The organism is Pseudoalteromonas sp. 2CM41L (assembly GCF_023161905.1).
Taxonomy (GTDB): Bacteria; Pseudomonadota; Gammaproteobacteria; order Enterobacterales; family Alteromonadaceae; genus Pseudoalteromonas; species Pseudoalteromonas atlantica.
Map to the genome: position 1 here is coordinate 1 of NZ_JALNTN010000023.1, position 57,671 is coordinate 57,671.

Consider the following 57,671-nt stretch of genomic DNA (forward strand, 5'->3'; position numbering starts at 1 on the left):
AAAGTGGGCGCATAGCTCAGCTGGATAGAGTACCTGGCTACGAACCAGGCGGTCGGAGGTTCGAATCCTCCTGCGCCCACCACTTTCATACATAAGCCGACATTAAGTCGGTTTTTTTGTATCTGAATTTTGAGAAAGCTTTCAGCTATCAGCTATCAGCTATCAGTTAAGTCAAACAAACACCCCAGCTAAAAATTTCAGCGTAGACGTAGAGCTTGCTCACGTTAGAAGCGCAGCTTCTAGTTACTTATGTACAGCTCAAAACCATTCACTGCTCTTTAACTTAAGCTGTGGTATTTTAAACACCTTGTTTAAAAGGAGCTTGCTGTATGTTTAAAGCTGTATTCATCACCTTTGTTTTACTATTTATCACTATTTTTAATGTGGGCGCGCACGCTCACACAGCTCAAACAACGCCAATTGTTGGCGCTGCTAAATACAAACATTATTTGCCACAGCTACAAAATAAACGTGTTGGCCTTGTGGTAAATCAAACATCGCTTGTTGAAAATACTCATTTAGTTGATGCTTTACTCACTAAAAATATAACCATAACCAAAATTTTTGCACCTGAGCATGGTTTTAGAGGCGATCACGACGCAGGAGCTCATGTTAAAAATGCGGTTGATAGTAAAACCGGTATCCCGCTTATTTCTATTTATGGCAAAAACAAAAAACCAAGCGCTGAGGCTTTGAGCGAAGTAGATGTTATTATTTTTGATATTCAAGATGTGGGCGTGCGCTTTTATACCTACATAAGCTCTATGCATTACATGATGGAAGCCGCAGCCGAGCAAGGTATTGAGTTTATTGTGCTTGATAGGCCAAACCCCAATATTACCTTCGTTGATGGGCCAATACTTGAGCGCCAATTTAAATCGTTTGTAGGTATGCACCCAATACCCGTGCTGCACGGCATGACGGTAGGCGAGCTTGCAAAAATGATCAAAGGCGAAAGCTGGATCAATAAAGCGGCTGATTTAAAGCTTACTGTGATCCCAGTTGATCATTACACGCGCTCAACATCCTACAGTTTACCTGTAAAACCCAGCCCTAATTTACCTAACGATCAATCAATTGCGCTGTATCCGTCGCTGTGCTTTTTTGAAGCAACCCCTGTAAGTATTGGCAGAGGCACCGACTTTGCGTTTCAAGTAATTGGCTACTCGCCCGTTGCGCTTGGGGATTTTAGTTTTACACCGCGCTCTATTAAAGGGGCGGCAGCAAACCCTAAATTTAAAAATACCCCTGTAAAAGGGCTCGATTTACGCACAGCAAACACGCGCGGGCTTGATTTAAGTTATTTAATTACGGCTTATAATAAATTATCTAAAAACAATATTACCTTTTTTGAACGCGCTGATTTTATGGATAAATTGGCTGGTACCAACAAACTACGGTTAGCTATTGAAGCAGGGCAATCAGAGCGGCAAATAAAACAAAGTTGGCAGCAAGGGCTTGCAGCATTTAAAAAGCAACGAGCGCCGTATTTGCTGTACAAGTAAGGGGTGCAAATGGCTTTAGTAATAAACAAAAAATTAAGCATCTGTTTTAAAACGGCTTTACTGGCGCTTGTTAGTGTTACTCTTGTAGCGTGCAGTACGGCAAATAAGCCAAATGAGTTTACAGCAAGTGAACTTAAGCAAAGCAAATTAGTAACGCTTCCAAACGCCCAAGTTATTGTTACTTTTCCTGAGGCTAACCCAAGCAGCCGTGAGTACGTAAATAACCGTGGCACATTTAAAGCGTATAAAGGGCGAGGGCAGTTATTAATTCAAAATAATAACGCTATTAGCGCCGATATTTTTATAAATAACCAAAAGCTTAATATTACCAACCAATTAGCCGCCAATACTTTATATGAGTATTCGCTAGCAAGGCGCACCCACAACGGGGTAAATACGTTTAAGGTTGAAAATATTAAACCTAAAGGCGCAAGCCTTACCTTGCGCTTTGAGTTTCCAACCTTAAATACCGCTGCGCAAAGTAATATAGACTTTAGCCAGGTCGATGCCCTTATTGAAAAAGACATACAAGCTGGTTTTCCTGGTGCGGTATTGGCCGTTATTAAAAGTGGCGAACTCATAAAGCTTAGTGCCTATGGCGATGCCAAACAGTACCAGCAAAGTGATTTAATGCTACTACGCCCAGAGCCAATGCAAACACACACTCTGTTTGATTTAGCCTCTAACACCAAAATATTTGCCACTAATTTTGCCCTTATGAAACTTGTAAGTGAAGGGCTTTTAAATATAAACAACTCCGTACAAAGTTACTTACCCGAATACAAAGGTGATGGCCGCGAGCTGCGCACAGTTAAAGATTTACTCACGCATACAGCGGGTTACCCACCTGTGTTTGATTTTCATCGTAAAGGTGCTAAAAATGGCGATGCGTATTTTTCGCAAAATAGCCAAACCACAAAGCAGTTGTTACTTACGCAAGTACCGCTGAGCAATAAATACCCCGCACAAGCCGTTTACTCCGATATTGATTACATGATTTTAGGCGTACTAGTTGAGCGTATAACCGGGCAACCACTTGATGACTACTTAGAGCAACACATTTACGCCCCACTTAAACTGACCAATACGGTATTTAACCCACTTAAAAAGGGCTTTAAACGCGCTGAATTTGCAGCAACCGAGCTTAGCGGCAACACTCGTGATGGCCGTATTACCTTTGAAAATATTCGTACCAATGTTTTGCAAGGCGAAGTGCACGACGAGCGAGCATTTTATTCGTTTAATGGCGTAGCAGGGCATGCCGGTTTATTTAGTAACGCACCCGATTTAGCTGTGCTTTGCCAAGTACTATTAAACCAAGGTGGCTTTGGCAATACCCAATTATTTAGCGCATCAACCTTAACGCAGTTTGTAACGCCACAACTAAACAACGAAACCTATGGCCTAGGCTTTAGGCTTGCAGGTAACAGCCAAGCTAGGCGTTGGCATTTTGGCCCTTATGCAAGTGCACAAGCGTATGGTCACACCGGCTGGACGGGCACAGTAACGGTTATTGATCCAACCTACGACTTAGCCATTATTTTATTGACCAATGCGCGGCACACAAAAATAAAAGGCGGGCAAAAACACTACCAATTTTTGGGCAAGCAATATGAGACCGCGCAATATGGCTCGGTGGTATCGCTTATTTACGAAGCACTACTAAATCAATAAATTATCGTTTAGGCTAAAACGGCCTAAGTGCAGTGCCTTAAGTGATTTATTTGCAGGTGACTTAACTAAGCCAATCCATTAAGCTAAGCGGTTTACAAATTCAGGCCACATTTTTAAAACGGCCTGTAAAATAAGCGTTTCAACGTGAATAAAGCGAACGCACTTCGCTATTAATAAAGGTTAATTTATGTCTTGGTATTCTATATTACCGCCGCTCATTGCTATCGCTATCGTATTTTGGCGAAAAGAAGTAATAATGGCACTTTTGGTGGCCGTGGCTTCATCAGAATTTTTACTCGCTATACAAGGCGAGGGTAATACCTTATTTGCTACATTTTTAAATACCATTGAGCGCATAATATCGGTAGCCAGCTCGCCGGGTAACACTCGCATTTTAATATTTAGTATTATGATTGGTGCCTTGCTTGCCTACATACGCGAATCAGGCGGCGTAGCAGCCACCGTTAATATGCTAATGAATAAAGGCATTGCAAAAAGTAAGCGCCAAGTTGGATTTTTAACCATGTTTACCGGCATCGCGGTATTTATAGAGTCAAACCTCAGCGTATTAACCTCAGGTATTGTATCGCGTGGCTTGTTCGACAAGTTTAAAATGAGCCGAGCCCGTCTTGCTTATATTATTGATAGTACCAGTGCACCGGTGTGTATTTTAATATTACTTAACGGTTGGGGCGCATTTGTACTGGGTTTACTTGGCAATTACGAGCTAAGCGAATCGGCAGTTTCTATTTTATGGGGCAGCGTAGGGTATAACTTTTACGCGATTATCACGCTAGTCATTGTGTTTTACACTATCGCGTTTGATAAAGTACACGGCCCAATGAAAGAAGCCGATCAAAAGCTAGAGCTGCAAAAAACTGACCTAAAAGAAGAAGTAAAAGGCTCTAAAGCGCGTTACATGCTCGTGCCATTACTTACCCTAATTGTGAGCATGGTAGGCTTTATGTTTTACACCGGCAACGGCGTACTTGCAGAAGGCAGCGGCTCTAAATCGGTTTTATACGCAACGGTATTAGCCATTGTGGTTGCATATGTTTTAATGATTAGCTCGCGCCAATTTACTCACCATCAATTAGTCGACACCGGCTTTAAAGGCATGGGCGAGTTATTACCGCTGGTGAGCATTGTATTGCTTTCACTTACACTGGGCGCAAGCTTAAAAGAGCTAGGCACGGGCGTATTTGTCGCATCGCTAGTGGGCGATTACCTACCTATTTACTTAATTGTACCAGTGCTGTTTTTAACCGGCGCGGTTATGTCGTTTACTACGGGTACATCGTGGGGCACATTTGCCATACTTATTCCTATTGGTGTGCCGCTTATTCAAGCGCTCGGTTTGCCACCTTCACTGGTGGTAGGCGCTATTTTAGGCGGCGGTATATTTGGCGATCACTGCTCGCCTATATCCGACACCAGCGCCGTATCGGCACTCGCCTCGGGGTGTGACTTACTCACCCACGTTAAAACGCAGCTACCATATGCGTTATTTGGCGGCGCACTGACGTTTATAGCGTATTTAGTAACAAGCATAATTGTGTTATAAAATTTGCTCGTTTAAATACAAAAAGGCCTGCTTAATCGCAGGCTTTTTTGTTTTAAATATGCAGTTAAGTACCCGTATTTATATTTTTTAGGTTATTGTATGGCATGAGCTTTAAGCTTTTTAATAGCTATAAATTCTTACTTTTTAACTTATACAAGGCTGTAAACCCACACTATGTTTGTAATAGATAATATCATTCTTGTTAGTGCCATTTTAATTTTACTAGGGGTTATCTCGAGTAAGCTATCTGCGCGCGTTGGCTTACCCGTGCTGGTGCTATTTTTACTGGTGGGCATGCTTGCAGGTGAAGACGGTATTGCCGGCATATCATTCGATAACGCAGAGGCTGCGCATGCTCTGGGCACACTAGCACTGGCTATTATTCTATTTGATGGTGGGCTACAAACGCCAACCAGTTCAATTAAACAAGTGTGGAAACCTGCTTCGGCTTTAGCAACGGTCGGGGTGCTTTTAACGGCTGTAATTACCGGCCTTGTCGCCACTTATATTTTAGACTTACCCGTATTACAAGGCGTTTTACTGGGCGCTATTGTGGGCTCTACAGATGCCGCGGCCGTATTTGCACTTTTACGAAGCGCCGGTATTCACCTAAATAAAAAGCTTAAATCAACCCTTGAAATAGAAAGTGCCTCGAACGACCCAATGGCTATTTTTTTAACGGTTGGTTTGCTCGAAATGCTAGTGAACGACATGCCAATAGGGCTGGGTTTACTGCAGTTATTTGCCCAGCAAATGGGCGTAGGCGCCGTTTGTGGGTTTTTAATTGGTAAGGTGTCGGTGTGGTTTATTAATCGAATAAAATTAAATGCATCAGGTTTGTATTTAGTAATGGTAACCGCATTTGGGCTGCTTTCTTTTGGCCTTTCTGCAACGCTTGGCGGCAGTGGCTTTTTAGCTGTATTTATAACCGGCGTTATTTTAGGTAACAGTAAATTTGTATATAAACGCGGCATTTTTCTTTTTCACGATGGTTTAGCGTGGCTTGGGCAAATAACCATGTTTGTTGTGTTAGGGCTTTTAATTAATCCCTCGTCGTTGGTTGATGTATGGCTAGAAGGGTTGTTAATTGCACTGGCACTTATTTTTGTTGCTCGCCCACTAGCGGTAGCGCCAATTTTAAAATTATTTGGCTTTAATAATCGCGAAACATTATTTGTATCTTGGGTGGGGCTAAGAGGCTCAGTGCCGATTATTTTAGCTATATTCCCACTGTTGTTTGGCCTTTCAGGGGCGGAGCTTATTTTTAATGTGGTTTTTTTCGTGGTGTTAATCTCGGCCACGTTGCAAGGCTCAACTATGCCTTGGATGGCTAAAAAGTTAAGTTTAATAGAGCCGCCACCCGATTTAGCAGCTGCAACGCTCGAAATTACCGCCCTAAATGATATTGATATAGAAATTGTAGAGTACACGTTAAGTGAGGTTTCTCGGGTTTCTGGGCGCAGTTTGTCACATGCTGCTCTGCCAGAAAGTGTAGTTGTAGCCATGATCACACGAGGGCCTTCAATCATACCGCCACGCGGCTCAACTAAATTAAAACCAAACGATCATTTATTTGTTGTTTTAAAACCCGCTAACAGACCTTTTGTTGATTTAGTTTTTACAGCAACCGATAAAACAAACCACCAAGACAGCCACTTAGCGCGCAACGAACTTAAAGTGAAAGGGGTTACGTTAGTAGGCGATATATTTTACTCATATCACATGAAAATAGACGCGCCAGAGGGTATAAGTTTGGAAGAGGTGATCAACCAAAAGCTCTCAGCAGAAATCAGTAAAGGCTCAATTGTGGTTATTGGTAATGTTCAACTACGCGTTATAACAATGGTACATACACGTATAGTGACCATCGGCTTAAAGTACTTACACAATCCAGAGCAACGACTTTTAAAGCAGTAACCATTACCGATAATTTACAAGATATTAGCGACGTAGGTTGGGTTGAGTGACACGAAACCCAACGTATCACCAATGTAATGAGCACACCCAAAGCTAATTATATGTAGTGTTTGTTGTAGGCGTACAGCTTGCTGGCGCGTCGGGCGTTAGCTCGGAGAACTCAGCGATAGAGCGTTTTATATTGCACTATGTAAAAAAGACTATTTAAAGGGAATTAAATGAAAGAATTTAATTGGAGTGAAGCAACTAAGCCACCATTAGAGGAATATTTTCCTGCAGATAAATTAGATAGAGCTCGCTACGCCACATTTTTATCAAGATTATTGGCTCAAGAGGGGTTTGACAAGAGTAGGCCTGATGATGAGCAAAAGAAAAACTATGTATTAAATCTCAATGCTGAATGGGGGGCAGGTAAAACCTATTTTCTTAAGCGTTGGTCACGAGAATTAATAGTAGATTTTCCTGTTGTATATATTGATGCATGGCAGCAAGACTATTCAGACGACCCATTTTTAACTGTAATTGCAGGTATCATCAAGCAGCTTCAACGTCAGGCTAAGTTTAATATAACTATTCCTAAGAGTGCAGTTTCTATGTTTAAGGCCGTTGCACCTGCTATTGCACAAGGCCTAACTAAAAAAATATCAGGCATAGATTTAGATGAGTTACACACATTACTATTCTCTGATGAAGAAATTGAAGATGATCAAAAGCAAAATTCTAACAAGTTAACTGGCAGCGACTTTTCGCCTGCTGTAAAGGCGCTTGCGCAAAACTTAATTAAAGATCATGAAGCTAAAAACAAAAGTATTGAAGTAATAAAATCTAAGTTAGATGATTGGGTCTGTAAGTTTGAAAAGCAAAAAGATAAGTCGTTACCTATATTTATTTTTATTGATGAATTAGACCGTTGTCGCCCAAGTTATGCAGTAGAAATGCTAGAGACGATTAAACATATTTTTGATGTGAAAGGTATCGTATTTGTCGTGGCTACGGATACCGATCAGCTTCAACATACAATTAAATCAATTTATGGTGAAGGGTTTGATGCAAAGGTTTATTTAGGCCGTTTTTTTAATAGTCGTTACAGTTTAAAGCGTCCTGTTTTAAAAGACTTTTTATTAGTACACAGCGATACAACTAAATTTGAAACTACGTACTTAAAAAGCAAAAGTATCGAGCTACTCCCCCGCACAGAAAACCCCGAAACTGCTTTAGCTAATATTTCAGTTGTATTAGATGCCTTTGAGGTATCAGCAAGAACAGCTATTCAAATTACTGAGCGTATTACAGCTATTATTGTGAATTTACCAAGTGGTAAAAAAATTGATGTACTTGTGCTCACGGTTTTGTTTTGTATCTATGAAAAAGATTATTCTTTATATGAAGAAATAATAAGTGGAAGGTTTAAGAGAACAAAACTAACTCAGAAAAGCGATACACAAAATATAAAGTTATCTGATTATTTATCAGAAGAAATACTACCCGTAGATTTAGAAAGGGATGTTATATTTTTTATTGATTCAAAATTATATAGTAAGGAGCCGAACTGTATAATTAACCGCTACAAAGATACGAAGAAAGTAATTAAATTAAAGCATTACATAGAGTATTTTTTCTGCCAAATTTTTGTAGTTGAAACATCACTTGTTTTTGCAGGATTTGGAAACACACAGGGGAGGAAGTTAACTGAATTAGAGCAAGCTGAAAAAGAATTACGGGAATGCAATGATTCTACTCAATATGAAGTGGCTAAGTCTTTGATTAGATATATTTATGTAAAAGATGCATATAACAAAATTACTAAAGAGCAATATCGTGATTTTATAGAGCTTTCCTCACCATTAGATTATATGGGCGATAGTTAACTACCTCTGTGCAGCGCGAAGCGCCTCTGTGTTCTCGGTGGTAATAAATATCTAAATTACCACCAACCTTAACTGAGCTAAACCACCTAAGCCCCACACTGCCTAACTCCAGCACCCGCATGTTTAAGCGCTATAATCTGCCCTTTGCCATTATGTGCCATAGCCAACATATCGCCCGTATTTATATTACTTTCAACCGCGTGTTTACCCTTTAAATCACTGAGCAGTGACTGCTTAATTTGCACTAGTACCTCGTCATTACAGCTGGCTATGAACCAGTCGTTATCAACCTTTACGAGCGTGCCGTATTCTATGTGGCGTTGTTGGTGTAAGCGCAAGCTATTAGCGTGCTGAGTATCGAGTGCGTGTTTTTGCTCGGTAATGGCGCTTGTGTAACTGCCCGATGGGTTTATTTCGTGGGTTTTAATAATTGAGTAGTTGTGAATATCGATAGTGTTAAGTACGGTTTTAGGTGCGTGGTTAATGCCCTCGTTACTATCAAACACAATAAAGGCGAATACGCCCAGTGCGCAGGCAAGGCTGGTTAACTGTAGCGTAAAACTAAGCCTTGAGGGCTTTTTATGGCTGGCATTATTAAGTAACGCTTTTTGTTGGGAAGCGCTGAGTGTAGTGCGTGCTTTTCGCTCTTTGTAGTGTTGAGTGAGCTTTTGATCAAACTGCTCATCAGGCTTGTTCATTGTTTGCTCCTAATAAACGTTTAAGGTTTTTCTTGGCATAGCGCAGCCTTGTTTTTACGCTCTCATGGTTGCTTTGCGTTATAAGCGCTATGTCGGCAAGGCTAAAGCCTTCTTGTTGTAAGGTAATGGCTTCGCGTTGAACAAAGCTCAGTTGCTTGAGTGCGCTATCGAACGCTTGGTAATTTATATTGCTAATACTATTGTTATTACCTTGCTCATTTTGCTGCGCGGGTAGGTGGGTGTTTTTGTCAAGCTCTACAAAGCGCTGTTGTTTGCGGTATTCGTCTACTAATGTGTTGCGCGCGAGTTTAAATAACCACGCTTTTGGCGTGGTTTGCGCTTGGTAAAGGTGGCGTTTTTCGATTACTTTTAGCCAGGTTTGTTGGCTTACGTCGTATGCTAAATGCGTATTAGATTGCGTCACTAGGTAGTGATATAAATCGTTACTGTATAAGGCAATAAGCTGTTCTAAGTAGCGGTTGTCGCCACTTTTTGCGTAACTTGCCATGCAATCCTTGCTTGGCGTTTCAAATAACCATGACTTAATACTGAGTAGCATAGGCGTTTAGTCCGTTAAATAGGGTTATCTAATTTAAAATCGAGCTGTACGGTTTGATCTGTTTGTAATTGTGCCACACCTTCTATTACTTTGGGGCGATATTTCCAGCGTTTTATGGCTCTTATTGCTTCGCGGTCAAAGGTGCGTTTGGGCTCGGCGTTTATTACCACTGGGTTTATTACTTCGCCGGTGGGCGAAATACTAAAGCTCAGTTGCACCCAGCCTTCTATGCCATTGCGCGCGGCAGATGTTGGGTATTTTGGATTTATGCGCACTATGGGTGTTGCATCGCCTGTTGGGCGGTTAATAGTGCTATTTATATCATCTCCAAAATCATCAATAGTGATAGGTGTTAATTCGTTAATCGCTATTACAGGGTCGTTTGAGGTATCGACTGGTGGCGCGTTAGGTGGCGTTTTTGGCACAGGCGGTGGTGGCTGTATTTTTTGTATATGCCTAACTTGTGAATCCTCTGGTGCCTGAAAAATCTCTACAATAATATCGTCGCCAAGTTTTATAGGTGCGCGCTGCTTGCCACTAATTAGGTATTGCATAAATGCAAAGGCGGCAAAGGTCATTACTGCGCCGCCAATAACGGCGGTTGATGTTTTAATAAATGCTGAATTATTGGGTACTTCAAGTGTGTGCATAAGCCGCTCCGAGTAAACTTATTGGGTTGTTTAAAAGCTATAACGGGGGGCAAATCAAAAAGGGGTTAAATAATTTTATAAAAATTGCGGGGTTTAGTTACAATAGCGTTCGCTATATTTTTACTTATTAATTTTTTAGGCTGTTATGCAACTCATACAAATAGATAAAGCACGTTACCGCAAACATTTAAATAGGGTAATTGCTGGGTGTGCGGCGGGTTTAGCTGTTGGCAGCTTGGCTATATCGCAAACGTTAATTGCGTTGTTTCCTGATGAAAGCGGGAGCCATTTTCATTGGAATTTAACCGGTGTTGTTATAACAAGTTTGGCCATTGGTTGGCTGTTAAATAAATACCGTACCCATAGTTTTATGACCGAAGTGGTCTATGTGTGGGAGCTTAAACAAGCGCTTAATAAAATAACCCGCAAAATGCCAAAGCTAAAAGCGGCAGGGCGCGAGGGTAATGCCGATGCATTATTAGCGATTCATTATAGTTATGCGGGCTCACGGCTTTTATGGCAGCTTGACGATAACACCATTACTATGGATGAGTTAGCTATAAAACAAACCGAGCTTGATAGTGTGGCGGCCAAGTATAACCTGACTTTAAATGCCGATGACTATAACGAGGCTATATTAAAACAGTTTTAAAGCCTAGGTGGTTAAATTAGCTAAAGGAGCCTTAATGAAAAAAGTACTGATAGTGTGTTTAGGTAATATTTGCCGTTCGCCCACAGCAGAGGCGGTGTTAAAAGCGCGTGCTAAAAAATTAGGCGTTGAGGTAAAAGTAGACTCGGCAGGGACTATTGGCTACCACGAAGGTAAAACGCCAGATAGCCGCTCAATGGCTGCAGGCGAAAAACGCGGTTATAGCTTTAAAGGTATATTTTCGCGCCCAGTGCGCAGCAGCGATTTTACTGAGTTTGATTTAATTTTAGCGGCCGACACACAAAACTTAGCTGACTTAAAAGCGCAATGCCCCACCCACTTACATTACAAGCTGGCATTGTTTTTAGAATACGGCGAGCAAAGCCAAAGCGCCATACCCGACCCATACTACGGCGGCGATGATGGCTTTGAAAATGTGCTCGATTTAATTGAAGCCGCAAGCGATAAAATACTCGCAAAGCTTTGAATAAAGCTACCTGAACAAAAAAGACGCTATAATACCTTGCGTGTTATCTGGCTATTTTAAAGTCGAGCTGTACTTGCGTACTTGCAACAACGGGTTGGCCGTTTTCAAATTTTGGTGCATAACGCCACTTTTTAAGTGCTGTAAGTGCGGACCTTTCAAACTCTTTCCCCCCTTGTGAGCTAACTACCTCTGGGTTTTTAACAAAGCCTGCGGTATCTACGTCAAATTCAACAACGACAATACCATCTCGCATTTGGCGTGCTTTGTTTTGTGGGTACTCAGGGTTTTTGCGGTATATAGGTGTTTGCTCTTGTGTTTTTTTCCACGGCACCATTTTAGCAATTGCTAAACAATGCTTAGTGGCTTGTTCGCTTTGGCCTGTTTTTTCGTAAAGGTTAACAAGCTTTGAGTGCGCAGTAAGCTCAGCGCTGTGATCAAAGCTTAAGTTGTTATCAAATACCGATACAACATGGTTTAGTCGTTCAATGGCTTCATTGTATTTTTTCTTACCTTGAGCAAACGACGCCATTAAAAAGTCGGCTTTAATGCGCTCTACGGTGTTGTCGTCTAAGTTATTACGGTAGTAGTCATCGGCTTGGTTAAGCAGCGTTTTAGCTTTATGGTATTTTTTATGAGCAAATTTTTTGGCAAGCAGCGAGGCTGCTTCAAACTGCATGTCGGCAACGAATTTAGGGTTGTTTTGTGTTTTAGCAATCTCAATTATACGGTCGTAATCGTTATCGGCTTGATAGGCCGAGCTGGTGTTTTCCGCTTTGCCTATTAGGGCATCGATTGTTTCTATTGCATTTTTACCGTGGTTATTTGCCAGTATTGTATAGGCTTGCGAGTAAAGTTCGAAGCGTTGCTCTGATACATTTTTTTTGTCGTTGATAGAGCGCGGCGCTGTAATTGCTTTGGCGTAATTAATAGCAAGGCTTGCGGTGTTATCACTTTTATCACCATAAAGCGCAAGGCCTGTAGTATAGGCATGTTTAGCCGCTTGCTCTATGTTTTCGTCTTTTTTAACAGCCGTTAAATAACTTTGGTATGCATCAGAAAAGGCGGCTTTATCATCGCTTACTTGGCTTGCATTGGCCTGGCTTGCAAAAGGCGAAAAGGTTAATCCGATAACTAAGGCGAGGTGTTGTGCTTTCATAATAATCCCTATTAGTGTTCAATCTAGAAACAAAATACCACAAGTGATAATAGTTTTCATTACTCTTTGTGTGGGCGTTTGCTTATAAAACTAACTAATTACCTAATACCCATGTGCACTAAGCTGTAACTAATTTTCGTTATTAAACTGTGCTAATAGTGCCTACTGAGATAACAAGGTAACACCGTTTTAGCTTTTTATAGGTGCGGTGTATTAACTTAATGTATAAGCAGCGTGGTAAAAGTAATAAAATTAAAATAGCAAATGCGTACAAGTTTGTCATTGTTTTGGGGAAATAGCCTTAGGTAGTGGGAGTTTATTGCATATTAAGATTGAAAATAGGCTGTGTAATCGCCATATATTTGCCATAAACCTAGTGTACTACGATCTAACTTTAAACATTTGTGATATTATCACCTTATGGTGTCGTAGTTATTTAATTATTTGGATTTGTCGTGGCGCAAGTAAGAGCAAGAGCCCAGCTTAATGTTGGCAAAAATAGTGATATTCCCGCAGAAATAGTGTCTTTTAGTGGCTTAAAAGACGGCCAAGAACACGTTGCGTTTGTATTTAACAATGCTGATGTAAATCAAAATGTGCCGCTTATTCGCATGCACTCTGAGTGTTTAACCGGTGATGTGTTTCATTCATCGCGCTGCGATTGTGGCGAGCAGTTAAATGAGTGTATTGAAATGATGCACGAGCAAGGCGGGGTGTTATTGTATTTACGCCAAGAGGGCCGAGGTATTGGTTTATATAATAAAATTGATGCTTACGTGCTGCAATCTCAAGGTATGAACACTTACGAGGCTAATAATCACTTAGGTTTTGCTGACGACTTACGTGATTTTTCGGACGCGGTATTAATGCTCAACGCACTTAATTTAAGCCACGTTAAATTAATGACCAATAACCCTAAAAAGCTTAATGCATTAAAAGATGCCGGCATTGAAGTAGACACCGTTATTGGTACCCATGCGCACATTAAAGCAGGCCTTACAGGTAACAAAGCTTACCTAGAAACCAAAATAAAACACGGCGCACATATGTTAGATATTAAAAAAATTAAAAAACCTTAACTATTTAATCATGTAGTGTCTGTTAATCCCCCCTCACGCCAAGTTATACTTGGCGTGTTTTGTTTAATTTAAGAGCCAGTATGTCTAACGAATTACGAATTTTTAAAGCCGATGCCGGGCTAAAGTGGTTTAAAGCCGGTTGGCATATTTTTAAAACCCAGCCATTTACCTTTGTAGTTATGCACTTATTAATAGGCATAGTGGGCATACTGTCGTTATTTTTACCTTTGCTGCAAGTTGTTGCGGCACTTGCTACGCCTTTTTTAACCGCCGGCTTTTATCAGGCGGTGCTTAGCAAGCAGCAGGGCGGTAAAATTATGCTCGCCGACATACTCAAACCCTTTAGCGCAAAAGGTAACCGTTTAGGACTGCTACGTTTAGCGCTTTACCAAATGGGGGCGGGTATTTTAATGGCCTTATTAGCTAATGGCCTATTTGCCGATGCGGTGGCTATTATGAGCCAAGAGGGGCTTGATCCTAACATTGCGCTTGAGCAAACCTTAAATAGTATTTCGGGCGCCAGTGTGGTGCTATTTTTAGTGGCAATGGCGGTGTATTTAATGGCGTTTGCTTACGCGGTACCGCTTATTTATTTTAGTAAAGAAAAACGCATTTTAACGGCGCTTAAAAATTCGCTATTGGTTTTTTATCATAACCTGTTCGCATTGAGTGTTTTTGGCATTATTTGTGTGTTATTTATGGCGCTTTCTATGTTCTTATCGTTCTTACCGCTGTTGATTTTAATGCCAATTTGCTACATTAGTTTCTTTGTATCTTATCAGGCTATTTTTATGCCAGTTGTACCGCCAAGTGACGATAGCAATGTTAAACCACTTAGCAGTGAACAAAGCGGGCGCTTTGACGCTTAATGGATGATAAGTTAAAACAAAAACTTAAAAACTATGTACTGTGGTTACTTGGGCGCCAAGAGTATTCGCGCCGTGAGTTAACCTTTAAGCTTCAGCAAAAAGAAGCCAGCGACGAGTTTATAGAAACCCTGCTTAATTGGTGCGAAGAGCACAATTTTATTAACGAGCAACGTTATTGCGAAGGGTTTGTCAGAAAACACATTTTTAAAGGCCATGGCTTAAAGCGCATTCAAAGCGAAGCCATAGGCAAAGGGATTGACCGTTCACTACTTGAAAGAGTGGTTGAAGAGCTTGAAATAGACTGGTTTGAGCTTGCGCAGGAAGCGTACAACAAAAAGTATTCAACTACACCGGCCAACCTCGAGTACAAAGATAAAGCTAAGCGCGTGCGCTACTTAATGTACCGAGGATTTAGCTACGAACAAATTGATTTTGCAATGCAAGCACAGTAAATACAGGTGAGATTTTCACATGCAGCACATGACTACGGCACAACTTAGGCAACAGTTTTTAGACTTTTTTGCCAGCAAACAGCACCAAATTGTCCAATCGGCTTCACTTATTCCGGGTAACGATGCCACGTTGTTATTTAACAATGCCGGTATGGTTCCTTTTAAGGATGTGTTTTTAGGCGCCGAAACTCGCCCTTACACGCGTGCTACAAGTGCACAGCGTTGTGTGCGTGCTGGTGGTAAACATAACGATTTAGAAAACGTAGGTTACACAGCGCGTCACCATACATTTTTTGAAATGCTAGGTAACTTTAGTTTTGGCGATTACTTTAAACAAGACGCTATTAAGTTTGCGTGGGAGTTTTTAACTGAGGTTGTTAAATTACCACAAGAAAAACTACTTGTTACTATTTACCACGACGATGAAGATGCATTTGGCTTTTGGCACAATGATATTGGCCTAAGCGAAGATCGTATTATTCGTATTGCTACCTCAGATAACTTTTGGTCAATGGGCGATACTGGCCCGTGTGGCCCGTGTTCTGAAATATTTTACGATCACGGTGAGCACATTTGGGGTGGTCCTCCGGGCTCGCCTGAAGAAGATGGCGACCGCTTTATCGAAATTTGGAACCTTGTATTTATGCAGTACAACCGTCAAAGCGACGGTACTATGGAGCCGCTGCCTAAACAATCTGTTGATACAGGTATGGGCCTTGAGCGTATTGCTGCTATTTTACAAGGCGTGCATTCAAACTACGAAATCGACTTGTTCCAAGGCTTAATTGCAGCTGCGGCAAGTGTAACTAACGCACAAGATTTAAACGATAAGTCGCTACGCGTTGTGGCGGATCATATTCGTTCGTGTGCGTTTTTAATCTCTGATGGTGTTATGCCGTCAAACGAAGGCCGTGGTTATGTATTGCGTCGTATTATTCGTCGTGCAGTGCGCCATGGTAACAAGCTTGGTGCACAAGGTGCGTTTTTCTATAAACTGGTTGCAGCGCTTATTGAACAAATGGGCCAAGCCTACCCAGAGCTTGCAAAGCAGCAAGAAATTATCGAAAAAGTACTGCGCATTGAAGAAGAACAATTTGGTAAAACCCTTGAGCGTGGCTTAGCTATTTTAGAAGAGAGCCTAAGCGAGCTTAAAGGCGATGTTATTCCTGGTGACTTAGTATTCAAATTATACGACACCTATGGTTTCCCCGCTGATTTAACGGCCGATGTAGCCCGTGAACGCCAAATGACAATAGACCATGCAGGCTTTGAAGAGTGCATGGCTGTACAGCGTAAAACAGCGCAGCAAGCGGGTAAATTTGGTGCCGATTACAACGAGCAATTAAAGTCAGAAAAACACACTGAGTTTAAAGGCTACGACAGCACACATCATAGCGCTACAGTAGTAGAAGTGTTTGCAAATGGTGAGTCGGTTTCTATTTTAGAAGACGGCCAACAAGGCATTGTGGTACTTAACCATACGCCATTTTATGCAGAATCTGGTGGCCAAACAGGCGATACCGGTACCATTACTGTTGCAGGTGGCGAGTTTACAGTAACTAACACTACTAAGCTGGGTAATGCGTTTGCGCACCACGGTAGCGTACAAGGGCGCATTGCGGTTAACGATAAAGTAGATGCAACTATTGATGATGCCCGTCGTGAACGTATTAAGAAAAATCACACAGCTACGCATATTTTACACGAAGCACTGCGCCAATTATTAGGTGAACACGTAAGCCAAAAAGGCTCGCTGGTTGAGCCTGAACGTTTACGTTTTGACTTCTCGCACTTTGAAGCGGTTACTAAAGACGAACTACGTGAAATTGAGCGAGTAGTTAACGATGAAATTCGTCGTAACTTTGCCCTAAACACTGAGCTTATGGCGATTGATGACGCTAAAGCAAAAGGGGCAATGGCGCTGTTTGGCGAAAAGTACGACGATGAAGTACGCGTTGTAACCATTGGCGATTACTCAATTGAACTGTGTGGCGGTACGCACGTAGAGCGCGCGGGTGATATTGGCTTATTTAAAATTGTATCTGAAAGCGGTATTGCTGCAGGCGTACGCCGTATTGAAGCTGTAACAGGCGCAGATGCAGTGGCGTATGTAAGCGAGCAAGAAAAACAGCTAAACGATGTAGCGGCGCTGGTAAAAGGTGATAGCGCATCGGTACTTGAAAAAGTAACTGCGCTTCTTGAAAAGTCTAAAGGCCTTGAAAAGCAAATTGCACAGCTTAACGATAAGCTAGCCAGTGCAGCGGGTGCGTCTTTACTTGATTCGATTGTTGAAATTAATGGCGTTAAGCTACTAGTGGCAAACGTTGAAGGAACTGAATCTAAAGCGCTTCGTGGTATGGTTGACGACCTTAAAAACAAGATTGGCTCAGGTGTTATTGCACTGGGTGTTGCCAGCGGCGAAAAAGTAAGCCTAATTGCCGGTGTAACGAAAGATTTAACCGGTAAAGTTAAAGCCGGTGAGCTTGTAAACCACATGGCAGGCCAAGTAGGCGGCAAAGGGGGCGGTCGTCCTGATATGGCACAAGCGGGTGGCTCACAGCCTGAAAACCTAAACGCCGCGCTTGAAAGCGTGGCTGCCTGGGTAAGTGAGAAAGTTTAAGCTTACGTGGCACTTATTGTCCAAAAGTTTGGCGGCACTTCGGTTGGCTCTATTGAGCGAATAGAAGCGGTCGCCGACCTTGTTGTTAAAACTAAGCAGCAAGGTCATCAAGTGGTTGTGGTTCTTTCGGCCATGTCGGGAGAAACCAACCGCTTAATTAACCTCGCCAAGCAAATAGATACTCGCCCGAGTAGCCGAGAATTAGACGTACTTATTAGCACTGGAGAACAGGTTTCTGTTTCGCTCCTTGCTATGGCTATTATAAAACGTGGCCATTCGGCTGTAAGCCTACTAGCCGATCAGGTTAATATTCAAACCGATAACATGTTTGGTAAAGCCCGTATTGAAGAGGTTGCTGCGACGCGTTTAAAGCATGAGCTTGAGCATAATCGGATTGCGATTATTGCCGGTTTTCAGGGGCGCGATGTAGAGGGCAATATTACAACCCTTGGACGTGGCGGCACCGATACCTCTGCGGTAGAGATAGCCGCGGCAATAAAAGCCGATGAATGTCAGATCTATACCGACGTTGATGGCGTATACACTACTGATCCTCGTGTAGAACCAAACGCACAGCGAATGCGCCATGTAACGTTTGCCGAAATGCTAGAGCTGGCAAGCTTAGGCGCAAAAGTATTGCATATTCGTGCTGTTGAGTCGGCTGGTAATCATAAAATGCCGCTAAGGGTACTTTCGAGTTTTGAGCCCGATGAAGGAACGCTAATAAGTTTTGAGGAGAGCGATATGCCAACAAAGGTTGTGTCGGGGATTGCGTTTAATCGTGACGAATGCTTGATAAAGGTACATGGCGTACCATACTGTGTTCATTCTCTTACAAAAATTTTGAAACTTTTTGCAGAAAATGGCATCGAAATAGATATGATTAGTCAAGTTAATCATAACTTTGAAAAAATAGACTATGCTTTTACTGTGCATTCAAATGACTATTTGCAAGCACACGATTTACTAACTCAACAACAGGTAAATCTGCAGGCTGATAGCATTTCTAGTGATACAACAGTTGCAAAAGTGTCGGCTGTTGGCATAGGAATGAAGTCTCACAGTGGTGTAGCGCATCAATTTTTTGATGCATTGGCGCAAGAAGGCATACACATAGTTTTAGTATCGACGTCTGAAATCAAGGTATCGGTTTTAATCGACGAGAAGTATTTAGAACTAGCAGTAAGAGCGTTACACTCAGAATTTTTAACAGAAAATGGATAGTTTGGGAGTTTTTACTTACTTTTCAATCAATTTTTCATTAAAATGGTCAAGCGGAATCTTATAATTTATTGGAACATGGGAGCAAGAGAATGCTAATACTAACTCGTAGAGTAGGTGAAACCCTAATGATTGGTGACGAAGTAACTGTTACTGTATTAGGTGTTAAAGGAAATCAAGTTCGAATTGGTGTTAACGCACCTAAAGACGTTTCAGTGCATCGTGAAGAGATTTACATGCGTATACAAGCTGAAAAGTCTAACCCTAATCCGGGCAATGCTTAATCAACACGTATACTTAGCTGAGTAATGCACTTAGCTATACCAAAAGCCACTCACTGAGTGGCTTTTTTGTTTATAAAATCGCGCATTTCATCGGTTAATACACTGCTAGAAATATATTGCATACCTTTATTATGGTGCACTAAGTAGCCGTGGTTAGTTTTAATAATATGGGTTATTTCTGCCCACTTAAATGTATGGCTTTTATAGTGGTTTTCGGTGCTAATAGCGTCATCGGTAAACGAAAGAGTAACCGTTGAGCCCGAAGCACGACTAAACATTTGGCGCGTAACCCACCAAGGCCTGCGGTAATAAAAGGCAACGCATTCTAATACACCTAGCATTATTAAAAATGTACCTAGGTAATGATCGTCCATAGCGTAAATACTAATTAAACCTAAGCACACCAGTAATGCCAGCAAAAAATACTTTGGCTTGGCTGCTTTACTATAAGAGTGGGACTCGTCAAAGCATTCGTAGTAGTAGGGTTTATCGAGTGTGTATGTGGTGGTCAGTGCCATAATTGCTAATAAGTAATAGTTTTCGCTATTTTAACAAGCTAGCGTAAAAATCACACCCGTTAATGTAGGCTATGCATTATAAGAGTTAGAAGCCGCTTTTTGTTAGCGCACAAAAAAACGGCTTATTAAAAGCCGTTTTTTACGTTACCAAACAGATTAACAGTTAGTTTCTTCTGCGTTAACGCCTTCTTTAACATTTTCACATGCATCTTCAACAGAGTTTTGCACGTCAGTTACTGCTTCATCAATACGCTCACCTGCTTCTTCTGCGTGGTTGTCTTCACAACCCATCATAAAGAAACCTGCAAATACGGCGATTAGTGCTGCTTTTAAAGTTGTTGTGTTCATAATGTAATTCCTTGTATATGTTGATTGTTTAGTGTTTTAAGTATGTTAGTAGCTACCTGGGCGATTTACCGCGCAGCGCACCTGAAACTAAAGAAATCACTAAAAGTACTAAAAAGATAAAGAATATAATTTTTGCTATACCAGCTGCGGCACCTGCGATACCACCAAAACCTAACACTGCAGCGATTAAAGCAATAACTAAAAATGTAATTGTCCAGCGTAACATTGTTTTCTCCTTGGTTATCAAATTCGTTCGAAAGTAATAATGCCAGTTGCGTGCCAGAGTTTAATTTTATTAATTTTCAATATGTTATGGTTTTTTGAGCGAAGGTTGTAAATCTAGGATTGGTAAGTTTTACGTTTAACGATGTAACTTATTCACACTATTGTAAAGAGAGTAAAAAAATAAATATTTTTTGCGCGCTGCTTTACTAGTCTTGGTAAGACCAATTTACATTTTAGCCCAAACTGATTTTTTACCTGCCGTTTAACTTACTATTTTTTATGGTTTTTAAGTTGTTTTGGGTTTAACCATATAACCTTTGCCTATAACGGTTATTTTTATCATCTATATCTAAGCCAATTTAACCCAGTATTAGCTATGTTAACTATTGTGACTGTATGTTAGTTTAATTTTAATTGGTTTTACCAATTGACAGGTGGTGGACAAAGTTAAAAGTTTTGTTATCATTCGGTGAATAATTATTTAAATAAAGCGGTTTTTTATATCGCTATATAGTGCAGGGGGAGAAAAATGGATATAGGAGCTGTACTCACAACCGCAGGTAGCTTGATGCTGACGGGCATGGTGGGCGTGTTTGTATTTCTTTCAATATTGATTGGTGCTGTGTCACTCATGTCTAACTTGGTTGCTCGTTTTGACGAGGCTGAAGTTGCAATACCGGTTAAATCACCATCTTTAAAATCTCAAGGTGTGCCAAACGAGCACATCGCTGCTATTAGTGCTGCCATTGCTCAGTACAAATCAAATAATAAATAAGAGGCACACATGGCTAAATTAAAATTAACAGAACTTGTTTTACGCGATGCTCATCAGTCTTTACTTGCAACCCGTATGCGCTTAGATGACATGCTCCCTATTGCTAACAAACTTGATGATGCCGGTTATTGGTCTATTGAGTCGTGGGGCGGCGCTACGTTTGATTCGTGTATTCGTTATTTAGGTGAAGATCCGTGGGAGCGTATTCGTGCCCTTAAAAAAGCAATGCCTAATACTAAACAACAAATGCTATTGCGCGGGCAAAATTTATTGGGTTACCGCCACTATGCCGATGACGTGGTAGAAAAGTTTGTAGAGCGTGCCCACAAAAATGGTGTAGATGTATTTCGTATTTTTGACGCCATGAACGATGTACGTAACTTAGAAACGGCAATTAAAGCGGCTGTAAAAGTAGGAGCACACGCGCAAGGCACTATTTCTTATACTGTAAGCCCAGTGCATACCCTTGATATGTGGTTAACCCTTGCGAAACAGCTAGAGGATTTAGGTTGTCACTCTATTTGTATTAAAGATATGGCTGGCTTATTAAAACCATACGATGCAGAGCAACTTATTAAAGGGCTAAAAGAAACCGTTTCTATCCCTATTGCTATGCAGTGCCATGCAACCACAGGTTTAAGTACTGCTACATATCAAAAAGCCATTGATGCAGGCATTGATATGCTTGATACCGCTATTTCTTCAATGAGTATGACTTACGGTCATTCAGCTACAGAAACCATTGTAGCGATTGTTGAAGGAACGCCCCGCGATACCGAATTAGATTTAAACCAGCTAGAAGAAATAGCGGCTTATTTTAGAGATGTACGTAAAAAGTACGCCGCCTTTGAGGGGAGCCTTAAAGGTGTTGATGGCCGTATTTTACTCGCGCAAGTACCTGGTGGCATGTTAACCAACATGGAAAACCAACTGAAAGAGCAAGGCGCAGCAGATAAGCTAAATGAAGTATTACTTGAGATCCCACGCGTGCGTGAAGATTTAGGTTTTATTCCGCTAGTTACTCCAACATCGCAAATTGTAGGCACACAAGCAGTACTAAATGTGCTTACGGGTGAGCGTTATAAAACAATTACCAAAGAAACCGCCGGTGTTTTAAAAGGCGAGTATGGTTTAACACCTGCACCTATGAACAAAGAGCTGCAAGAGCGAGTGCTTGATGGCAGCGAGGTTATTACGTGTCGCCCTGCAGATAATATAGCCCCAGAGCTTGCATCGCTTGAAGCAGAGCTGCAAAAAGAAGCGCAAGAACAAGGTTTAACACTTGCTGATGAGCAAATAGATGATGTGCTTACCTATGCATTATTCCCACAGGTTGGCCTTAAATTTATTAAAAATCGCAACAACCCAGATGCCTTTGAAGCAGTGCCAAGTGCTGATGATGCAAACGCTAAGCCTGCAGCAAAACCTGCAAATAACAAAGGTGTTAGCGCTGAGCAATACAGCGTTAAAGTTGACGGTAAAGTTTACGATGTAGTGGTTGCGCAAGGTGGCGAGCTTAAAGAGGTAACGCTAAAAGATTCAGAGCACTTACCACAATCAGCATCGGTTGCATCAGGTGAAACACTGAATGCGCCACTGGCAGGTAATATTTTTAAAGTAAAAGTAAAAGCAGGCCAAGCCGTAAACGAAGGCGATGTGGTTGTTATTATGGAAGCGATGAAAATGGAAACCGAGGTTCGTGCAATGCACTCAGGTACTGTGGCTGAGGTCTTAGTGTCTGAAGGTGATGCTGTGACAACGGGCGATGCAATTATAGCGATGGCGTAGGAGTAGCTTTAATGGAAGGTCTTTTAAATCTTTGGCATGCTACCGGCATTGCTAACTTTACGTTTCCTGGCTTAATAATGATTGCGGTAGGGTGTTTGTTGTTGTTTTTAGCCATTGCTAAAAACTTTGAACCCCTATTACTGCTGCCTATTGGCTTTGGCGCAATACTGACTAATATTCCGGTTGCTGGGCTTTCTGACCCAGGTGGTTTGCTTTATTACGTGTATTACGTAGGTATTGATACGGGGATCTTCCCTTTATTAATTTTTATGGGAGTAGGGGCGCTAACCGATTTTAGTGCGCTTATTGCCAACCCGCGTATGTTATTACTGGGTGCAGCCGCGCAGTTTGGTATTTTTGCCACCTTGTTTGGGGCAATTTTATTAAACTATGTACCTGGCTTTGAATTTAGCTTACAAGATGCCTCAGCCATTGCCATTATTGGTGGTGCCGATGGCCCTACAGCCATATTTTTAGCATCTAAGCTTGCCCCTGATTTACTAGGTGCCATTGCGGTTGCTGCTTATTCTTACATGGCGTTAGTGCCAATTATTCAGCCGCCAATTATGCGCGCATTAACTACACCTGATGAGCGTGCTATTAAAATGCCAGAGCTGCGCAAAGTATCTAAAAAAGAGAAAATAGTATTTCCTTTAATGGTACTGAGCTTAACCGCTATGTTTTTACCAGCGGCTATTCCCTTAGTAGGCATGTTCTGTTTAGGTAATTTAATGCGTGAGTCTGGTGTTGTAGATAGGCTTAGTAACAGTGCCCAAAACGAAATTATTAATATAACCACGATATTTTTAGGTTTGGCAGTAGGCTCTAAACTAGCGGCTGATCAGTTTTTAACTGTAGAAACCATTGGTATTTTGGTGCTCGGTGCGCTGGCATTTGCTATTGGTACAGCATCGGGTGTGTTTATGGCAAAAGGCCTTAACAAGCTTTCTAAAACACCTATTAACCCTTTAATTGGTGCTGCGGGTGTATCGGCAGTACCGATGGCGGCGCGTGTAGTTAATAAAGTTGGGCTTGAGAATAACCCACATAACTTTTTACTTATGCATGCTATGGGGCCAAACGTAGCTGGGGTGCTAGGAAGTGCCGTAGCCGCAGGTATATTACTGGCGCTTGTTGGCTAGTATTTAGGATTTAATCCAACCGATTAGCGCAGTTTACTGCGCTTTTTTTATGCCTATAAAACTGCACGTATTAAAGTTTGTTTGCAGACGTGTTTTTGTTTACAGTGAGGGCTATGCACACTAATAAGGATAGTCATCATGCTTCACACCCCTTTGGCAAAATATTTACCTCATGTTAGTAGACTCGTTTTTGGCTGTATGGGCCTAGGCGGTGGTTGGAATAAAGACGCCATTACTAAGGCTCACTTAAAGCAAACTCACGAGTGTATTGATGCAGCCATAGCTGGCGGCATTAACTTTTTTGATCACGCCGATATTTATACCTTTGGCAAAGCCGAGCAGGTATTTGGCCAAGCACTAGCTGAGCGACCAGAGCTGCGCGAGCACATGTATATTCAATCTAAATGCGGTATACGCTTTGAAGATGATAAAGGCCCCAAGCGTTACGACTTTTCGGCCAAGTGGATTGAAGAGTCAGTTGAAGGTTCACTTAAACGTTTAAACACCGATTATCTTGATGTGCTTATGCTTCATCGCCCTGATCCGCTAATGGAAGTAGAAGAAATTGCACAAGTATTTAGCTGCCTACAAGAAAGCGGCAAAGTACGTAATTTTGCCGTATCAAACATGCAGCAGCACCAAATGAACTTTTTACAACATGCCTTAGATATGCCTATTGTTGCTAATCAAATTGAAGCAAGTTTACAAAAACATCAATTTGTTGATGAAGGTGTTTATGCAGGTAATGCAGATGGAAAAGATCTTAACTTTACACCGGGCAGTGTTGAGTATTGCCGCCACTTTGATATTCAAATACAAAGCTGGGGGAGTTTATGCCAAGGGCTATACACAGGGGGCGATTTAACAAATGCATCGCAAGCCGATATAAATACCAGCATACTCGTAAATAAGCTTGCTGCACTTTACGATACAACGCCTGAGGCAATTGTTTTAGCTTGGTTATTACGCCACCCTGCATTAATACAGCCAATTATTGGCACAACGAACGTTGAGCGTATTGCAGCGTCATGCGGTGCGCTAAATGTTACGTTAAGTCGCGAACATTGGTATGCATTGTATGTAAGTGCCAAAGGCCATGAATTACCATAATTAAGGTTTAGGAATGAATATATTTGTTATTTTAATTTGCTTGTTTGTCGCTCTTGCAGTGCTGATACCTTTGCTTGAAAAGTACCAAGGAAAAATGGGGTTGGATGGCGCAACCAAATACAGCAAATATATTTGGCCGCTGGTTATGGTTTCTTTAGTCGTACAGCTAATTTATGTATTAATGAATTAATGAACTAATAAACTAATAAATTAATAAAAAACACAAAAAAGCCTTTGTAGGTTAACCCTACAAAGGCTTTTTTAGTATCTATAACTTATACGTTACTTAAGTGCTAGCTGTAATTCGCGATTGCGTTCAAGCTGTGCAATAAAGTTTTCGGCAATAGGTTTAAACTTAGCAAGTTCAGAGCGTGGTAATGGCTCAGACTTAGGTAACTTAACGGTTTTAGGATTACGGTGTACACCATTTACTAAAAATTCGTAGTGTAGGTGCGCGCCTGTTACACGGCCGGTAGAACCCACGGTACCAATTTTGTCACCTTGTTTAACCTTTTGGCCTGTTTTAACAAGCTTTTTGTTAAGGTGTAAGTACTTAGTTACGTACTGTGTGCCATGGCTTATAAATACGTAGTTACCATTGTACTTACTGTAACCTGCTTTAATTACTTTACCGTTACCCGAGGCTACAACCGGAGTGCCTGTACGTGCTGCGTAATCAATACCACGGTGCGCTCTTACTTGCCCTGTTACCGGATGTAAGCGACGTGGGTTAAAGCTCGAGCTAATATATTTAAAGTTTACCGGCGCACGTAAAAATGCTTTTTTCATGCTGCGCCCTTCAGGCGTATAAAAGCTGCCGTCGGTATGGCGAATAGCCGCATAACGCTGGCCTTGGTTTATAAATTCTGCAGCAATAATTTTACCAGTGCCAATAAACTCGCCATCAACATAATGCGACTCGTAAATTAGCCCAAACTGATCGCCCTTACGAATATCGTTGGCAAAATCCACATCCCAACCAAATATATCAGCAAAGTTCATTATTTGGCGCTCGCTTAAGCCTGCAGCAATCGCTGAGGTCCAAAAGCTGCTAGAAATTTCGCCACCGGCTGTTTTGCTCAGTGTTTCTATTTCTTTGCTATCTATTGATGTGTCGTAATTACCTTCGTCATTTAAGGTAACAAACAAAGTATCTGTTTTTGAAATAACATAACGAAGCTGAGCTAAATCACCGTTTTCTGCTGTTGCAAAACTAAGTATTTCACCTGGGTGAATTTTAGTTAGTTTGCGTGTTTCAGCATTGGTGTTAATTAGCTTGTGAAGCGTTTGCGCTGAAAAGCCAGCACGCTTGAAGATAATTGCTAAATTATCGCCGTTTTTAACTTGATGATCGACTAAGTCGTATTCTGGCAGCTTTTCTGCTGCTTCTGGCGAATTTAATTCAGTTAATTTTTCGTTGTCTTCAACTTTAACTTGTAACTCGTAACGCTTACCAATTTCTAGTGCATTTGCACTATTGTCTTTGGATGCAGTCGCTTTTTCTGAAGGAAGAAAGGCTAAGCCAACAATAGCAGAAACCAAACCTAGAATAAGCAATTTGTGTTTTTTGGGAAGCGTGTTAACCACGTGAACCATAACGTGCCTTTTCTGCTGTCGTGAAAATAAAATATATATTAATGCAGGATATACGTAATAAGGTACGAATACTAGTAAATAAAGCTAAAAGCCCCGCAAATGTTAGTAAAATGACAATTTATAGTTGTTTAAGTTTATCGATTTAAACTGATTCTAAAGTACGCTAAAATCGGCGTTTAAACACCATTTCTAATTGCCTAACACAGTGAGACTAAGCTTATTGAGTTTAGTTGCATTATTCGCATAAAAAATTGTTTTAATTAGGTAGAAATTTGTTATGTTAGCAACATAAGTGCTTTTGGTTTAAATCTGTTTTAAACCCTTATGTAGCAAGTCATCTAGTTGCCCCTTCGTTGGCAGAATTTTGGAGTAATACACAGTGGATTTACAAACCGCTCTAGCAGAGATAAAACGCGGTGCAGAAGAGATATTAATTGAAGACGAATTAGTTGAAAAACTAAAGTCGGGCAAAAAGTTAAAAATTAAAGCCGGTTTCGATCCTACCGCGCCAGACTTACATTTAGGTCACACTGTACTAATTAATAAAATGAAAACCTTTCAAGATTTAGGTCATGAGGTTATTTTCTTAATTGGTGACTTTACCGGCATGATTGGCGATCCAACAGGCAAAAATGTAACACGTAAACCACTGACCCGTGAAGATGTACTTGCCAATGCTGAGACTTATAAAGAGCAAGTTTTTAAGATTTTAGACCCAGCTAAAACCACCGTTGCGTTTAATTCTTCGTGGATGGAAAACCTGGGCGCAGCAGGTATGATCAAACTTGCAGCTAATCAAACTGTAGCGCGTATGCTAGAGCGTGACGACTTTAAAAAGCGTTACGGCAACGGACAACCCATTGCAATTCACGAATTTTTATACCCACTCGTACAAGGCTGGGATTCGGTTGCACTTGAGTCAGACGTAGAGCTTGGTGGTACTGATCAGCGCTTTAACCTTTTAATGGGCCGCGAGCTTCAAAAAGTAGAAGGCCAAAAGCCTCAAACAGTATTAATGATGCCATTACTTGAAGGTACTGACGGCGTTCAAAAAATGTCTAAGTCGCTTGGTAATTACATTGGTATTACTGATGCGCCAAACGATATGTTTGGTAAAGTAATGTCGATTAGCGACGTACTTATGTGGCGCTATTACGACTTACTAAGCAGCTTATCAATCGAAGAAATTGCAGCGCAAAAACAACGCGTAGAGCAGGGCACTAACCCGCGTGATATTAAGATTGAGCTGGCGAAAGAGTTAATTGCACGTTTTCACAGTGAAGAAGCTGCGCAAGCCGCACACGATGACTTTATCAAACGTTTTCAGAAAAAAGCGCTACCTGATGAAATCCCTGAGCTGACAATTACCATTGCAGAAGAAGGTATTTTAATTGCTAACTTACTTAAAGAAGCTAATTTAGTAGCCAGTACTTCTGAAGCAATGCGCATGATTAAGCAAGGTGCAGTAAAACTTAACGGTGAAGATAAAATCACTGATACAAAACTTGAAGTAGTAAAAGGCACGACCGCTATTTACCAAGTAGGTAAGCGTAAGTTTGCCAACATTACTGTAGCGTAAGCGCAGTTAAAACTAAAAAACCAGCTTAGGCTGGTTTTTTTGTGCGCGTATTTTGGCTGCTAAAAAACCACTAAATCAGCTTTAATATCTCAATACTGATAATAACTAACAGCCAAAATGCACGCGCTTGATTTAATCTATTTATAATCACGGGTACGTCTTCGGCTTTTGGGAGTCGCTCGGTTCCAATACGCATTTTATTAAAACGCTTACCAAAATAAACCGCAGGGCCGCCTAGCTGTACGCCAATAGAGGCGGAGCACACACTTAAAATCCACCCTGTATTTGTTTGATAAAAGTGTCTGCCATAGTGCTTTATGTAATGCATACTTTGTTTACTGGCTTTGCTTGCGGCAATGGTTAATGCAAGTAAGCGTACGGGGATAAATTCGATTATAAACAAAAGTATTTTAAGCGGTTTTAAAAAGTGGCTATTAGGTGATATATCGGCGCGCCAAGCATGCTGCATTAAAGTCAGTAGCCGATACGCTAAAGTGGCAATTGGCCCAAGTAATAAAAATATAAATATAACGGTAAAGTAATTACGGGCAGTTCGTAAAATTAAGCTTTCAATTAAGGCTTTAATAATACCTGGCGCTGAGAGCTTATTGACCTCTCGGGCAAGCAGTGGCTTTACGAGTTCACGCGCGGTAGATTTTTGGTTTTGTTTTACTAACTTTGCAACACGCAGGGCTTTTTTTTCAATCGCTTTGCTTTCTAGGCACAAATATAAAATGAGGCCCGCGAGCAGCTCAGGATAAAAGGCAAATTCAAGCAGTAACACAATAATAATAAGAATAACGCTTAAAACTAGCGTACAGGCAAGAGTGGAGGCTAAATAAAGGTAACTTTTAGGCTCACTTGGTTTATAAACTCGTTTTCCTATAGCACTAAATATAGCGGTTAATACTGTATTAGGGTGATACCAGCTTTTTAACGGGAAAAAGCGCTCAGCAATGAGCGCCACAAAAAAGGCAATAAAGTCCAAATGGTTTTGAACAATATTGCTTAGCATTTACAGCGTAACTTTTGTTAGTTTTTCCAATAGTGCAACAACCATTTTTGATGAGTTGATTGATGCAGTCTCTAAGTATTCTTCAAACGATTGCGGCGACTCTTTACCGGCAATGTCAGACATAGAGCGAATAACCACAAATGGCGTATTAAGCGCAAAACACGTTTGTGCAATAGATGCGCCTTCCATTTCTACTGCAAGCATTGTAGGAAAGTCGCTGCGTGCTTTATCAATTCGCACTGGATCACACATAAATGAATCACCCGTACAAATTAAGCCTACTAAGGTTTTTACTTCGCTAATTTGCGCAATGGTTTGCTCGGCAGCTTCAACTAGTTTTGGGTGTGCGGCAAAGCCTGCTGGCATTTGTGGAACTTGGCCAATTTCGTAGCCAAAAGCGGTTACATCTACATCGTGATGGCGAACTTCTGAAGAGATAACAACATCGCCAACACTTAAAGAGGGATCAAAGCCACCGGCAGAACCTGTGTTGATAACACAGTCAGGATTAAAGTTATCAATTAATAACGTGGTTGCAATCGTTGAGGCCACTTTACCAATACCCGATTGCACAAGTGTTACTGTATTACCTGCTAATTCGCCTGTGTAAAAGGTAAACCCTGCTTTTGTTAGCACTTGTGGGTTTTGCATTGCTTCACGTAAAATTTTAACTTCTGGCTCCATTGCGCCAATAATACCAACATTCATAGTGTTTGATTCCTGAGTTTGAATACGTAGATTATACGTGAAGTTAGCAATAAAAAACAAAAAAGCGAGCTGTTTTACGGCTCGCTTTAAATACTTTTAGGAGAGTATTTAATTCTATTTTAAATTTCGGCTAACGCAGTGGTTTGCGCTTTAGCCTGAGAAGGTGACAATACCGCAGGTTTACTTACACGATTACGTGTTGGACGAGCCGATTGCACCGCTGCAGGTTTGCCTAATTTAAACATAATTGCATCGCGCACCTCAGAAGGGCGGTAGCCTGATTTTACTTTCATACGAATATGTGGAATGCCAGCAGATTCTAAAGCGCCGTTTACAAACCAGTCGCGCTGGGCTTTGTGGCCATCTTTATTGGCGTTGTTAACTAAATCGACCGCAGCCACTATCGTCATTTTTTCTTTATCTACCAGCACAAAATCGAGTTGCTTATTTTTAGCTTTAGCTAAAGCTGCACGTTTTGATTTAGCAGAGAGGCCTTGCTTGCAGTCGATTACATCGATGAGTTTGACGCGGCTCACAATTTTGTATTGATCGCCTACCGCACGCTCTAAAAGATTTAAAAATGCACCCTCAACCTGTGTAAACACGGTTTGTTTGCGGGTAAAAGGATAGGGATTGCCGCCATCATCACTAAATTTTGACGCAACCACAGAGGCCCCAACCACTAATACTAAAATTGATAATAAAGCGAATTCCATACGGTAACTCCATAACAACAAATTGACACTGCTCAAGTAAAGCAATTTACGTGCCTAAAAATTGGTTGTTATGGCTAATTACCGTATGTATTTATTATTGATGCAGCAGGGCTGTTAGGCTTTGAAACCGCCCTCAATTCCTTTAACGGCAATAGCGACTGCATCATGCGCATGGAGTGATTCGTAATGATTAATTTGCAGCCAGTAATCACTAAAGTTATCGTTTTCAAGAACCGCTTTAATTTTACGTGCAGCATCTTCACAAAACATTAAATTTTGACCGTTAAGGCGGGCAAATTCTTGCTCATCTTCACGTTTTACTGCCGCTTGTACCGGGGTTTTTAGCTCAGCTTCTAATGTATCAATTAAATTTACTACGTCAAATTCACTAATTGTGTTGTCTAGCTTTACTTTAACGTTTGCAATTGAACGCTGTGAGTGAGGCGTTGCCACAATACCCTGCGTTGTACCTAGCCATGCTAAAACGTCTTTTTGATTAAGTGTTTCTTGGTTAAACTTTTCGCTAAAAGCATTCTGAATAAGCTGGCGAGCAAGTGCTGCAGAGCATGGACAGGTTGATGAATAAGTAACATCAACGCTTAGCTCGTAGCTAATTACGCTATTTTCAATAGTGCTGGTTAGGGTAATTGGGTAGCTTTTCCAACCTGCTTTACCGCTTAATAACGATTTACGACGCAGCGGTAACTCAAATTTAAACTCTATTTGGGCTTTGTCACTTAATCCTTCGTGGCTGGTGATAAAGGTATCGAGTGCTTGAGCTAAAGTTTGTGGGTTAACTTGTTGCTCTGTTGAGAGTAAATCAAGCGCTAAAAATAAACGCGACATATGAATGCCTTTAGCGTCTTCTTTATGCAAATTAACAAAGGCACGCGCTTTTGCGTTAACGGTAACGGGTGCTAAATCTTTCGATTCAAAAATAAATGGCAGTTCTATTTCGCCCATACCAACCCAGTCTAACTTACCTGTTTGTAAGGCGGGAGCCGTATCAGCTATATCGGGCATGTTGGTTTGCATGTGCGCTACTCGTTATTGGTCATAATAAAGCGCAGCATTTTACACTAAATAATTTATTGCTGAAATGATGAGTTTAACAAGTAGGCAAAAGTAAACATGAAAATTTTCTGTTTTTGTCGCACAACATGAATATAGCTAATAGAAAAATGCTAAAATCTGCTGCAAAATGCGTTTGACTATTAATAGGCACTTTTTATTTATGCCTAGTAACGAGATACACTGACCTATGACCGATTCTTCTTTGAGCCCTTGGGCTCGAGTACTTTCTAGTTTAATAACTCGCTTTGGTGAGTTAAAAACCGCGGCAATGTGCTACGCGCTTTTATTAGGCGTGTCGCTTATATTGTCGAGTATGTTTTATTATGTGGCACTGGGTGAGGTTAATTTAGTTGATATTTTAGCGGTGGTATTTTTTACCGCGGTTGTATCTCCGTTTATGATCAGTATTTTACTCAACTCGATTAGACAATTAGATGCCTCATACGCTTATTTAGACAGCGCCACAAAACAAGAAAAGCTGTTAAACCAAACATTAAAAGATAATATCAACCGCCTCAACATTGAAATAGATGAGCGAAAAATGGCTTTTCATGCCAAGCATCGCGCCATTGAAGAGCTTCGCCGCGAAATAGCAGAGCGTAAAAAAACACAACAAGAACTTGCTCAGCAAGGCATGCTCCTTCGCTCTATTGTCGACTCTTCCCCCGATTTATTTTATTACCGAGATAACAACGGCGTGTTTGCCGGCTGTAATAAGATGTTTGAAGAGGTTATGGGCAAAACCAGCGCTGAACTAATTGGTAAAACAGTGGAGCAGATTTTCCCAAGCTACTTTTTAGCAGAAGTACTCAGAACCGATAAACAAGTAGAGCAAACGCATCAAGCGCTGACAATTGATGTTGAATATATGGTTAATGGCGAAAATCGTTGGTTTGAGCTGCGTAAATTACCGTTTATAAACGATCAAGGTGATTACATAGGTTTGCTTGCATTTGGGCGTGATATAACCAGCCGTAAAGAAGCAGCACAAGCGCTTGAAACAGCCTATAAGGATAAAGGTAAGTTTATAGCAACGCTTAGCCATGAGCTGCGCACGCCATTAAATGGCATTGTAGGCTTAACCCGAATGCTACTTGATACAGAGCTTAATAAACAGCAACGCAGTTGGTGTAATACGGTGTTTTCGAGCGCTGAAACCTTAGGTAATATTTTTAACGATATTATAGATTTAGATAAAATAGACCGAGAGCAGTTAGATATAGCAACCGACTCTATTAACGTTTCAGACTTTATTAACGATGTAGTGAACTTTGCCGGCTTAATTGCTGAACAAAAAGAGCTTGAATTTTCAATTGAGCGAAATGGCACATTAGATGTTTACGCACTCCTAGACCCAACGCGTTTACGCCAAGTGGTATGGAACTTAATTAATAATGCCGTTAAGTTTACCCAGCATGGCGAGGTAAAACTCACATGTAGCCGAGAAGAGCGTAACGACGGGCCGTGGCTTGAACTTAAAATATCAGACACAGGGCAGGGGATCCCAGAGGATCAACTCTCGCGCATATTTGATATGTACTACAAAGCCCCAGATTTAAGCGGTAAAAACGCGATTGGCTCAGGCATTGGTTTAGCCGTAACCAAAGCGTTGGTCAGTGCAATGAAAGGCACTATTTCGGTAACCAGTACAGAAGGTGAAGGCAGCTGCTTTACAGTACACATACCGCTTAGCTTATGTGTAGCGCCTACCGAACAAAGCTATGCCGGTAGAGGTTTATATATTTTACTTGTAGAGGATGTACCATTAAATGCCGAAATTGCAACTAACCTGTTAGAGCAGCGCGGCCATGAAGTAATTTGGGCCGAAACGGGTGAAGATGCACTCTCGTTTGTAGAAACCGAAGACGAGCTAGATTTAGTACTACTTGATATGCAACTGCCCGATATAAATGGTGATGAGGTGGCAAGACAAATACGTGCCGATAGCCATTTTGATAAATTACCTATCGTTGCGCTTACAGCGAATGTACGTAGCGCCGAAGAAGACTTAGAAGGCATTTCGGTGCAAGGGGCGCTTGCTAAACCCATTAATACAATAAAGCTTGATAAAATGCTGGCTGATTTATTTGATATTCAACAAAGTGAATCAGACAAACCGCTGCTAACGGTAAGTAAAGAAGCGCTTGAGGGTATTAATGCAGGTGTGCTTGATGTTGAAACCATTGAAGACTTTGTAAACTCTATGGGGCTTGAAGTATTTAAGCGCAGCAGTGGTTTATTTGAAAAACTAAACCCGCAATATCAGCAAGAGCTGCAAAGCGCGTTAAATGAAAGCGACAGGGAAGAGTACAAATCGGTGGCGCATAAGCTTAAAGGTGCTGCGGGCTCTGTAGGATTAAACGACGTACAGTTACATGCTAAAAAGATGGAACACGGTGCGCTTGATGAATCAGATGAAGTACTAAAAGAATGGTTAGATATATTGGCAGATAAAATAAATGAAGGACAAATTGCCCTTCATTCGTTTTTACAATTATTAGAGTAAGCGGTTTACTCTAATTAAGCGTCGATTTTACCAATAAAGCGGTAACCTTCACCATGGATGGTGCTGATTAGCTCAGAAGTAGAATTATCACTTTCGAAGTGCTTACGAATACGACGAATCGTTACATCTACTGTACGGTCATTAGCGCGAAGCTCACGGCCAGTCATATGCTTAATAAGTTGCTCACGGCTAAAAATACGCCCTGGAGAATCAAGCATTAAACGCAGCGCTCTGTATTCACCTTTAGGTAAACGCTTAGCATCACCATTTGGTGACGTTAAACAACGGCTGTTTTCGTCAAGTTCCCAACCATTAAATGTAATTACACCGTTGGTTTCTAGCACTGACTCTTCGCCGCCTAGCGCTGTACGGGTAATTAAGTTGCGAGCGCGTATAGTCAATTCACGAGGGTTAAAAGGTTTAGTGATGTAATCATCAGCACCAATTTCTAAACCTAAAATACGGTCTACATCGTTATCACGGCCGGTTAAAAAGATTAAACCGACTTTACGTTTTTGGCGTAATTCACGTGCTAAAATTAGCCCGTTTTTACCCGGTAGGTTGATGTCCATAACTACAAGATTGACGTCATCATTATTTGTAAGCTTGTCATGCATATCATCGCCATCAATGGCTTCAATAACTTTGTAACCTTCAGCTTCAAATAAACTCACGAGGTTTAGTCGAGTTACGTCTTCATCCTCTACGATTAGAATGACTGGCGTTTGCATTATTAATTAACCTTTTTGGAATATTTTATTTACAAAAAATCGAATCTTAACTAAATAATTCGATTACTAGAGATTATAGGATTATACCCAAATGTTAACAAGAAAAAACAAGTTGGATAAAAATAAAACAGTAGGGGTGTTCCAAACTAACCAAAAGGCATTGTGCAAAAACTACTGTTTAATGATATATAACGGATGCAGCTTTTTGAATTATGAAAACGAAGCCATTTCCTTTAATAATTGATACATCCACCAATCGCTTAAAGGTACTAAAAATAATCGCGCAAATTCAAAACGGAATTATATCATTTTATAACCTTTCATCAATGTATGTGATACTGCAAAAGCAATAAAGTTCAGAAATTGTATCGCTTAATTATTAGATCAAGTTAAATAATTAAACATGAAATATCACATGCTCTCTCTATAAGGTCATTAAATGGTAATTCAAGTAAAAAGCGTAAATAAATACTCTTTTTTTAAACACTTTTTATGGAATTGTAATAACAAAGCGTACGCCGGGTTTTGCATCTAGGTCATACAGTATATGCCCACCTAGTGCTTGGGTTACTAAGTTGTACACTAAGTGCATGCCTAAACCACTTGCCCCTTGGCCTCGCTTAGAGGTTACAAATGGGTCAAATATCCTGTTTTTGACATTTTTATCAACGCCTTGGCCGTTATCTGTGTAGATTATTTTTATTTGTGGGCCTGTTATTTCTATATCAAACTTAATTTCGTTATTTTCGCTATTGCTAAAACCATGAATGGCAGAGTTTAAAATAAGCTGTTGGAAAATTTGTTGTAATGGCTCAGATTTACTCTCAATGGTTAAATCACTCGGACAATTAATCACTACGTTAGGCTTTGACTTTATTAACTCTGATTGAATCGACATTAACACATCAGATATTAACCTATGGATGTTTACATGGGTTTTAATCCCGTCATCTTGAATTACAGCTACCTTTTTAAAGTTAGAGATAAGGTCGGCCGCACGATTTAGGTTTCTATAAATTAAATCAAGGTTTTCGATACCTTCGTCAATAAAGCGTTTTAATTGGTTAGAAGTTAGAGACTTATTATCAAAACTAAGCTGAATATCGGCAAGTTTATCGCGCAGCAAGGTTGAGCCAGTAATACCTAGGCCAATTGGGGTGTTAACCTCATGGGCTACGCCGGCTACCATTTGCCCTAAAGATGCCATTTTTTCGTTTTCTACTATTTGTTCTTGGTATTGGTGCATTCGCTCAAGGGTAGAAAGCAGCTCTTGGTTTGCTTCACGCAGGGCTATTGTTCTTTGGCTTACCTTTTCTTCTAAGCTTTGGTTGAGTTGTTTAATCTCTAGTTTGTCTTTTTCATGACGTTCTATTTGCTTACGGGTGCGAGTAAGCATGATATTTAAGCTGTTTGATAAGGCTGTAACCTCTTTTACGCTGGTGCTTGGTGCGCGTACGTCATAGTTATGATTTTTTGATACGTCTTGTAGCAATACACTTAAGTGTTCAATAGGGTTAGCGATACTTTTTTGTGTTTTTATCGCTATAAAGTACACAAAAAACAAAATAAACAGGGTAAGGAAAATATCTATAATAATTTTTTGTTTTATAAATTCATCTAGGCTTTCTAAACTACCACGCATGTAAACGTAACCCACCACCTGCTCGTTATTAAGCACAGGTGTTATTAGCTCAATGTAGTTGTTGGTCGCTCTTGGCTCGTTAAGCTCTTTAATGCTGTCTACGCGCAGCGGAACAGGTGGGGTTTTTTTAGCATTAAAGCTAATAAAAAATACAGGTTTACTCGATGTTTTCTCTATTGCGTAAATATGAATGTTTTTAACAAGGGGAATTTTATCAAACGACTTAAGGCGTTTTTCTTCTGTTTTTCTGTCGTCTTTTACCAATGAATCAGCGGCATCAAAAGCAACAATATCGGAAAGGATCACGAGCTTGTTTATGATCAGTTCCTTTTGTTCTTTTACACTCATATAAGTGGAAATTGAAACCGATAAAGTTAAACAAATAGCAGTGATAAGCATGATGGTGTTGATCAGCGCTTTTCGAATACTTTTTTGATGTACTTTTTTTGGCATTATTGCTGCATCGCCTAAGCATGAATATTTATATTTAGAACCTTAGTTTAGCAAAAACCATAGAAAGTGAAGGGAAATAGTGAAATTAATTCTGATATTTATTCGAAAGTTAGGCTAAGTATTAATTACACTTAGCCTAATTAAGTATAATTAGTTAGCTACTGTAAACGGCAAATTTGTTATTTTTGTACACAGTGTGGAAGCTACCAAACTGCGCCTCTAAAATTGGCGGGTATTTTAAAAAGCTATTAGCCACTATGCTTAGCTTTCCTACCTTGGTTAAGTGCTGCTTAGCATTTGATAAAAATGCTTCAGCAATTGTGTAGTCGGTCGCTATGCCAGTATGAAAAGGCGGGTTACTAACTATTAAATCAAACTTGCCGCTAATACTTTTTAAGCCATCACTTAAAATAGTGCCGCCTTTAATATTATTAAGCTTTAATGTTTGCTCAGTAGCATAAGTTGCAAGTGCGCTCACATCGCTGCAAGTAAAAGTCAGTGCTGGGTTTTTAATACCTAAAAAAGTGGCTATTAAGCCCGCACCACAGCCAAAATCCAGTACATTACCTTGTTTAGTGGTCGGGGCATTTTCTAGTAGCATTTTTGTGCCAGCATCTAAAGCGCCGTGGTTAAATACACCCGGAACACTGATAGCATCAAACTCTACTCCTGCTACATTTACTCTAAACGTTTTATGGTAGCGGCTAATCTCAAAGGTTGGGTTGTTCTCTAGTTGCTCAAATGAGAACAAAATACAATGCTTAGCAGAGTCAATTTTATTACTGTACTGCGCTTTGCCCGCGAGCTGTTTTTCTATCGATTTAACGCCACTTTTATTTTCGCCTACCACAAGTAGCTGTGCTTTTTCGTTAATAACGGCGCGAATATTATCAAGTGCCATTAATACTTCAGGCTTTGATTTTGGGTAGTAAAGAATGACTAAATCGTAGTCGTTGGCGGCCATTTCATGGTTAACACACACGTTTATGCCATTTATTTTTTTAGCAAATTCCCCATTAGCATGGTTATAACTAAATGCGGTGATGGCACTTTGAGGATTTAGCTGCTTTAGCTCTGCTAAAAAGCCATCTTGAACAAAGTTGACCACCAAGATAGATTTTCCCACTAGTTCTTCGCTATTACGAAGTAACAGTAAACTTGGGTTGGTTAATACGCTCATAAATGGCTTTGCCTTACAAATTATTGATTAGTAAATTAGTGTAATTATTTTGTGCGCTCAAACATTAAGTCCCATACGCCGTGACCTAAACGGTGGCCGCGCTGTTCAAACTTAGTTAGTGGGCGCGAATCAGGGCGAGGTACGTAGTCGTTGGTAGATGACTGATTTTTATAGCCTGGCGCTGCTTGCATAACTTCTAGCATGTGCTCGGCGTAGTTTTCCCAGTCAGTAGCCATATGAAAAACACCGCCAATTTTTAATTTTGTACGCAGTTTTTCAGCAAATTCTGTTTGCACTATACGGCGTTTATGATGACGCTTTTTATGCCATGGATCAGGGAAGAATAATTGCAGCGTTGTTAAGCTTTCATCTGCAAGGCAGTCAGCGAGCACTTCTACCGCATCGTGTTCAAATACACGTAAATTAGTAACACCGGCTTCATCTGCATCCATTAAACATGCGCCAACGCCTGGGCGATGTACTTCAATACCAATAAAGTTTAGGTGCGGAGCATTTTTTGCCATTTCAACTAATGACTTGCCCATACCAAAACCAATTTCTAATACTACATCATTGTTATTGCCAAATACTTGAGCTAAGTCGAGTAGGCCGTTTTTATGCTCAAGCCCCATAGTTGGCCAGCATTTTTCAATTGCGGCAGCTTGGCCTTTAGTTAAGCGGCCTTCGCGTTTTACAAAACTGCGAATTGTGCGGATATACTTACCTTCTTGCTTAGCTTGCTCAAGGTTGTTGTTACTTGATTCACTCATATTATTGGCCTGACAAAAACAATGTGTTTAAAAATGGTTGCGTATTATCCCTGACCACGCAGCTAATCACAAGTATTAGCGTGTTATAGCGCCTTCATAGCTTGATCTTTTTATTAACTGCAATAGACTGAGCCGCTATTGAGCATGAGTAAAAGTAGTATATGTTGGATTTAAATAAACAGCAGTCAGACAAATTTGCTAACCAAGTAGTTCAGTGGTATCACCTTCATGGGCGTAAAACATTGCCTTGGCAACTAGGTAAAACACCGTATAAAGTGTGGGTGTCAGAAGTAATGTTACAGCAAACGCAAGTTGTTACGGTTATTCCATACTTTGAAAAGTTTATGGCAAGCTTCCCAGATATCATTGCTTTAGCAAATGCAGATGAAGATTTGGTGCTGCATCATTGGACTGGCTTAGGTTACTACGCACGGGCACGTAACTTACATAAAACGGCCAAAATAGTGCGAGATAAATACCAAGGTAAATTTCCTACTACACTTGAAGAAGTCATGGATTTACCCGGAATAGGGCGCTCTACCGCAGGTGCGGTATTATCGCTGTCGCTTGGCCAGCACCACCCTATTTTAGATGGTAATGTTAAGCGAGTGCTTGCCCGTTATTTTATGGTTGAAGGGTGGTATGGGGTAAAAAAAGTAGAAAACCAACTTTGGCACTTGTCTTCCCAGTTAACCCCTAAAAACAATGTGACTGAGTTTAACCAAGCCATGATGGACTTGGGCGCCAGCCTTTGCTCTCGCAGTCGCTTTGACTGCCAAGCGTGCCCACTTAATAGCGATTGCGGTGCGTTTAATACCGGTAAAGTAAAAGAGTTTCCTCACTCTAAACCTAAAAAAGCGGTTCCTAAAAAGAGTTGTCACCAATTAATTATTCAGCATGACGAGAAGGTTTTAATGGAAAAACGCCCAAGTAGCGGTATTTGGGGCGGTCTGTTTGGCTTTTTTGAGTTTAGCGAATACAGCGAAATGGTGTTATTTTTAAATCAGCAAGGCTTAAAAACTGAGCTGGAAGAGCTAACGCCTTTTACTCATGTGTTTTCGCATTTTGAGCTGACAATAAATCCACATGTGCTTAATATTAATAACGTACCGGATGTAGTAAACGATAAACAACTTGTGTGGTACCCACTCGATCAATCTATAGAGGTGGGTTTAGCCGCACCGACTAAAAAGTTGGTTAAACAAATGAGCCCAATAGGTTAAACTATTAGCATTTAGCGCTTAAGAGAGTCAATTATGGCACGTACAGTATTTTGTCAAAAGTTACAAAAAGAAGCCGAAGGGCTTGGATTTCAGTTATACCCTGGTGAACTAGGCGAGAAAATTTTTAATAATATTTCTAAAGAAGCATGGGGCCAGTGGCAGCATAAGCAAACTATGCTAATTAACGAAAAGCATTTAAATATGATGGACCCAGAGCACCGTACGTTTTTAGAAGAGCAAATGGTTGGCTTTTTGTTTGAAGACAAAGACGTGGAAATTGAAGGTTATCGACCTCCTGAAAAGTAATTTTTAGGCATAAAAAAAGGGCTATATAGCCCTTTTTTTATAGCTATATTTTATAGCGTTTCTTCATCAGTATTCGCTGAGCGCACTTGTTCTTTTAAAAACTGCGCAGCTTTAGAGTATTCAATTTCAAGGGTATCTCTTTGCGCTATTAGCTCATCAGTATCAAGCTCTGCATTTCGACATTTCTCTTCAAACTCTTCTGCACATTGCGCAACGGCCTCAGCACCAATAGTTTTAGAGATAGCCTTGAGCTGATGACAAGCACTGCTTATCTCGTCTCTGTCATTAACCATAACGCCGGAATTAATGCTTTTAATTAGGCTTTGGCTTTGCTCTAAAAACATTTTGAAAAAGCGTAATTGTTTGGCTTCGTCGCCGTTTACATAAGTAGATACTGCGTCCATATTAATAGGCATGGCAGGCTTTTGATGAATGACAACAGTTTGGTCTTTATTATGCTTATCATACCAACGCTTTAAGGTATCTTCTAAGGCATTAAGCTCTATAGGCTTAGTAATAAAGTCATTAATACCTACCGCCAGGCAACGCTCTTTTTCACCTTTGAGCGCATTGGCAGTAACCGCAATAATATAAGGCTGAGCGTCTATAGAGTCTAACAGCTCGGCTTCATCGCGAATTTTTTCAACCATATCGTAACCTGACATTTTTGGCATATGTAAGTCGGTTAATATGAGCGAGTAATTGTTTTGACGCCACATATCTAAACCTTCTTCACCGTTATTTGCTACTTCAACGCCATAGCCTAGTATATGCAGTTGGTCGGTTAAAACTTGCTGGTTTAGTAAGTTATCTTCTACTAATAAAATGAGTTTATTGGCATCGCGTGCTTGTTCAACATTTAAATAATTGTTGAGTGTTTTTGTTTTTTTAATTTGTTTAGGTTGATGCAAGCCTGCAGCTACCAATATCGACATCATAAAGTTAGATTTACACAGCGGTGAGGCATTAATATAAAATACATTTTTATGGTTTATAGCGGCTTCATCAAGCTTACTTAATACCACTACTTGTTGATTATTATCTTCAAGTGAGTAAATAAGACGACGCAGTAAAGAGTTAACTTTTTCCATATCGTCTATACCATCGACAACCCATATAATGTCGTGCTGCTCTTGTTGAGCTTCTATTTCTTGCTGGTTGTGCACGTAGGTAATTTTAGCGCCCATAAATGATAAATAGCGGTACATTGCTTTTTCGCGCTCTAAATGATTGCTCACTACCACTACATGTTTGCCATTGAGCGCATTTTTATGTGCGTACTTAATTTTTCCTGAGGTACCAAATGGAAGCTCAACGGTAAATTCGCTACCAATGCCTGCATGGCTAGTTACATTAATAGTACCGAGCATAAGCTCTGTTAAACTTTTACAAATAGAAAGCCCTAAACCAGTGCCGCCGTATTCACGGGTAATTGAGTTTTCGGCTTGCACAAACGGGTTAAATATTTCTCGCAGTTGCGCTTGGGTCATGCCCTTGCCGTTATCGGTTACGCAAAAACGCAGCGTAAAATGATCCGCCGTATTATGGGCCACTTCTACCGATATTTTTACGTGCCCTTGGCGTTTATCATCAGTACTGGTGAACTTAATTGCATTACTACAAAGGTTATACAGTACTTGGCGAACCCGTATTGTATCGCCCGTTAAATTAGTTGGAATATCTGGCGCAATAGAAAGCTCTAAATCTAATTTGCGCTTTTTAGCAACAGATGAAAGCACGCGAGCAACCTCTTCAATCGTATCAGTAACTGAAAAAGGCGTAGGGTCAATATTTAGCTTACCCGCTTCAATTTTAGAGAAGTCTAAAATATCATCCAAAATACTTAATAGTGAAAACGCTGACTCACGGATAATAGTACTTAAACGATGCTGCGCGCCATCAAGCTCTGTTTGTCTTAATAAATCTATAGTGCCAATAACGCCGTTCATAGGGGTGCGAATTTCATGGCTCATAGTGGCTAAAAAGGTCGTTTTAGTTTCGCTAGCGCGTTGTGCTTTTAATGTCGCTTGCTCTAATGCAATTGTTCTTTGTTGTACTTCGCTCTCAAGGCCTGTTTGTAATTTTTGAAGCTCTTTTTGCGCAGCCTCTTTTTCAGACATTACTGAGTTAACTTTATCTAGCAGCAAGTTAATGTTTTTAGCCACGCCAGATAAGCCTAAGTCTAGTTTTTCACTTACTTTACTGTCGTAATTGCCATTTTCGGTAATCGCTTGAAGTTCTTCATTTAATAAATGACTACTTTTACGCAAGCGAGTATTTATATAGGTATTAAATAGTAGGGCTAATGCAAATAAGGCAAACACGCTTACAATTGCAATAATATAGGCTATTACTTGCGAGTCTTGCTGCGTTAAAGGCGGTGCTGGTAACTGCTGTTTTATTATTAGCTCACCAATAGGCTGGTCGTTCAAAAGCAATATATGGTGCAATATACCTTGCTCAGTTAAATGCTCATCTACTTTTTTGGACTCGATAGCGGGTTTAGTGCTGCTATATACAAGTTGGGTTTCTGAGGTGGCATTAAAGCGATAGAGCGTATATTCAAACTCATCATCTAATACTGAGGTAAGTTCAAGTAGCTGGCGAACCTTGCCTTGCCCATACATAGTAAGTGCATCTACCATTGGTAAATCAAGTTGTTGTGCTAGCTGCGTAATACTTACTTTTTGTTTGGCTGCTGGTGCAGGTTGTGTGTTTTGCGAATAAAACGCAAAGGCAACAATAGCAAGCGCTGTTACTGCAATATTAATAATTAAAAAAAACGGCAGTAAGCCTTTTACCGGCGAAGAGAGTTTACTCTGCATTGATTGTTCCCATTGGTATTTGTCTGTACGATAAGCCTTAACGCATTATCAATGTGATCGTATCATTTACATTAAATAATACACTACGTTTTTAGTCTGGTTTAATTGGTTAAATTAAGGTTTTTCGTAAGTTTTTGTTGGATAAATAAACATTAGTATATAAAAATACGCTTTGTTGTGTAAAAACCGTTCAAACAGTTGTAAAGAGTAAAAAAAAAGTTGACTTGTAAGGGCAAAACTCGTTTAATACGCCGCACGCCCAGATGGCTCAGTCAATAGCGCTGAGTGGGAATTGCATTAAAAATCCTTTATGGTTTTTAATTAGCACTGTTAAAGTGCCTCGATAGCTCAGTTGGTAGAGCAGAGGATTGAAAATCCTCGTGTCCCTGGTTCGATTCCGGGTCGAGGCACCATTTATTAAAGTAGTGGTGTTTAATCAATAGTTTAAACGTTATTACGCGTGCCTTAGCACACAGTTTAGTGTGCCGACTTAGCTCAGCTGGTAGAGCAACTGACTTGTAATCAGTAGGTCAACCGTTCGACTCGGTTAGTCGGCACCATTTATTTTAGTAATTTGAAAAGAACATTGTAATCAGTAGTCTGTTCAAGTTACCCGTCGACTCGGTTAGTCGGCACCATTTAATTGCACAGTTTTTGTGCCTCGATAGCTCAGTTGGTAGAGCAGAGGATTGAAAATCCTCGTGTCCCTGGTTCGATTCCGGGTCGAGGCACCATTTACTTTAAGTTCTCAATCTTTAAAATTGAACGTGCCTTAGCACACAGTTTAGTGTGCCGACTTAGCTCAGCTGGTAGAGCAACTGACTTGTAATCAGTAGGTCAACCGTTCGACTCGGTTAGTCGGCACCATTTATTTTAGTTAAAGGTTTGAATATATAGCCTTTAGCTGGCACTACTTAAGTGCCTCGATAGCTCAGTTGGTAGAGCAGAGGATTGAAAATCCTCGTGTCCCTGGTTCGATTCCGGGTCGAGGCACCATTTATATTAAAGCCCTGCATACACATGCAGGGCTTTTTTTGCTTTAAATTTATTATGGACAAAACAGTCCATATTAATTGGGTATATCCTCTCTTTTTCTCCCTTGTTTGCATGCGCATAATTACCTCATCAAAAGGTTAGGTGCTGTTATTACTCACTCCATTTACTCACTCAATATGATTGATTTAAGTAATAAAGTGCAGGGTACCTTTAGCCTTAATAATGCCAATCCGTAATAATACTTAATCATTTTTCGAGGCTAAACGTGTCGCTACCGGCGTTAAAAATTCTTATTTAGAACAACTAAATAGCGAATTCTTTGCCTAGCTATCAGCACGTTTTTCAAGCCTCAAAATAGATCACTTGATTAAGCGTATTGGTATAAGTAATTTAAAGCTGGAGCTAATTATGATCACGCAAATTGTTAAGTTTGAAATTAAAGACGAGCACATCGCACAATTTAAAGCGCTACTAGAAGAAGACAAGCAAGGCGCTAAAGCCGAAACAGGTCTTATAGAGATGCGTTTATATCAGGATAAAAACGAGCCAGGCGTCTTTTTTGCTTATGAGCGTTTTGAAGATCAAAATGCAGTTGATTACCATGGCGCACAAGATTACACACAAACGTTATTAAATGCGTTGCCTGAAATCAGCCAATCGGCGCCACAGGTCATGTTATTAGAAAATACAGTGCCAGCTCCGCTGCATGAGCGTAATACAAAAGTTGTTAACCCTGAAGATGATATATGTATTGTGTTTTTTATTTTTAAGATTAAGCCAAGTTTTAAAAATAAAGTCATTGAGCGTTTCGAAACTCATGTAACGCAAACGCGCAGCCAGGAGCCTGGTAACTTAGTGTTTGATTTATATAGTATTGAAAATAACGACGATACATTAGTTGTTTATGAACATTGGCGCAGTGAATCTGCGTTGTGGGATATTCACTTTAAACAGCCGTACGCAGTAAAAACAAGCGAATTATTAGCGCAAGCAGTTGTTGGCGATATGCAGCAATATATGAGCTTCGTTAAAGAAATTTAAAGGCTTGTGTTTAACAATATTACTTATCCCATTTAGCAAATAGTGTATTACACGCTATTTGCTTTTTTGTATAAATACCCTCCAAATTCCCTGCCGCTTTTTATAATAACTGACTATTATGTTAATTCATCGCAACGTATGTAATGTTATGTAAAGTAAGTTGAGCAAAATTTGCCAAAGTGCTTGAATTACATTCATAAATGGCAGTAATTTAGGTTAACTATGATTTGGCAAACTAAGCCAACTTTATTGGCTCTTAGCTTGGTATTGTTGAGCGGCTGTGCGGGTACGCTAAACCCTCAGCAGCGCGAGCAAGCACCCAGCGACATTGCAGCGACATGGCAACATGGTTTAGCACAAAATGCACTTGCAGTAGATCAGCAATGGCTGCAAACCTTAGAAAACCCTTACATTGAAAATCTTGTTAATAAGGCACTTAATAATAACCAGGCTTTGCTGCAAAGTGCCTATGATGTACAAATACAAAAGCAGCAATTAATAATTTCAGGCTCTGCGCTTTGGCCCGATCTTGATTTATCTGCGCAAACTAGGCGCAGTAAAGACAATAGACCTGTAAGTTATGATAATGCCAGCTCTGTCACGCTAGAGCTAAGCTATGAAGTAGATGTGTGGGGTAAGTTATCTGATGCTAAACGCCAAGCCAACCTAAACTACTTAGCGCAACAAGCTAGTTTTGAGCAAGCTAAGCAGCAATTGGTGGCCGATGTTGTCACTGGCTGGTTTGATTTAGTAACCGCCCAGCAGTTACTCGATTTATATAAACGCCGAGAAGAAAACGCACAGCAAAACTTAGATATTATTGAATCGGGCTACCGCCAAGGTATTAATGAAGCACTCGATGTATATTTAGCCCGTAATGAGCTTAATAACGAGCGTACGCGTATTGCTAATCAACAAGCCACGCTTGTAAGCTCGTCGCGTTCTTTAGAGCGCTTATTAGGCGGCTACCCCAAAGGCGATATATCAGCAGAGGTTGAACTGCCAGTTTTTATTTCGCCAATTAATACCGGTATTCCCTCTGAGCTAATTACACGCAAGCCTCAATTGCGCGCAAGCTGGTACCAGTTATTAGCAAGCGATGCAGGCCTAGCCTATGCACATAAACAGCGCTTCCCTAGTTTAAACTTATCAGCAAGCGTGAGTGATAGCACCGATAGAGTGAGCGATTTATTCTCGCCGTCAAGCTTAGCGTGGTCTTTATTAGGCAGTATTTCTGCGCCAATATTCAATGGTGGCCAGCTAAAAGCAAATGAAGAAATAGCACGCTTAAATGCACAAAAACAAGAACAAGCATATTTAGATACCTTGTACGATGCATTCAGCGATGTTGAAAACGCAATTACTCAGCAGCAATCCTTGCAAGCCAGTTATAAAAGCACGCTAGAGGCGCAAGAAAACGCCCTTGCAGCAGAGCAACTCTCGTTTGAGCAGTACCAAAGCGGCTTAGTAACTTACACTACAGTGCTTGATGCCCAGTCGCGCTCTTTTGATGCGCAAAGCTCACTCATTGAAACAAAAAACCAGCTAATTGCTAACCGAATAAACCTATACGTTGCCCTTGGCGGCGATTTTAACGCCCCAACAAGCGAATCTAAGAGCAATAACGATGAAAACTAAATCAGCAAAACTTTTAATCCCAGCCGTAGTGGTGGTGGCCACCATTTTAATTGTTATGTTTATTAAGGGTAATCCACCTGAAGCAAAACGTTTTGGCTCACCTCCTAAAGCCACGGTGAGCGTATCGGTAAAAAAGATTGAGCCACAAGATTACTTAATTTTTATTGATAGCTATGGCACGGTAAAGCCGCGTACTCAAAGTTTGTTAGTTGCTCAAGCATCTGGGCAAATTAATAAAGTAAGTGATGATTTTAGAGAGGGCGGATTTTTTGAAAAAGGCGATGTACTGCTACAGCTAGACGATAGAGATCATCAAGCTGAGGTCAAATCGGCGCAAGCAGCATTACTTACTGCAGAGCAAAGCTTATTAGAAGAAAAAGCCCGCGGCCAACAAGCAATTACTGATTGGAAGCGTTTAGGTGGCTCATCTCAAGCGAGCAGCTTAGTACTTCGCGAGCCCCAACTAGCAGCTGCACAAGCACAAGTACTTTCAGCACAAGCCGCACTTGAAAAAGCACAGCTTGATTTAGAGCGCACCCAAATTACTGCGCCTTACGCTGGGCGTGTGCTTAGTCGTAATGTAGACCTTGGCCAAGTGGTAAGCGAAAACACAGAACTTGCAACTATTTATGCCATAGACAGCGTTGAAGTGCGCTTACCAATTAAAAATAAAGACCTCTCGTATATTAGTTTGCCAGAGCAATACAGAGATGGCAGTAAAAACCAAGCCGGCTCACTCGTTAAGTTTAAATCTGACTTAGTGGGCGAGCAAACATGGCAAGGGCAAATAATACGCACTGAGGGCGCTATCGATGAAGGCGCACAGCAATTGTATATTGTTGCGCAGATAAATGACCCTTACAAAGCCACGGCTAATAACCAATACCCAATTAAAATTGGGCAATACATTACTGCGCAAATTAGCGGTAAAACAGTGCCTGATGCGTTAATAATCCCTAATAGTACTATTTACCAAGGCAGCTACGTGTATGTGGTTGAAGAGGGGCTGTTAAAGCGTAAAAACATTACACTTGCATGGCAAAATGCTACACAAGCTATGGTAAAAACAGGCCTTAATGCAGGCGATAAGTTAGTAATTACACCGCTTGGGCAAGTAAGTTCAGGCACAGCAGTAAGCATTTTAGGCGAAACCGATACGCAAAATATGCGAGCAAAAGGCCCAAATGGCGCAGGTAAAGGTAAGCGTCCATCGCGTGAGCAGCTAGAAAAAAAAGCGCAAGAAATGGGAATTAGTGTTGAAGAGCTAATACAAAAACGCCGTGCTGCACAAGGAGATAAGCCATGATTGCTTGGTTTACAAAAAACCATGTAGCAGCCAATTTATTGCTTATTACGTTACTGCTATCGGGTTTATTTAGTTTATCGAGTCAAATACCGCTTGAGGTGTTTCCATCGTTTGAAACAGATCGTATAAGTGTAAGCGTTACTTTGCGCGGCTCAACCCCAGAGGATGTAGAGCAAGGGGTTACCATTCGAATAGAAGAAGCCGTTCAAGATTTAGAAGGTATAGAGCAAATATCTAGCCGCTCATCTGAGGGCTCTGCGTCGGTAACCATAGAAGTAGAAAGTGGCTACGACCCGCGCGAGTTATTAGCCGATATAAAAAGCCGTGTAGATGCTATAAACACTTTTCCGGCCGATGCTGAAAAGCCCATTGTGGCGCTTGCCGAGCGAAAACGCGAAGTAATAGCTGTTACCGTAGCGAGCGATTACGGTGAAAAAGAAACCTTAGAATACGCCGAGCAAGTACGCGACGATATTTTACGCCTTCCTAATGTTACGCAGGTTGAGCTAAGTGGTGTACGCGATTACGAGCTCGCCATAGAAGTAAGCCAAGATACACTACGCCAATACAACTTAACCCTTGCGCAAATATCTACCGCTGTGGCTAAGTCGAGCTCTGATATTTCGGCTGGTAATTTAAAAACAGAAGGGGGCGATGTACTTATAAGCTCAAAAGGGCAAGCTTACCGAAAAGATGAATTTGCAAACATTGTAGTTAAAAATCAAAGCGACGGTACAGTAATACGCTTAGGTGATATAGCAAACATTAATGATGACTTTGAAGAGACCCCAGTACGTACACGTTTTAACGGTAAACAGGCCGCCTTTATAGATGTATACCGCATAGGGCCGCAAAGTGCGATAGATGTCGCAGATGATGTAAAAAACTACATAGAGTCTAAGCAAAGCTCCTTACCACAAGGTTTTGAATTAAGTTACTGGGATGACGACTCTCAAGTTGTAAAAAGCCGTATTGCTACGCTAACCAGCAGTGCCCTACAAGGGGGCATTTTAGTACTGGCTTTACTAACCCTATTTTTACGCCCAGCCATCGCATTTTGGGTGTTTATTGGTATTCCGGTTTCGTTTATGGGCGCATTTATTGCAATGCCTATTTTTGGTGTAACCCTTAATATTATGAGCTTATTTGGCTTTATTTTAGTACTGGGTATTGTGGTGGATGACGCCATAGTAACGGGGGAGAACGTTTATACTCATTTAAAAACCGCAGAGTCGGGCGAACAAGCTGCCATTTTTGGCACGCAAGAAGTAGCAACACCCGTTACCTTTGGGGTACTAACAACCGTAGCGGCCTTTTTACCTTTAGCGTTTATTGAAGGCGCACGGGGCGCCTTGTTTGCACAAATTCCGGTGGTGGTTATTCCGGTATTACTGTTCTCGTTAATTGAGTCTAAGTTTGTGCTGCCAGCTCATTTAAAGTACATAAAACTACGTAATCAAAAAACAAAATCATCAAAGCTTGAAGTACTTCAGCAGCGTTTTGCAGACGGATTTGAAAGCGCTATTTTAAAATACTATCAGCCTATTTTAGCTAAAGCATTGCGCTATAAATTAGCGACGGTGAGTTTGTTTGTTGGCGTGTTTTTTATAATTTTAACTTTAATAACCAGTGGTTGGACTAAGTTTGTATTTTTTCCGCGTATCCCAAGCGAAACCGTACGAGTAACATTAACCTTGCCAACAGGCACGCCGTTTGAAGTTACCAATAAGTATGTAATGGATATGTCGCAAAAAGCGCAGTTATTGCAAGACAAATACCGTGATGAAGATACCGGCGAAAGCGTTATATTAAATATTTTAGCCTCAACCGGTGGGCGTGGTGGCGTGTCTAACTCAGGCAGTGTACGCTTTGAAATAACCCCTGCAGAGAGCCGCGACTCAGACATTGGCTCACGCGAGCTGGTAAGTGAGTGGCGCGATTTAATAGGGATTATTCCTGGCGCCGAAAGCGTAACCTTTAGGGCCGAAATAGGACGCAGCTCAGACCCTATAGATGTGCAGCTAAGTGGTACATCGCTCGATACGTTACAAAAAATTGCCGAAAGTGTTAAAGCGCGCTTAAGTACTTACCCAACCGTATTTGATATTGCCGATAGCATGTCTGATGGTAAAGAAGAGTTGCAAATAGAGCTTACCGAGCAAGGCTTTGCTTTGGGCTTAAACCGAGTTGATGTAGCAAACCAAGTACGTAACTCGTTTTTTGGCTCGCAGGTGCAGCGTATTCAACGCGGGCGTGACGACGTGCGCGTTATGGTACGCCTACCTATTGAAGAGCGCCGCTCTGTAGCCGACTTACAAAATATACTTATTACTACGCCTACGGGCGGCTCGGTGCCACTTTCGCATGTAGCTACATTAATTGCAGGGCAAAGCCCATCTACGATTAACCGAATAGACCGCTACCGCACACTTAACGTGACTGCCGACATAGAAAAAAGCAATACTAACATGACCGCGCTACAAGCCGACCTAACTGAGTATTTAGATGAATTAATGCAGCAATACCCAGGTGTTGATTACAAGCTAGAAGGTGAAGCTAAAGAGCAAAGAGAGTCGTTTGGCTCGCTTGCTTGGGCATTGTTATTTGTATTTTTTATTATTTACTCATTATTAGCTATACCGCTTAAATCGTACATGCAGCCAATTATTGTAATGAGCGTAATACCGTTTGGCATGATAGGCGCTGTAATAGGGCACTGGGTTATGGGGATGGAGTTAACCATTATGAGCTTACTTGGTATGTTGGCACTTATTGGGGTGGTGGTTAACGATTCACTTGTGTTGGTCGACTTTATTAATAAAAAACGCAGTGAAGGCGGCAAAATTATTGATGCGGTTAAACTTGCAGGGGCTGCACGTTTTCGCCCAGTAATGCTCACAAGTTTAACCACCTTTATTGGTTTAATGCCGCTACTATTTGAAAAGGCGACACAAGCACAGTTTTTAATTCCAATGGCAGTAAGCCTTGGCTTTGGTATTGTGTTTGCTACGTTTATTACGCTTATATTAGTGCCAGTAAACTATATGCTGATGGAGCGTTTTCAAAGCTGGTTTAGATAAATAACGAAATGTGTTCTAGGACTAAGCTGTGGTTGATTAATATCAATTGCAGCTTTTTTTTGCTAAAAATTTATAAAGGTAATAAAGGGTATTTAAAAACAGGGGAGTAGCAAAAAATGCAAAAACAGAAAAATAAGAAAAGTGTTCCCCAAGCGTGCGGTGTCCGGCGTCAGTCCTGAAACCAGAAGGTTTCAGGGCGGAAAGCTGCGGTCTACCGTAGGCTTCTCGGTACATGCCGAGCTTGCACAATAGTAGACGAACAGAAATCCTGGTATAAAATTTATCGGCTCAGGGACTTAACCAAACTCCGGCACCCCAGGGAACAAGTTCAGTATATAAGACATAATCCATTCCTTAAACCCCAAACGTAAAAAATTGAACCGTTCGAGCAGTTTTTGCCCGCTGGTAACTCGCTATTTACTTATCATGCTACTTTTTGAGCAGGATCATACAATTAATTGGAGTTGCTTTTTATCGAGTGGTAGCATTGCCTTAACTAGCAAAGCGAAGATATAAACATGAGCGACTTACCAGATTACCAAAAAGCCCAGCTGCTTTTAGAAAAAAACGAAATTTTTGTCTCACCGGCAGAAGCGCACGGCGTAATTAGTGGATTACTAGCGTGTGGTTTAAGTATTGATGACAAAGAATACTTAGGCTTATTAAGCGATGTATTTAATGATGGCCAAGCGTTTAGCAACGACCTAAAGCAGTTTTTTGGCACCATTTATAAGCAAGTGGTAGCAAGTTTTAACGATGAAGCTTTTGCGTTCGATTTATTTTTACCAAGCGATGATGAAACACTCATCGATCAAGCCAATGGTCTCGTATCATGGGTTGCAGGGTTTATGCTTGGATTTGGTTTAAAACAAAAAGATTACGGTAAGTTATCGGCAGATGTAAAAGAAGTTATTAGCGATTTTAGCGAAATTACACGCCTAGATACCATGTTTGACGAAACCGAAGAAGACAGCCAAGCCCTGCATGAAGTGATTGAATATGTACGTGTATCGGCATTGCTTTGTTTTGCCGAGCTTGGCAAAGAAAAAGCACCTAAAAAAACACTACATTAATCTAAATAAAACGGGTTGTTAAAGCATGGTTGAAATACAAAAGTCAGAATTTAAAGCACGCCGTGAGCGTTTACTTGCGAAAATGGATGCAAACAGTGTGGCCATTATTCCTGCGGCCAGTGAAGTAACTCGTAGCCGCGATACGGAATATGCATTTAGACAAGACAGCGACTTTTTTTACTTAACCGGCTTTAACGAACCCGATGCCGTTTTAGTGCTGTGTAATAACATCGATACGCCAAGTACGTTATTTTGTCTTGATAAAGATAAACTGGCCGAAATTTGGCACGGCCGCAGAATTGGCTTCGAAAAAGCTAAAAATGAGTACTTATTCGACGAAACTTACGCATTAAGTGAGCTAACTGAACAATTATTAGATTTGGTTAACGGTCAGCAGATTTTATTTTATGCACAAGGCGCTTACCCAAGTTTTGATACCAAAGTATTTACCTTGTTAAACACACTTCGCAGCGCGCCTAAAAAAGGCTATCAGGCACCGAGTACTATAAAAGATGTGCGTGGTCTTATTCACGAAATGCGCTTGTTTAAATCGCCAAGCGAAGTAAACATTATGCGTGAAGGCTGCGAAATAAGTGCCCGTGGGCATATGCGTGCAATGCGTTATTCGCACCCTGGTGCTACTGAGTTTCAGCTAGAGGCAGAGCTGCATCATCATTATGCAATGAACGGAGCGCCGCATCCAGCGTACGGCACCATTGTAGGCAGTGGCGATAACGCTAATATTTTGCACTATACGCAAAATAGCGATGTGCTAAAAGATGGCGACCTAGTATTAATTGACTCAGGGTGTGAGTTACAAGGTTACGCTGCTGATATTACGCGTACTTTTCCGGTTAATGGCAAGTTTAGCGAACCTCAAGCCGCGCTTTATAACATTGTACTTAAAGCACAAGAAGTGGCTTTTGAAGAAGTTAAACCCGGCGGGTTTATGTCGCATGCCAATAAACGTGCAATGGAAGTAATGACTCAAGGATTACTTGATTTAGGTATTTTAATCGGCGACTTTGATGAGCTAATGGCAAAAGGTGCCTGTAAAGAATATTACATGCACGGCCTTGGCCACTGGTTAGGCCTTGATGTTCACGATGTAGGCGATTACAAACAAAACAACGTTGAGCGCGCATTTGAGCCAGGCATGGTTTTAACCATAGAGCCTGGGCTTTACATTAGTGAAGATTCAAACGCACCGCAGCAATATAAAGGCATTGGTATTCGTATCGAAGATAATTTACTTATTACTGAGTCAGGGCATGAAAACCTCACCCTGAGCGTGCCTAAAACCATAAACGATATAGAAGCACTTATGCAAAGTGCAAAAAGCGCATAAGCTTGGAGAAATAAAGTGTCTAAGCAGTTTGATGTCGTTGTTATTGGGGGCGGGCTTGCAGGGGCAAGTTGTGCGCTAAGCATTGCTAAAACAAACCCTTCACTCACTATTGCGGTAGTAGAAGCAAACCAAGTAACGGGCGATTACCACCCAAGTTTTGACGACAGAAGTATTGCCCTTGCACAGCAGTCGGTTGAGTATTTACAGCAGTTAAATTTATTCGAGCCACGTGCGCCATACACAGCAGCAATAAAAAAAGTAAGCGTGTCGGATCGTGGTCACTTTGGTAAAGCGCATATTAGTTGCGACGAGTTTGCTAAACCGTCATTAGGCTACGTGGTTGAGGTAAACCCGTTTGGCCGCGCACTGTATCAGCGTTTAACGCAAGCGAGTATTGCACTTTATTGCCCCGATAGCGTTAGCGCTATCAAACAAAGCCTAAACAGTAATGAGGTTACTTTACAAAGCGGTGAGCAACTTAATACTAAACTACTGGTTATTGCCGATGGTGCGCAATCTCCAACCCGTAACTTACTGGGTTTAGGCTTTAATACTCAGCCCTATGAGCAAGGCGCTATTATAGCCAATGTTGAAGTAGCAGGCGGGCATAACAACCATGCGTATGAGCGCTTTACCGAGCACGGCCCTATGGCGCTTTTACCAATGAGCAATAACCGTTATTCATTAGTGTGGTGCATGAAGCAACAGCACGTTGAGCAGCATACAGCCTTAAACGAAAATGGTTTTTTAAACGCACTGCAAAGTGCATTTGGTTACCGGGCAGGGCAATTTACAAAAGTGGGCACACGCACAAGCTACCCGCTAGTATATGGCCAAGCTGAATCATTAACAGCGCATCGTACGGTAGTCATTGGTAACGCTGCTCATGCTATCCACCCCATTGCAGGGCAGGGCTTTAATTTAGGCCTGCGTGATGTACAAGTACTTAGTAATTTAATTGCAACAAGTAAAAACGAGTTAGGCAGTTATGCGTTTACCCGTGAGTATTCACTAAAGCGTAGCAGCGATATAAATACCGTAATGAGTTTAACCGATGCATTGGTTAGGCTTTTTTCAAACTCGTCACGGGTATTAGCGCTTGGGCGCAGCATTGGGCTTTTCTCAATGGATTTATTTCCCGCATTAAAAGCACCCTTGGCCAAGCAGCTAATGGGGCAAGTTAAACAAGGTACACGTTTATGAAGCAAGCACAGGTTTGTATAGTGGGTGGTGGCTGCGTAGGCTTAACCCTCGCGTTAGGACTCGCTAAAGCCAATGTAAGTGTTGTGGTGCTAGACGCCGCGCCAAAGCAATTACCGCCAAGTGATGAATACGCCTTGCGGGTAAGTGCGCTGAGTATTGCAAGCCAAAACCTGTTTGAGCAATTAAACGTATGGCCACACATAATGGCAGAGCGAGCGTGTGCATATACGCATATGGACGTACGCGATGCCGACAGCTTTGGTAAAATAACCTTTAATAATGAGCAACTTGAGCTTGATCACTTAGGCCATATAGTTGAAAACGATATTATTCGTTTTGCACTTATAAAAGAGCTAGAGCAACAACCAAGTGCCACGTTGATGTTTGATACTGAGTATCAACAAATACACCAAAGTGAGTCCGACGTATTTATAACCCTTAAAAGCGGTGAGCCTATTATTGCTAAGCTGCTGGTGGCGGCCGATGGCGCAAATTCGGCTATTCGTAAACAATTTAATATGGCGCTAAGCTTTAAAGATTACGACCATCATGCACTGGTTGCTACGGTTAAAACCAAAGAGCCACACGCAAACACCGCACGCCAAGTGTTTTTACCAACTGGACCACTGGCTTTTTTACCCCTTAGCGATGACAACACCCATTCTATTGTGTGGTCTACCAGCCCTAATCATTGCGATGAATTGCTAGCAATGGACGACACTACTTTTAATAAAGCTGTAATGGCAGCCATAGATGGCCAATGTGGGCTGTGTGAAGTGCAAAGTAAACGCGCAGCATTTCCACTTAAAATGCGCTACGCCCAGCAATGGGTAAGCGGAAAAGTGGTATTAATGGGCGATGCAGCACACACCATTCACCCACTTGCAGGGCTTGGTATGAACCTAGGCCTAAAAGACGCCGCATATTTAATTGAGCTACTGACAAGTGATAGTAAAGAGTTTGCGAGTACCCGCACGCTTCGCGATTACGAGCGCACCCGCAAGCTCGACGCGCAAAAGCACATAGCCATGATGCAAGGGCTTAAAGAGTTATTTGAAGGTGCCAACCCGGTTAAAAAGCTGATACGTGGAGTCGGGCTGTCACTTGTTGATAACCTAGGCCCAATAAAACACCTGTTCGCCAAAGAAGCGATTGGTAAATAAGTAGGTTGGGTTGAGCGAAGCGAAACCCAACGTATAAAGTAAAGTAGTTAGTTTTTAGCTATCAGCTGTTAACTTCCAGCAAAGAAAAACCGATGTTTAGTTTAAACATCGGTTTTTTGTTTTTAAGTGGCTTTAAACAGATTAAAAGCTGCGCTTTTCACGCGAGCAAGCTCAGCGTCTACATGCAAAGTTTAACACTGAGCTTAATTTTACCTGTAGGCGTTTAGCTTGCTGACGCGACGAGCGTAGCGCGTAATTACTATCGTTAGTTAAAAAGCGCTTTGCGTTAAATCAGTTACAAATTGGCTTGCGCTTCATTCACCATATCTTGTAGTGCATCAATTAACAGTGGGTCGCGCGAATTTTGTTTAGCAAGTTTTAGTGCGTGTTTCATACTAGTAACAGCTTCTTTAAACTGTTTGTCAGCCGTGTACCCTTGCGATAACCGCATGTGGGAGTAAGCAGCATTAGGGTAATCACGAGTAAAGTGTTTAAGTGTAGTTATCGCTTTTTTAGTGTTATCAAACTTTTGCTGCCTGTGGGCAAACTCTACGTACACATCTTGTGGAATTTTAAGCTCAAACCCGTACTTATCGCTCAGTGCTTGGTAGTAACCTGTGATAAGTGATACATCGGCAAATTTTCCGTGCTCGTCAGTCACTTTAAAAATTAGGTCACTAAATAAGTGAATTAGGCTATCGCTAAGGGCTGGCAGTATAGTGCCCATATGAGTAAAAGTAGGGTAATACTTATATTCCCATTTTAGCTGTGTGGGCATTTGTTGTTCTAAATTTACTAACGTATTTAATGCGCCTGTATAAAAACGTGCGCCTTCACTCGCTACACTAATAAATAACTCTTGAGTGCCTTTAGGGTTTTTAGTGTATTTAACAATATTATTTTTTAACTCTTCGTCACTCCACCAACTATTTGGGCTTATAGCTATGTAGTTGTTAAATAATTCAGGCTGATTAACTAAAGTGTAAAGCGCTAATGTACCAGCATTAGAGTGACCAATTAAGGTGTTGTAGCCGTTAGTTGAGTAATTGCTATTTATGTAGGGCATGAGCTCGTCAGACACAAATTTTAAAAAGCTGTCGGTTTGTCCAGCATCAGGCCATTTATTTTTTACAAAGGTTTGAAACTCAGTTTTCGGCTCACCATCTACTTTAGGTAAGTAATCACGCACGCGGTTAGTTGTATCAATACCAACAAGCATGGCATTAGGTATTTGTTCGTAATCAACTAAGGATTTTATAACACCTGACGCCGTATGAAAGTGCTCAACACCATCTAGTAAATAAATAACATAAAGCGGCTGATCGTCTTTTACAGTGTCAG

48 protein-coding genes, 6 tRNA genes and 1 other RNA gene (1 of these 55 running past the window's edge) are annotated in these 57,671 nt (G+C 41.0%); 36 read left to right on the top strand and 19 right to left on the bottom strand.

Translation table 11 applies throughout. The annotated features are described in order from the left end of the window. Window positions 1-5: 5 nt before the first annotated feature. The 6 genes from MTF64_RS18745 to MTF64_RS18770 all read left to right on the top strand — a co-directional run bounded on the left by MTF64_RS18745 (window position 6) and on the right by MTF64_RS18770 (window position 8,528). Window positions 6-82, top strand: a tRNA-Arg gene (locus MTF64_RS18745). Window positions 83-329: 247 nt separating this feature from the next. Next, window positions 330-1,505, top strand: coding sequence for a DUF1343 domain-containing protein (locus MTF64_RS18750; RefSeq protein ID WP_248452310.1), 1,176 nt, complete (start codon window positions 330-332; stop codon window positions 1,503-1,505). Window positions 1,506-1,514: 9 nt separating this feature from the next. Further along, complete coding sequence (pbp4b, locus tag MTF64_RS18755) at window positions 1,515-3,179, top strand: penicillin binding protein PBP4B (RefSeq protein ID WP_248452311.1); 1,665 nt, start codon at window positions 1,515-1,517, stop codon at window positions 3,177-3,179. A 187-nt stretch (window positions 3,180-3,366) separates the two neighbouring features. Continuing rightward, a complete protein-coding gene (locus MTF64_RS18760) occupies window positions 3,367-4,743 on the top strand; it encodes a Na+/H+ antiporter NhaC family protein (RefSeq protein WP_248452312.1) in 1,377 nt (458 codons plus the stop codon). A 174-nt stretch (window positions 4,744-4,917) separates the two neighbouring features. Next, window positions 4,918-6,660 (top strand): potassium/proton antiporter, encoded by a 1,743-nt coding sequence (locus MTF64_RS18765; protein ID WP_248452313.1) that lies wholly within the window; start codon window positions 4,918-4,920, stop codon window positions 6,658-6,660. A gap of 218 nt (window positions 6,661-6,878) precedes the next feature. Continuing rightward, window positions 6,879-8,528 carry a P-loop NTPase fold protein gene (locus MTF64_RS18770; protein WP_248452315.1) on the top strand — a complete coding sequence of 550 codons (1,650 nt, stop codon included), beginning with the start codon at window positions 6,879-6,881 and terminating at the stop codon, window positions 8,526-8,528. Between the two features lie 86 nt (window positions 8,529-8,614). On the opposite strand, the gene MTF64_RS18775 is transcribed toward MTF64_RS18770, so the two are convergent. From MTF64_RS18775 to MTF64_RS18785, 3 genes are read right to left on the bottom strand one after another with little or no spacing between them, the layout of a single operon-like run. Continuing rightward, window positions 8,615-9,226: a hypothetical protein gene (locus MTF64_RS18775; RefSeq protein WP_248452316.1), complete on the bottom strand. Its 612-nt coding sequence runs from the start codon at window positions 9,224-9,226 to the stop codon at window positions 8,615-8,617. Then, entirely contained in the window at window positions 9,213-9,785 is a 573-nt protein-coding gene (locus MTF64_RS18780) for a sigma-70 family RNA polymerase sigma factor (RefSeq protein WP_248452317.1), read from the bottom strand. The genes MTF64_RS18775 and MTF64_RS18780 overlap by 14 nt, the downstream gene beginning before the upstream one ends. Before the next feature lie 14 nt (window positions 9,786-9,799). Next, a complete protein-coding gene (locus MTF64_RS18785) occupies window positions 9,800-10,435 on the bottom strand; it encodes an energy transducer TonB (RefSeq protein ID WP_248452319.1) in 636 nt (211 codons plus the stop codon). 145 nt (window positions 10,436-10,580) lie between these two features. Between MTF64_RS18785 and MTF64_RS18790 the strand changes: the two genes are divergently transcribed. Both MTF64_RS18790 and MTF64_RS18795 read left to right on the top strand, forming a co-directional pair. Beyond that, window positions 10,581-11,087 carry a DUF3087 domain-containing protein gene (locus MTF64_RS18790; RefSeq protein WP_248452320.1) on the top strand — a complete coding sequence of 169 codons (507 nt, stop codon included), beginning with the start codon at window positions 10,581-10,583 and terminating at the stop codon, window positions 11,085-11,087. Window positions 11,088-11,121: 34 nt separating this feature from the next. Then, complete coding sequence (locus MTF64_RS18795) at window positions 11,122-11,571, top strand: low molecular weight protein-tyrosine-phosphatase (RefSeq protein ID WP_024031596.1); 450 nt, start codon at window positions 11,122-11,124, stop codon at window positions 11,569-11,571. A 43-nt stretch (window positions 11,572-11,614) separates the two neighbouring features. Here the strand turns inward: MTF64_RS18795 and MTF64_RS18800 are convergent, their stop codons facing one another. Continuing rightward, window positions 11,615-12,727, bottom strand: a complete 1,113-nt coding sequence (locus MTF64_RS18800; RefSeq protein WP_248452321.1) for an energy transducer TonB — start codon at window positions 12,725-12,727, stop codon at window positions 11,615-11,617. A 455-nt stretch (window positions 12,728-13,182) separates the two neighbouring features. Between MTF64_RS18800 and ribA the strand changes: the two genes are divergently transcribed. The 6 genes from ribA to csrA all read left to right on the top strand — a co-directional run bounded on the left by ribA (window position 13,183) and on the right by csrA (window position 19,252). Continuing rightward, a complete protein-coding gene (gene ribA / locus MTF64_RS18805) occupies window positions 13,183-13,806 on the top strand; it encodes a GTP cyclohydrolase II (protein WP_024031598.1) in 624 nt (207 codons plus the stop codon). 80 nt (window positions 13,807-13,886) lie between these two features. Next, complete coding sequence (locus MTF64_RS18810; RefSeq protein ID WP_004587511.1) at window positions 13,887-14,675, top strand: BPSS1780 family membrane protein; 789 nt, start codon at window positions 13,887-13,889, stop codon at window positions 14,673-14,675. Further along, window positions 14,675-15,127: a regulatory protein RecX gene (locus MTF64_RS18815; protein ID WP_004587512.1), complete on the top strand. Its 453-nt coding sequence runs from the start codon at window positions 14,675-14,677 to the stop codon at window positions 15,125-15,127. The genes MTF64_RS18810 and MTF64_RS18815 overlap by 1 nt, the downstream gene beginning before the upstream one ends. A gap of 19 nt (window positions 15,128-15,146) precedes the next feature. After that, window positions 15,147-17,747 carry an alanine--tRNA ligase gene (gene alaS / locus MTF64_RS18820; RefSeq protein ID WP_248452322.1) on the top strand — a complete coding sequence of 867 codons (2,601 nt, stop codon included), beginning with the start codon at window positions 15,147-15,149 and terminating at the stop codon, window positions 17,745-17,747. Window positions 17,748-17,753: 6 nt separating this feature from the next. After that, window positions 17,754-18,971 (top strand): aspartate kinase, encoded by a 1,218-nt coding sequence (locus MTF64_RS18825; RefSeq protein WP_054983851.1) that lies wholly within the window; start codon window positions 17,754-17,756, stop codon window positions 18,969-18,971. 89 nt (window positions 18,972-19,060) lie between these two features. After that, window positions 19,061-19,252, top strand: coding sequence for a carbon storage regulator CsrA (gene csrA / locus MTF64_RS18830; RefSeq protein ID WP_004587515.1), 192 nt, complete (start codon window positions 19,061-19,063; stop codon window positions 19,250-19,252). Window positions 19,253-19,302: 50 nt separating this feature from the next. On the opposite strand, the gene MTF64_RS18835 is transcribed toward csrA, so the two are convergent. The 3 genes from MTF64_RS18835 to MTF64_RS18845 form a co-directional block, all read right to left on the bottom strand. Beyond that, entirely contained in the window at window positions 19,303-19,770 is a 468-nt protein-coding gene (locus MTF64_RS18835; RefSeq protein ID WP_004587516.1) for a YcxB family protein, read from the bottom strand. Between the two features lie 156 nt (window positions 19,771-19,926). Next, complete coding sequence (locus MTF64_RS18840) at window positions 19,927-20,118, bottom strand: hypothetical protein (RefSeq protein ID WP_248452325.1); 192 nt, start codon at window positions 20,116-20,118, stop codon at window positions 19,927-19,929. A gap of 52 nt (window positions 20,119-20,170) precedes the next feature. Then, window positions 20,171-20,344 (bottom strand): DUF1328 family protein, encoded by a 174-nt coding sequence (locus MTF64_RS18845; RefSeq protein ID WP_002961939.1) that lies wholly within the window; start codon window positions 20,342-20,344, stop codon window positions 20,171-20,173. Window positions 20,345-20,872: 528 nt separating this feature from the next. Here MTF64_RS18845 and MTF64_RS18850 point away from each other — a divergent pair. From MTF64_RS18850 to MTF64_RS18870, 5 genes are all read left to right on the top strand, one after another. Next, a complete protein-coding gene (locus MTF64_RS18850; RefSeq protein WP_024031602.1) occupies window positions 20,873-21,118 on the top strand; it encodes an OadG family transporter subunit in 246 nt (81 codons plus the stop codon). Window positions 21,119-21,127: 9 nt separating this feature from the next. Next, window positions 21,128-22,906 (top strand): sodium-extruding oxaloacetate decarboxylase subunit alpha, encoded by a 1,779-nt coding sequence (oadA, locus tag MTF64_RS18855; protein ID WP_248452326.1) that lies wholly within the window; start codon window positions 21,128-21,130, stop codon window positions 22,904-22,906. An 11-nt stretch (window positions 22,907-22,917) separates the two neighbouring features. Then, window positions 22,918-24,048 carry a sodium ion-translocating decarboxylase subunit beta gene (locus tag MTF64_RS18860; RefSeq protein ID WP_004587520.1) on the top strand — a complete coding sequence of 377 codons (1,131 nt, stop codon included), beginning with the start codon at window positions 22,918-22,920 and terminating at the stop codon, window positions 24,046-24,048. Between the two features lie 138 nt (window positions 24,049-24,186). Further along, window positions 24,187-25,158: an aldo/keto reductase gene (locus MTF64_RS18865; RefSeq protein ID WP_004587521.1), complete on the top strand. Its 972-nt coding sequence runs from the start codon at window positions 24,187-24,189 to the stop codon at window positions 25,156-25,158. 13 nt (window positions 25,159-25,171) lie between these two features. Continuing rightward, on the top strand, window positions 25,172-25,348 hold the full coding sequence (locus MTF64_RS18870; protein WP_004587522.1) for a hypothetical protein: 177 nt from the start codon (window positions 25,172-25,174) through the stop codon (window positions 25,346-25,348). 92 nt (window positions 25,349-25,440) lie between these two features. On the opposite strand, the gene MTF64_RS18875 is transcribed toward MTF64_RS18870, so the two are convergent. Then, entirely contained in the window at window positions 25,441-26,754 is a 1,314-nt protein-coding gene (locus MTF64_RS18875) for a peptidoglycan DD-metalloendopeptidase family protein (RefSeq protein ID WP_004587523.1), read from the bottom strand. Between the two features lie 379 nt (window positions 26,755-27,133). Here MTF64_RS18875 and tyrS point away from each other — a divergent pair, with 379 nt between their 5' ends. Further along, the gene (gene tyrS, locus MTF64_RS18880; protein ID WP_096740108.1) at window positions 27,134-28,333 is read left to right on the top strand and encodes a tyrosine--tRNA ligase; all 1,200 of its coding nucleotides are present in this window, start codon (window positions 27,134-27,136) and stop codon (window positions 28,331-28,333) included. Between the two features lie 70 nt (window positions 28,334-28,403). Here tyrS and ampE read toward each other — a convergent pair whose 3' ends face one another. The 4 genes from ampE to folE2 all read right to left on the bottom strand — a co-directional run bounded on the left by ampE (window position 28,404) and on the right by folE2 (window position 31,807). Then, window positions 28,404-29,348: a regulatory signaling modulator protein AmpE gene (gene ampE / locus MTF64_RS18885; RefSeq protein ID WP_096740107.1), complete on the bottom strand. Its 945-nt coding sequence runs from the start codon at window positions 29,346-29,348 to the stop codon at window positions 28,404-28,406. Further along, window positions 29,349-30,056 carry a 5'-methylthioadenosine/S-adenosylhomocysteine nucleosidase gene (gene mtnN / locus MTF64_RS18890; protein ID WP_004587526.1) on the bottom strand — a complete coding sequence of 236 codons (708 nt, stop codon included), beginning with the start codon at window positions 30,054-30,056 and terminating at the stop codon, window positions 29,349-29,351. It lies immediately after the preceding gene. Between the two features lie 119 nt (window positions 30,057-30,175). Next, entirely contained in the window at window positions 30,176-30,772 is a 597-nt protein-coding gene (locus MTF64_RS18895; protein WP_024031608.1) for a DUF2726 domain-containing protein, read from the bottom strand. 114 nt (window positions 30,773-30,886) lie between these two features. Beyond that, the gene (gene folE2 / locus MTF64_RS18900) at window positions 30,887-31,807 is read right to left on the bottom strand and encodes a GTP cyclohydrolase FolE2 (protein WP_248452328.1); all 921 of its coding nucleotides are present in this window, start codon (window positions 31,805-31,807) and stop codon (window positions 30,887-30,889) included. Between the two features lie 226 nt (window positions 31,808-32,033). Between folE2 and arcB the strand changes: the two genes are divergently transcribed. After that, complete coding sequence (arcB, locus tag MTF64_RS18905) at window positions 32,034-34,352, top strand: aerobic respiration two-component sensor histidine kinase ArcB (RefSeq protein ID WP_029772453.1); 2,319 nt, start codon at window positions 32,034-32,036, stop codon at window positions 34,350-34,352. Window positions 34,353-34,366: 14 nt separating this feature from the next. Here the strand turns inward: arcB and arcA are convergent, their stop codons facing one another. From arcA to trmB, 4 genes are all read right to left on the bottom strand, one after another. After that, a complete protein-coding gene (gene arcA / locus MTF64_RS18910) occupies window positions 34,367-35,083 on the bottom strand; it encodes a two-component system response regulator ArcA (RefSeq protein WP_004587530.1) in 717 nt (238 codons plus the stop codon). 490 nt (window positions 35,084-35,573) lie between these two features. After that, a complete protein-coding gene (locus MTF64_RS18915) occupies window positions 35,574-37,178 on the bottom strand; it encodes a HAMP domain-containing sensor histidine kinase (protein WP_029772454.1) in 1,605 nt (534 codons plus the stop codon). A 154-nt stretch (window positions 37,179-37,332) separates the two neighbouring features. Further along, window positions 37,333-38,358 (bottom strand): methyltransferase, encoded by a 1,026-nt coding sequence (locus MTF64_RS18920; protein WP_054983843.1) that lies wholly within the window; start codon window positions 38,356-38,358, stop codon window positions 37,333-37,335. Between the two features lie 44 nt (window positions 38,359-38,402). Further along, complete coding sequence (gene trmB / locus MTF64_RS18925) at window positions 38,403-39,128, bottom strand: tRNA (guanosine(46)-N7)-methyltransferase TrmB (protein WP_024031613.1); 726 nt, start codon at window positions 39,126-39,128, stop codon at window positions 38,403-38,405. 161 nt (window positions 39,129-39,289) lie between these two features. Here trmB and mutY point away from each other — a divergent pair, with 161 nt between their 5' ends. Together mutY and MTF64_RS18935 are read left to right on the top strand one after the other, a co-directional pair. Further along, complete coding sequence (mutY, locus tag MTF64_RS18930) at window positions 39,290-40,351, top strand: A/G-specific adenine glycosylase (RefSeq protein ID WP_248452329.1); 1,062 nt, start codon at window positions 39,290-39,292, stop codon at window positions 40,349-40,351. Window positions 40,352-40,384: 33 nt separating this feature from the next. Then, entirely contained in the window at window positions 40,385-40,657 is a 273-nt protein-coding gene (locus MTF64_RS18935; RefSeq protein WP_004587535.1) for an oxidative damage protection protein, read from the top strand. Between the two features lie 50 nt (window positions 40,658-40,707). On the opposite strand, the gene MTF64_RS18940 is transcribed toward MTF64_RS18935, so the two are convergent. Continuing rightward, window positions 40,708-43,482, bottom strand: a complete 2,775-nt coding sequence (locus tag MTF64_RS18940) for a hybrid sensor histidine kinase/response regulator (protein ID WP_248452330.1) — start codon at window positions 43,480-43,482, stop codon at window positions 40,708-40,710. A gap of 337 nt (window positions 43,483-43,819) precedes the next feature. Here MTF64_RS18940 and MTF64_RS18945 point away from each other — a divergent pair. From MTF64_RS18945 to MTF64_RS18985, 9 genes are all read left to right on the top strand, one after another. Then, window positions 43,820-43,895: transfer RNA gene (locus MTF64_RS18945), tRNA-Phe, on the top strand. A gap of 71 nt (window positions 43,896-43,966) precedes the next feature. Continuing rightward, window positions 43,967-44,042 (top strand) — tRNA-Thr (locus MTF64_RS18950). 98 nt (window positions 44,043-44,140) lie between these two features. Beyond that, window positions 44,141-44,216 (top strand) — tRNA-Phe (locus MTF64_RS18955). Window positions 44,217-44,273: 57 nt separating this feature from the next. Then, window positions 44,274-44,349 (top strand) — tRNA-Thr (locus tag MTF64_RS18960). A gap of 53 nt (window positions 44,350-44,402) precedes the next feature. Continuing rightward, window positions 44,403-44,478 (top strand) — tRNA-Phe (locus tag MTF64_RS18965). A 408-nt stretch (window positions 44,479-44,886) separates the two neighbouring features. Further along, the gene (locus MTF64_RS18970) at window positions 44,887-45,519 is read left to right on the top strand and encodes an antibiotic biosynthesis monooxygenase (protein ID WP_198401351.1); all 633 of its coding nucleotides are present in this window, start codon (window positions 44,887-44,889) and stop codon (window positions 45,517-45,519) included. Window positions 45,520-45,741: 222 nt separating this feature from the next. Continuing rightward, window positions 45,742-47,157, top strand: a complete 1,416-nt coding sequence (locus MTF64_RS18975) for a TolC family protein (protein ID WP_248452332.1) — start codon at window positions 45,742-45,744, stop codon at window positions 47,155-47,157. Next, the gene (locus MTF64_RS18980; protein WP_248452333.1) at window positions 47,147-48,463 is read left to right on the top strand and encodes an efflux RND transporter periplasmic adaptor subunit; all 1,317 of its coding nucleotides are present in this window, start codon (window positions 47,147-47,149) and stop codon (window positions 48,461-48,463) included. Before MTF64_RS18975 ends, MTF64_RS18980 begins: the two co-directional genes overlap by 11 nt. Further along, complete coding sequence (locus MTF64_RS18985; protein WP_248452334.1) at window positions 48,460-51,543, top strand: efflux RND transporter permease subunit; 3,084 nt, start codon at window positions 48,460-48,462, stop codon at window positions 51,541-51,543. The genes MTF64_RS18980 and MTF64_RS18985 overlap by 4 nt, the downstream gene beginning before the upstream one ends. Before the next feature lie 141 nt (window positions 51,544-51,684). Here MTF64_RS18985 and ssrS read toward each other — a convergent pair. Continuing rightward, a non-coding RNA gene (ssrS, locus tag MTF64_RS18990) (6S RNA) lies at window positions 51,685-51,868 on the bottom strand. 193 nt (window positions 51,869-52,061) lie between these two features. Here ssrS and MTF64_RS18995 point away from each other — a divergent pair. The 4 genes from MTF64_RS18995 to MTF64_RS19010 are packed head-to-tail and all read left to right on the top strand — an operon-like array spanning window position 52,062 to window position 56,330. After that, a complete protein-coding gene (locus tag MTF64_RS18995; protein WP_004589599.1) occupies window positions 52,062-52,616 on the top strand; it encodes a UPF0149 family protein in 555 nt (184 codons plus the stop codon). A 25-nt stretch (window positions 52,617-52,641) separates the two neighbouring features. Beyond that, window positions 52,642-53,964, top strand: coding sequence for a Xaa-Pro aminopeptidase (gene pepP / locus MTF64_RS19000; protein WP_248452335.1), 1,323 nt, complete (start codon window positions 52,642-52,644; stop codon window positions 53,962-53,964). Window positions 53,965-53,979: 15 nt separating this feature from the next. Further along, complete coding sequence (ubiH, locus tag MTF64_RS19005) at window positions 53,980-55,167, top strand: 2-octaprenyl-6-methoxyphenyl hydroxylase (RefSeq protein WP_248452337.1); 1,188 nt, start codon at window positions 53,980-53,982, stop codon at window positions 55,165-55,167. Then, complete coding sequence (locus MTF64_RS19010) at window positions 55,164-56,330, top strand: FAD-dependent monooxygenase (RefSeq protein WP_064386401.1); 1,167 nt, start codon at window positions 55,164-55,166, stop codon at window positions 56,328-56,330. Before ubiH ends, MTF64_RS19010 begins: the two co-directional genes overlap by 4 nt. A gap of 295 nt (window positions 56,331-56,625) precedes the next feature. Here MTF64_RS19010 and MTF64_RS19015 read toward each other — a convergent pair whose 3' ends face one another. Beyond that, a protein-coding gene (locus MTF64_RS19015) for an alpha/beta hydrolase-fold protein (RefSeq protein ID WP_248452339.1) crosses the window boundary here: on the bottom strand, window positions 56,626-57,671 show its 3' portion. Its footprint extends 166 nt past the window's final position; only the last 1,046 of its 1,212 coding nucleotides appear in the window; its start codon lies off the right edge, out of view; its stop codon occupies window positions 56,626-56,628.

Excerpts from the sequence above, each read along its gene's own strand:
- MTF64_RS18785 (WP_248452319.1), bottom strand. The coding sequence starts at position 10,435 with ATGCACACACTTGAAGTACCCAATAATTCAGCATTTATTAAAACATCA.
- MTF64_RS18835 (WP_004587516.1), bottom strand. The coding sequence starts at position 19,770 with ATGGCACTGACCACCACATACACACTCGATAAACCCTACTACTACGAA.
- mutY (WP_248452329.1), top strand. The coding sequence starts at position 39,290 with ATGTTGGATTTAAATAAACAGCAGTCAGACAAATTTGCTAACCAAGTA.
- MTF64_RS18850 (WP_024031602.1), top strand. The coding sequence starts at position 20,873 with ATGGATATAGGAGCTGTACTCACAACCGCAGGTAGCTTGATGCTGACG.
- MTF64_RS18935 (WP_004587535.1), top strand. The coding sequence starts at position 40,385 with ATGGCACGTACAGTATTTTGTCAAAAGTTACAAAAAGAAGCCGAAGGG.
- ampE (WP_096740107.1), bottom strand. The coding sequence starts at position 29,348 with ATGCTAAGCAATATTGTTCAAAACCATTTGGACTTTATTGCCTTTTTT.
- MTF64_RS18920 (WP_054983843.1), bottom strand. The coding sequence starts at position 38,358 with ATGAGCGTATTAACCAACCCAAGTTTACTGTTACTTCGTAATAGCGAA.
- arcA (WP_004587530.1), bottom strand. The coding sequence starts at position 35,083 with ATGCAAACGCCAGTCATTCTAATCGTAGAGGATGAAGACGTAACTCGA.
- MTF64_RS18995 (WP_004589599.1), top strand. The coding sequence starts at position 52,062 with ATGAGCGACTTACCAGATTACCAAAAAGCCCAGCTGCTTTTAGAAAAA.
- MTF64_RS18865 (WP_004587521.1), top strand. The coding sequence starts at position 24,187 with ATGCTTCACACCCCTTTGGCAAAATATTTACCTCATGTTAGTAGACTC.
- MTF64_RS18800 (WP_248452321.1), bottom strand. The coding sequence starts at position 12,727 with ATGAAAGCACAACACCTCGCCTTAGTTATCGGATTAACCTTTTCGCCT.
- MTF64_RS18760 (WP_248452312.1), top strand. The coding sequence starts at position 3,367 with ATGTCTTGGTATTCTATATTACCGCCGCTCATTGCTATCGCTATCGTA.
- MTF64_RS18875 (WP_004587523.1), bottom strand. The coding sequence starts at position 26,754 with ATGGTTCACGTGGTTAACACGCTTCCCAAAAAACACAAATTGCTTATT.
- MTF64_RS18980 (WP_248452333.1), top strand. The coding sequence starts at position 47,147 with ATGAAAACTAAATCAGCAAAACTTTTAATCCCAGCCGTAGTGGTGGTG.
- arcB (WP_029772453.1), top strand. The coding sequence starts at position 32,034 with ATGACCGATTCTTCTTTGAGCCCTTGGGCTCGAGTACTTTCTAGTTTA.
- MTF64_RS18860 (WP_004587520.1), top strand. The coding sequence starts at position 22,918 with ATGGAAGGTCTTTTAAATCTTTGGCATGCTACCGGCATTGCTAACTTT.
- MTF64_RS19010 (WP_064386401.1), top strand. The coding sequence starts at position 55,164 with ATGAAGCAAGCACAGGTTTGTATAGTGGGTGGTGGCTGCGTAGGCTTA.
- csrA (WP_004587515.1), top strand. The coding sequence starts at position 19,061 with ATGCTAATACTAACTCGTAGAGTAGGTGAAACCCTAATGATTGGTGAC.
- MTF64_RS18870 (WP_004587522.1), top strand. The coding sequence starts at position 25,172 with ATGAATATATTTGTTATTTTAATTTGCTTGTTTGTCGCTCTTGCAGTG.
- pbp4b (WP_248452311.1), top strand. The coding sequence starts at position 1,515 with ATGGCTTTAGTAATAAACAAAAAATTAAGCATCTGTTTTAAAACGGCT.
- MTF64_RS18795 (WP_024031596.1), top strand. The coding sequence starts at position 11,122 with ATGAAAAAAGTACTGATAGTGTGTTTAGGTAATATTTGCCGTTCGCCC.
- trmB (WP_024031613.1), bottom strand. The coding sequence starts at position 39,128 with ATGAGTGAATCAAGTAACAACAACCTTGAGCAAGCTAAGCAAGAAGGT.
- pepP (WP_248452335.1), top strand. The coding sequence starts at position 52,642 with ATGGTTGAAATACAAAAGTCAGAATTTAAAGCACGCCGTGAGCGTTTA.
- oadA (WP_248452326.1), top strand. The coding sequence starts at position 21,128 with ATGGCTAAATTAAAATTAACAGAACTTGTTTTACGCGATGCTCATCAG.
- MTF64_RS18790 (WP_248452320.1), top strand. The coding sequence starts at position 10,581 with ATGCAACTCATACAAATAGATAAAGCACGTTACCGCAAACATTTAAAT.
- MTF64_RS18840 (WP_248452325.1), bottom strand. The coding sequence starts at position 20,118 with ATGAACACAACAACTTTAAAAGCAGCACTAATCGCCGTATTTGCAGGT.
- MTF64_RS18975 (WP_248452332.1), top strand. The coding sequence starts at position 45,742 with ATGATTTGGCAAACTAAGCCAACTTTATTGGCTCTTAGCTTGGTATTG.
- MTF64_RS18970 (WP_198401351.1), top strand. The coding sequence starts at position 44,887 with ATGATCACGCAAATTGTTAAGTTTGAAATTAAAGACGAGCACATCGCA.
- MTF64_RS18780 (WP_248452317.1), bottom strand. The coding sequence starts at position 9,785 with ATGCTACTCAGTATTAAGTCATGGTTATTTGAAACGCCAAGCAAGGAT.
- MTF64_RS18940 (WP_248452330.1), bottom strand. The coding sequence starts at position 43,482 with ATGCAGAGTAAACTCTCTTCGCCGGTAAAAGGCTTACTGCCGTTTTTT.
- MTF64_RS18815 (WP_004587512.1), top strand. The coding sequence starts at position 14,675 with ATGGATGATAAGTTAAAACAAAAACTTAAAAACTATGTACTGTGGTTA.
- MTF64_RS18770 (WP_248452315.1), top strand. The coding sequence starts at position 6,879 with ATGAAAGAATTTAATTGGAGTGAAGCAACTAAGCCACCATTAGAGGAA.
- MTF64_RS18750 (WP_248452310.1), top strand. The coding sequence starts at position 330 with ATGTTTAAAGCTGTATTCATCACCTTTGTTTTACTATTTATCACTATT.
- MTF64_RS18895 (WP_024031608.1), bottom strand. The coding sequence starts at position 30,772 with ATGGAATTCGCTTTATTATCAATTTTAGTATTAGTGGTTGGGGCCTCT.
- MTF64_RS18810 (WP_004587511.1), top strand. The coding sequence starts at position 13,887 with ATGTCTAACGAATTACGAATTTTTAAAGCCGATGCCGGGCTAAAGTGG.
- MTF64_RS18985 (WP_248452334.1), top strand. The coding sequence starts at position 48,460 with ATGATTGCTTGGTTTACAAAAAACCATGTAGCAGCCAATTTATTGCTT.
- MTF64_RS18845 (WP_002961939.1), bottom strand. The coding sequence starts at position 20,344 with ATGTTACGCTGGACAATTACATTTTTAGTTATTGCTTTAATCGCTGCA.
- MTF64_RS18775 (WP_248452316.1), bottom strand. The coding sequence starts at position 9,226 with ATGAACAAGCCTGATGAGCAGTTTGATCAAAAGCTCACTCAACACTAC.
- alaS (WP_248452322.1), top strand. The coding sequence starts at position 15,147 with ATGCAGCACATGACTACGGCACAACTTAGGCAACAGTTTTTAGACTTT.
- mtnN (WP_004587526.1), bottom strand. The coding sequence starts at position 30,056 with ATGAATGTTGGTATTATTGGCGCAATGGAGCCAGAAGTTAAAATTTTA.
- folE2 (WP_248452328.1), bottom strand. The coding sequence starts at position 31,807 with ATGCAAACCAACATGCCCGATATAGCTGATACGGCTCCCGCCTTACAA.
- MTF64_RS18915 (WP_029772454.1), bottom strand. The coding sequence starts at position 37,178 with ATGCCAAAAAAAGTACATCAAAAAAGTATTCGAAAAGCGCTGATCAAC.
- MTF64_RS18765 (WP_248452313.1), top strand. The coding sequence starts at position 4,918 with ATGTTTGTAATAGATAATATCATTCTTGTTAGTGCCATTTTAATTTTA.